Source organism: Pseudomonas sp. SCB32 (assembly GCF_009189165.1).
Classification (GTDB): domain Bacteria; phylum Pseudomonadota; class Gammaproteobacteria; order Pseudomonadales; family Pseudomonadaceae; genus Pseudomonas.
In genome coordinates, this window is record NZ_CP045118.1 from 4013572 (window position 1) to 4070730 (window position 57159).

Annotated in this window: 50 protein-coding genes (2 of these 50 cut by a window edge); 25 read left to right on the forward strand and 25 right to left on the reverse strand. The window is 64.6% G+C overall.

What is annotated here, in order from left to right:
* Window positions 1-273 carry the 3' portion of a hypothetical protein gene (locus GA645_RS18290; RefSeq protein ID WP_152224401.1) on the forward strand. It extends 93 nt beyond the left edge of the window, so the window shows 273 of its 366 coding nt (coding positions 94-366); its start codon lies off the left edge, out of view; it ends in the stop codon at window positions 271-273.
* Between the two features lie 6 nt (window positions 274-279).
* Here the strand turns inward: GA645_RS18290 and GA645_RS18295 are convergent, their stop codons facing one another.
* The 6 genes from GA645_RS18295 to GA645_RS18320 form a co-directional block, all read right to left on the reverse strand.
* A complete protein-coding gene (locus GA645_RS18295) occupies window positions 280-657 on the reverse strand; it encodes a hypothetical protein (RefSeq protein ID WP_152224402.1) in 378 nt (125 codons plus the stop codon).
* Between the two features lie 55 nt (window positions 658-712).
* Complete coding sequence (locus tag GA645_RS18300) at window positions 713-991, reverse strand: HU family DNA-binding protein (protein ID WP_152224403.1); 279 nt, start codon at window positions 989-991, stop codon at window positions 713-715.
* Between the two features lie 52 nt (window positions 992-1043).
* Window positions 1044-3431: an NAD-dependent DNA ligase LigA gene (gene ligA, locus GA645_RS18305; RefSeq protein WP_152224404.1), complete on the reverse strand. Its 2388-nt coding sequence runs from the start codon at window positions 3429-3431 to the stop codon at window positions 1044-1046.
* A gap of 88 nt (window positions 3432-3519) precedes the next feature.
* Window positions 3520-4410: a cell division protein ZipA gene (gene zipA, locus GA645_RS18310; RefSeq protein WP_152224405.1), complete on the reverse strand. Its 891-nt coding sequence runs from the start codon at window positions 4408-4410 to the stop codon at window positions 3520-3522.
* A 297-nt stretch (window positions 4411-4707) separates the two neighbouring features.
* A complete protein-coding gene (gene smc / locus GA645_RS18315) occupies window positions 4708-8196 on the reverse strand; it encodes a chromosome segregation protein SMC (protein ID WP_152224406.1) in 3489 nt (1162 codons plus the stop codon).
* 17 nt (window positions 8197-8213) lie between these two features.
* Window positions 8214-8873, reverse strand: coding sequence for a GntR family transcriptional regulator (locus GA645_RS18320; protein ID WP_152224407.1), 660 nt, complete (start codon window positions 8871-8873; stop codon window positions 8214-8216).
* Window positions 8874-9057: 184 nt separating this feature from the next.
* Here GA645_RS18320 and GA645_RS18325 point away from each other — a divergent pair, with 184 nt between their 5' ends.
* From GA645_RS18325 to lhgO, 7 genes are all read left to right on the forward strand, one after another.
* Window positions 9058-10191 carry an alkane 1-monooxygenase gene (locus tag GA645_RS18325; protein ID WP_152224408.1) on the forward strand — a complete coding sequence of 378 codons (1134 nt, stop codon included), beginning with the start codon at window positions 9058-9060 and terminating at the stop codon, window positions 10189-10191.
* A 202-nt stretch (window positions 10192-10393) separates the two neighbouring features.
* Window positions 10394-10573 carry a hypothetical protein gene (locus GA645_RS18330; RefSeq protein WP_152224409.1) on the forward strand — a complete coding sequence of 60 codons (180 nt, stop codon included), beginning with the start codon at window positions 10394-10396 and terminating at the stop codon, window positions 10571-10573.
* Entirely contained in the window at window positions 10570-12033 is a 1464-nt protein-coding gene (xdhA, locus tag GA645_RS18335; protein ID WP_152224410.1) for a xanthine dehydrogenase small subunit, read from the forward strand. The genes GA645_RS18330 and xdhA overlap by 4 nt, the downstream gene beginning before the upstream one ends.
* Complete coding sequence (gene xdhB, locus GA645_RS18340) at window positions 12026-14416, forward strand: xanthine dehydrogenase molybdopterin binding subunit (protein WP_152224411.1); 2391 nt, start codon at window positions 12026-12028, stop codon at window positions 14414-14416. The genes xdhA and xdhB overlap by 8 nt, the downstream gene beginning before the upstream one ends.
* A 229-nt stretch (window positions 14417-14645) precedes the next feature.
* Window positions 14646-15497 carry a xanthine dehydrogenase accessory protein XdhC gene (gene xdhC / locus GA645_RS18345; RefSeq protein ID WP_152224412.1) on the forward strand — a complete coding sequence of 284 codons (852 nt, stop codon included), beginning with the start codon at window positions 14646-14648 and terminating at the stop codon, window positions 15495-15497.
* 148 nt (window positions 15498-15645) lie between these two features.
* Window positions 15646-16950, forward strand: coding sequence for a guanine deaminase (guaD, locus tag GA645_RS18350; RefSeq protein ID WP_152224413.1), 1305 nt, complete (start codon window positions 15646-15648; stop codon window positions 16948-16950).
* 254 nt (window positions 16951-17204) lie between these two features.
* The gene (gene lhgO, locus GA645_RS18355) at window positions 17205-18398 is read left to right on the forward strand and encodes an L-2-hydroxyglutarate oxidase (protein WP_152224414.1); all 1194 of its coding nucleotides are present in this window, start codon (window positions 17205-17207) and stop codon (window positions 18396-18398) included.
* 128 nt (window positions 18399-18526) lie between these two features.
* Here the strand turns inward: lhgO and GA645_RS18360 are convergent, their stop codons facing one another.
* A complete protein-coding gene (locus tag GA645_RS18360) occupies window positions 18527-19303 on the reverse strand; it encodes a GntR family transcriptional regulator (protein WP_152224415.1) in 777 nt (258 codons plus the stop codon).
* Window positions 19304-19702: 399 nt separating this feature from the next.
* On the opposite strand from GA645_RS18360, the gene GA645_RS18365 reads away from it, so the two are divergent.
* Window positions 19703-21049 (forward strand): NCS2 family permease, encoded by a 1347-nt coding sequence (locus GA645_RS18365; protein WP_152224416.1) that lies wholly within the window; start codon window positions 19703-19705, stop codon window positions 21047-21049.
* A gap of 91 nt (window positions 21050-21140) precedes the next feature.
* On the opposite strand, the gene GA645_RS18370 is transcribed toward GA645_RS18365, so the two are convergent.
* Both GA645_RS18370 and uraH read right to left on the reverse strand, forming a co-directional pair.
* Window positions 21141-22937: an ATP-binding protein gene (locus GA645_RS18370; protein WP_152224417.1), complete on the reverse strand. Its 1797-nt coding sequence runs from the start codon at window positions 22935-22937 to the stop codon at window positions 21141-21143.
* 162 nt (window positions 22938-23099) lie between these two features.
* Window positions 23100-23453: a hydroxyisourate hydrolase gene (gene uraH / locus GA645_RS18375; RefSeq protein ID WP_152224418.1), complete on the reverse strand. Its 354-nt coding sequence runs from the start codon at window positions 23451-23453 to the stop codon at window positions 23100-23102.
* Window positions 23454-23863: 410 nt separating this feature from the next.
* On the opposite strand from uraH, the gene puuE reads away from it, so the two are divergent.
* The 5 genes from puuE (at window position 23864) to GA645_RS18405 (ending at window position 29060) form a co-directional block, all read left to right on the forward strand.
* Entirely contained in the window at window positions 23864-24799 is a 936-nt protein-coding gene (puuE, locus tag GA645_RS18380) for an allantoinase PuuE (protein ID WP_152224419.1), read from the forward strand.
* Window positions 24796-25311, forward strand: a complete 516-nt coding sequence (uraD, locus tag GA645_RS18385; RefSeq protein ID WP_152224420.1) for a 2-oxo-4-hydroxy-4-carboxy-5-ureidoimidazoline decarboxylase — start codon at window positions 24796-24798, stop codon at window positions 25309-25311. The genes puuE and uraD overlap by 4 nt, the downstream gene beginning before the upstream one ends.
* Before the next feature lie 67 nt (window positions 25312-25378).
* Window positions 25379-25885: an ureidoglycolate lyase gene (locus GA645_RS18390; protein ID WP_152224421.1), complete on the forward strand. Its 507-nt coding sequence runs from the start codon at window positions 25379-25381 to the stop codon at window positions 25883-25885.
* Between the two features lie 52 nt (window positions 25886-25937).
* On the forward strand, window positions 25938-27260 hold the full coding sequence (locus GA645_RS18395) for a urate hydroxylase PuuD (RefSeq protein WP_152224422.1): 1323 nt from the start codon (window positions 25938-25940) through the stop codon (window positions 27258-27260).
* Between the two features lie 453 nt (window positions 27261-27713).
* Window positions 27714-29060 (forward strand): nucleobase:cation symporter-2 family protein, encoded by a 1347-nt coding sequence (locus tag GA645_RS18405; RefSeq protein WP_152224423.1) that lies wholly within the window; start codon window positions 27714-27716, stop codon window positions 29058-29060.
* Between the two features lie 98 nt (window positions 29061-29158).
* Here the strand turns inward: GA645_RS18405 and GA645_RS18410 are convergent, their stop codons facing one another.
* A complete protein-coding gene (locus tag GA645_RS18410; RefSeq protein WP_152224424.1) occupies window positions 29159-30718 on the reverse strand; it encodes a methyl-accepting chemotaxis protein in 1560 nt (519 codons plus the stop codon).
* A gap of 266 nt (window positions 30719-30984) precedes the next feature.
* On the opposite strand from GA645_RS18410, the gene dusA reads away from it, so the two are divergent.
* Together dusA and tal are read left to right on the forward strand one after the other, a co-directional pair.
* Window positions 30985-31989 (forward strand): tRNA dihydrouridine(20/20a) synthase DusA, encoded by a 1005-nt coding sequence (dusA, locus tag GA645_RS18415; RefSeq protein WP_152224425.1) that lies wholly within the window; start codon window positions 30985-30987, stop codon window positions 31987-31989.
* A 62-nt stretch (window positions 31990-32051) separates the two neighbouring features.
* Window positions 32052-32972, forward strand: coding sequence for a transaldolase (gene tal / locus GA645_RS18420; RefSeq protein WP_152224426.1), 921 nt, complete (start codon window positions 32052-32054; stop codon window positions 32970-32972).
* A 61-nt stretch (window positions 32973-33033) separates the two neighbouring features.
* Here the strand turns inward: tal and rssC are convergent, their stop codons facing one another.
* The 4 genes from rssC to GA645_RS18440 form a co-directional block, all read right to left on the reverse strand.
* Window positions 33034-33516 (reverse strand): anti-sigma factor antagonist RssC, encoded by a 483-nt coding sequence (gene rssC / locus GA645_RS18425; protein ID WP_152224427.1) that lies wholly within the window; start codon window positions 33514-33516, stop codon window positions 33034-33036.
* Window positions 33513-34697 carry a two-component system response regulator RssB gene (gene rssB, locus GA645_RS18430; protein WP_152224428.1) on the reverse strand — a complete coding sequence of 395 codons (1185 nt, stop codon included), beginning with the start codon at window positions 34695-34697 and terminating at the stop codon, window positions 33513-33515. The genes rssC and rssB overlap by 4 nt, the downstream gene beginning before the upstream one ends.
* A gap of 184 nt (window positions 34698-34881) precedes the next feature.
* Window positions 34882-35586, reverse strand: coding sequence for a VacJ family lipoprotein (locus tag GA645_RS18435; protein WP_152224429.1), 705 nt, complete (start codon window positions 35584-35586; stop codon window positions 34882-34884).
* A 171-nt stretch (window positions 35587-35757) separates the two neighbouring features.
* The gene (locus GA645_RS18440) at window positions 35758-36474 is read right to left on the reverse strand and encodes a UTRA domain-containing protein (RefSeq protein WP_152224430.1); all 717 of its coding nucleotides are present in this window, start codon (window positions 36472-36474) and stop codon (window positions 35758-35760) included.
* Window positions 36475-36585: 111 nt separating this feature from the next.
* Between GA645_RS18440 and GA645_RS18445 the strand changes: the two genes are divergently transcribed.
* From GA645_RS18445 to GA645_RS18455, 3 genes are all read left to right on the forward strand, one after another.
* Entirely contained in the window at window positions 36586-37329 is a 744-nt protein-coding gene (locus tag GA645_RS18445; RefSeq protein WP_152224431.1) for an HAD family phosphatase, read from the forward strand.
* A complete protein-coding gene (locus tag GA645_RS18450; protein WP_152224432.1) occupies window positions 37326-37907 on the forward strand; it encodes a phosphonate degradation HD-domain oxygenase in 582 nt (193 codons plus the stop codon). Before GA645_RS18445 ends, GA645_RS18450 begins: the two co-directional genes overlap by 4 nt.
* A gap of 76 nt (window positions 37908-37983) precedes the next feature.
* Window positions 37984-38247: a DUF4404 family protein gene (locus tag GA645_RS18455; RefSeq protein WP_152224433.1), complete on the forward strand. Its 264-nt coding sequence runs from the start codon at window positions 37984-37986 to the stop codon at window positions 38245-38247.
* Window positions 38248-38311: 64 nt separating this feature from the next.
* Here GA645_RS18455 and queF read toward each other — a convergent pair whose 3' ends face one another.
* The 4 genes from queF to GA645_RS18475 form a co-directional block, all read right to left on the reverse strand.
* Entirely contained in the window at window positions 38312-39142 is an 831-nt protein-coding gene (gene queF, locus GA645_RS18460; RefSeq protein WP_152224434.1) for an NADPH-dependent 7-cyano-7-deazaguanine reductase QueF, read from the reverse strand.
* A gap of 187 nt (window positions 39143-39329) precedes the next feature.
* Entirely contained in the window at window positions 39330-40031 is a 702-nt protein-coding gene (locus tag GA645_RS18465) for a copper resistance protein B (protein ID WP_152224435.1), read from the reverse strand.
* A gap of 9 nt (window positions 40032-40040) precedes the next feature.
* Window positions 40041-41756: a copper resistance system multicopper oxidase gene (locus GA645_RS18470; protein ID WP_152224436.1), complete on the reverse strand. Its 1716-nt coding sequence runs from the start codon at window positions 41754-41756 to the stop codon at window positions 40041-40043.
* A gap of 15 nt (window positions 41757-41771) precedes the next feature.
* Window positions 41772-42323, reverse strand: coding sequence for a plastocyanin/azurin family copper-binding protein (locus GA645_RS18475; protein ID WP_152224437.1), 552 nt, complete (start codon window positions 42321-42323; stop codon window positions 41772-41774).
* A gap of 293 nt (window positions 42324-42616) precedes the next feature.
* Between GA645_RS18475 and GA645_RS18480 the strand changes: the two genes are divergently transcribed.
* Together GA645_RS18480 and GA645_RS18485 are read left to right on the forward strand one after the other, a co-directional pair.
* Complete coding sequence (locus tag GA645_RS18480; RefSeq protein WP_152224438.1) at window positions 42617-43300, forward strand: heavy metal response regulator transcription factor; 684 nt, start codon at window positions 42617-42619, stop codon at window positions 43298-43300.
* Window positions 43294-44622 carry a heavy metal sensor histidine kinase gene (locus GA645_RS18485; protein ID WP_152224439.1) on the forward strand — a complete coding sequence of 443 codons (1329 nt, stop codon included), beginning with the start codon at window positions 43294-43296 and terminating at the stop codon, window positions 44620-44622. The genes GA645_RS18480 and GA645_RS18485 overlap by 7 nt, the downstream gene beginning before the upstream one ends.
* A gap of 207 nt (window positions 44623-44829) precedes the next feature.
* Here the strand turns inward: GA645_RS18485 and GA645_RS18490 are convergent, their stop codons facing one another.
* The 4 genes from GA645_RS18490 to GA645_RS18505 all read right to left on the reverse strand — a co-directional run bounded on the left by GA645_RS18490 (window position 44830) and on the right by GA645_RS18505 (window position 48051).
* Entirely contained in the window at window positions 44830-45609 is a 780-nt protein-coding gene (locus tag GA645_RS18490; RefSeq protein ID WP_152224440.1) for an ABC transporter permease, read from the reverse strand.
* Window positions 45606-46538 (reverse strand): ABC transporter ATP-binding protein, encoded by a 933-nt coding sequence (locus GA645_RS18495; protein ID WP_152224441.1) that lies wholly within the window; start codon window positions 46536-46538, stop codon window positions 45606-45608. The genes GA645_RS18490 and GA645_RS18495 overlap by 4 nt, the downstream gene beginning before the upstream one ends.
* A gap of 107 nt (window positions 46539-46645) precedes the next feature.
* On the reverse strand, window positions 46646-47263 hold the full coding sequence (locus GA645_RS18500) for a glutathione S-transferase (RefSeq protein WP_152224442.1): 618 nt from the start codon (window positions 47261-47263) through the stop codon (window positions 46646-46648).
* 116 nt (window positions 47264-47379) lie between these two features.
* Complete coding sequence (locus GA645_RS18505) at window positions 47380-48051, reverse strand: transglutaminase family protein (protein WP_152224443.1); 672 nt, start codon at window positions 48049-48051, stop codon at window positions 47380-47382.
* 234 nt (window positions 48052-48285) lie between these two features.
* Here GA645_RS18505 and GA645_RS18510 point away from each other — a divergent pair, with 234 nt between their 5' ends.
* The 3 genes from GA645_RS18510 to GA645_RS18520 all read left to right on the forward strand — a co-directional run bounded on the left by GA645_RS18510 (window position 48286) and on the right by GA645_RS18520 (window position 51744).
* Complete coding sequence (locus GA645_RS18510; RefSeq protein ID WP_152224444.1) at window positions 48286-50721, forward strand: acyl-CoA dehydrogenase; 2436 nt, start codon at window positions 48286-48288, stop codon at window positions 50719-50721.
* A gap of 126 nt (window positions 50722-50847) precedes the next feature.
* Window positions 50848-51267: a PA2816 family glutamine-rich protein gene (locus GA645_RS18515; protein ID WP_152224445.1), complete on the forward strand. Its 420-nt coding sequence runs from the start codon at window positions 50848-50850 to the stop codon at window positions 51265-51267.
* Window positions 51268-51333: 66 nt separating this feature from the next.
* Window positions 51334-51744, forward strand: a complete 411-nt coding sequence (locus tag GA645_RS18520; RefSeq protein WP_152224446.1) for a PA2817 family protein — start codon at window positions 51334-51336, stop codon at window positions 51742-51744.
* Window positions 51745-51852: 108 nt separating this feature from the next.
* Here GA645_RS18520 and GA645_RS18525 read toward each other — a convergent pair whose 3' ends face one another.
* The 3 genes from GA645_RS18525 to GA645_RS28865 are packed head-to-tail and all read right to left on the reverse strand — an operon-like array spanning window position 51853 to window position 53786.
* Window positions 51853-52893 carry a TerC/Alx family metal homeostasis membrane protein gene (locus GA645_RS18525; RefSeq protein ID WP_152224447.1) on the reverse strand — a complete coding sequence of 347 codons (1041 nt, stop codon included), beginning with the start codon at window positions 52891-52893 and terminating at the stop codon, window positions 51853-51855.
* A 54-nt stretch (window positions 52894-52947) separates the two neighbouring features.
* A complete protein-coding gene (locus GA645_RS18530) occupies window positions 52948-53616 on the reverse strand; it encodes an HAD-IB family phosphatase (RefSeq protein WP_256675966.1) in 669 nt (222 codons plus the stop codon).
* Window positions 53616-53786 carry a hypothetical protein gene (locus tag GA645_RS28865; RefSeq protein ID WP_178119579.1) on the reverse strand — a complete coding sequence of 57 codons (171 nt, stop codon included), beginning with the start codon at window positions 53784-53786 and terminating at the stop codon, window positions 53616-53618. Before GA645_RS28865 ends, GA645_RS18530 begins: the two co-directional genes overlap by 1 nt.
* Before the next feature lie 796 nt (window positions 53787-54582).
* Here GA645_RS28865 and GA645_RS18535 point away from each other — a divergent pair.
* On the forward strand, window positions 54583-57159 hold the 5' portion of the coding sequence (locus GA645_RS18535; protein ID WP_256676197.1) for a DUF5801 repeats-in-toxin domain-containing protein. 3405 nt of this gene lie beyond the right edge of the window; only the first 2577 of its 5982 coding nucleotides appear in the window; it begins with the start codon at window positions 54583-54585; its stop codon lies off the right edge, out of view.

The window sequence follows — 57159 nt, forward strand, 5'->3', positions numbered from 1 at the left end:
GTTGTCGAAGACGGTTGCCAAGTCCAGCTGAGGGACGCGACCGCCAGCAGCGCCCAGGTAAAGGTGCGCCAATGCAGCCAGGCGATGCTTCTGCAGTTGAACGAGCCACGGAGCGCACTGCCCAGCAAACACTACCAACTGACAGACACGAAAGGGCGAGCGCTGGGCCCGGCGGTCACGGCCACCGGCGGTACCGATAGCGTCATTCGTACCATGACGACAGGCGCAGCCGGCACGGAGCGCAATGTGGTACTGGTGGCCGAGTACCTGTAACGGACGTTACTGCGCCTGAATCAACCCTTCGGGCCGGGGCTGGGTGGAAACTTCCAGGTTCGGCCCGATGAACAAGTCCATCTTGCTGTAGCCCGGACGGGTGCTGAAAGTGGAGTAGCGTTCCGCACCCTGGTGGAACTGGAAGGCCACGCGGTACTCGCCGGAGCGCCACAGACGCAGCGGGAACGCACGCGCTTCGCCGGGCTTGATCTCGCCAGCGAGAGTTTCCTCACCGTTTTCCTTGAAGCTGTAGCTCATCGACACCCCGCCCTGCCCTTCGTAATGCAGGACGATCTGCGGGCGCTCGGTCCAGGCCACGTAGGCCCCGAACAGCAGCACCAGTGCCGCCACACCGAGCAGGCGCTGCTTTCTTGCCTTGTCCATCTCGCTCTCCGTAAACAGACAGCCCGCCCCGTTTTGCGCGGGGCGGGCCTGCCGGTCAGTTCAGGCTGTCGACCAGCGCCTTGGCGGGCACCAGGCGAACCGACTTCTTCGCGGCGATCTGGATGGCCTTGCCGGTCTGCGGGTTGCGGCCGGCACGGGCAGCGCGCTCGCTGACCTTGAGCTTGCCGATACCCGGCAGGGTCAGTTCGCCGTCGTTCTCCAGGGAGTCCTGGGCGATCTGCGCCAGCTGCTCGAACACGCCGCGCACGGCGGCCTGGGTCAGGTCGAGGGATTCGGCGATGTCGCGAACCAGTTGGTCCTTGGTCATGGGCATGGAATATCTCCTTGATGCGTTGATCTTGACTCTTTGATCGGAAGAAGGCGTGTCAGGCGCCGATGCCGAGGTCGGCCAGCAGCTTGACCAGCTGCTCTTCGTCCATCACGGCGACGCCAAGTTCCTGGGCCTTGGCCAACTTTGAACCCGCTCCCGGTCCGGCAACGACGCAATGGGTCTTGGCGGAGACGGAACCGGCCACTTTGGCACCCAGGCTTTCCAGTTTTTCCTTGGCAACGTCGCGGCTCATGGCCTCCAGCGTACCGGTGAGCACCCAGGTCTGGCCCGCCAGCGGCAGGCCTTCGACCACCTTGCGCTCGCTGCGCCAGTGCATGCCGAACTCCACCAGCTGCGCCTCGACGGCCCTGGCGCGCTCTACACGGCTGGCGTCGGCGAAGTACTCGCGCACCGACTGCTTGGCCTTCTCGTTGACGCCCTTGAGGGTGCTGAGGTCCAGCCAGTCCTGGCTGAGGGTGATCAGCGCATCGAGGCTGCCGGTCCGGTCAGCCAGCTTCTCGGCGCCGGTCGCTGCGATGAAGGGGATGTTCAGCTTGTCGATGAAGCCAGCCAGCGTCGCGACGGCGGCGAACTCGGCGGAGACCTCGCCCTCGTCCTGCAACTCGATTCCGCGCTCGAGCAATTGCCGGATAACGCTGCGGTTGTGCTCGTCATCGAAGAAGTTGTGGATCTCGTAGGCCACTTCGCCACCGACGTCCGGCAGATAGGTGAGCACCTCCGGCAGCGCTTTCTGAATGCGCGCCAGCGCCCCCAGGGAGCGCGCCAGCAGCTTGGCGGTCTCCTCGCCCACGTCGGGGATGCCCAGGGCGAAGACGAAGCGTGCCAGTGCCGGCTTGCGGCTGTCGGCGATGGAGCCCAGCAGGTTGCGCGTGGAGACCTCGGCGAAGCCTTCCAGCTCGATGACCTGCTCGAAGGTCAGGGTGTAGAGGTCGGCCGGCGACTTCACCAGGCCCTTGTCCACCAACTGCTCGACGATCTTGTCGCCGAGGCCGTCGATATCCATGGCGCGGCGCGAGACGAAGTGGATGATCGCCTGCTTGAGCTGCGCCTGGCAGAACAGCCGGCCGACGCAGCGGTAGATGGCGCCTTCGCTGACCGATTCCTTGCCCTTGCTGCGTTTGACCAGCTGGGTACGCTCGACCTGCGAGCCGCACACCGGGCACTGGGTGGGAATCGCCACCGGGCGCGCATCCGCCGGTCGGCGCTCGGTCACGACCTGCATGACCTGCGGGATCACGTCGCCCGCGCGGCGGATGATCACGGTGTCGCCGATCATCAGCCCCAATCGGGCGACTTCGTCCATGTTGTGCAGGGTGGCGTTGGACACGGTCACACCGGCCACCTGCACCGGCTTCAGACGCGCGACCGGAGTCACGGCGCCGGTGCGGCCGACCTGGAATTCCACGTCGAGCAGCTCGGTGAGCTCTTCCCGCGCCGGGAACTTGTGGGCGATGGCCCAGCGCGGCTCGCGGGCGCGGAAGCCCAGCTCGCGCTGGAAGTCGGTGCGGTTGACCTTGAACACCACACCGTCGATCTCGTAGGCGAGGCTGTCGCGGCGGGCTCCGATGTCTTCGTAGTAGGCGCGGCAGCCCTCGACACCCTTGGCCAGTTTCAGCTCCCGGCTGATCGGGATACCCCAGCCCTTCAGGGCTTCGAGAATGCCGACCTGGGTGCCCGGCAGCGTGCCGCCCTCGACGCGGCCGAAACCGTAGCAACAGAACTCCAGCGGGCGGCTGGCGGTGATCTTCGAATCCAGCTGGCGCAGGCTGCCGGCCGCGGCGTTGCGCGGGTTGGCGAAGGTCTTGGCGCCGGCTTCCAGTTGCCGCTCGTTCAGCGCGTCGAAACCGGCCTTGGACATGAACACCTCGCCGCGCACTTCCAGCACCGCCGGCCAGCCCTCGCCCTGCAGGCGCAGCGGTACGTTGCGGATGGTGCGGACGTTGACGCTGATGTCTTCGCCGGTGGTGCCGTCGCCACGGGTGGCGCCACGGGTGAGCAAACCGTTTTCGTACAGCAGGCTGACCGCCAGGCCATCGAGCTTGGGCTCGCAGCTGTATTCCACTTCTGCGCCGCCGCCGAACAGATCGGAAGACGGCAGCTGATCGGCCAAGCCTTCGCGCACGCGACGGTCGAAGTCGCTCAGGTCCTGCTCCTCGAAGGCGTTGCCCAGGCTGAGCATCGGCACTTCATGGCGCACCTCGCCGAAGGCCGAGGCCGCAGCCCCACCGACGCGCTGGGTCGGCGACTCAGGGGTGATCAGCTCGGGATGCTCGGTTTCCAGCGCCTTCAGCTCGCGGAACAGGCGGTCGTACTCGGCGTCCGGCACGCTTGGCTCGTCGAGCACGTAGTAGCGGTAGTTGTGGTCGTCGAGTTCGCTGCGCAGCTGGGCGATGCGTTCGGCAGCAGTCTGGGAATCGGTCATGCGGGAATCTCGGGCGGCTTTTTCTGCTTGAGGTAGAAATGCGAAGCCCCAAGGGTCACTTGGGGCTTCTGTGCAGCGTGCGGAAAGCTTAGCGCTTCTGGGTCAGGGCGCGTCGCTCGAAATCGATGATGCGCTGACGGTAGTGCTCGATGGTCTGCGCGGTCATCACGCTGCGCTGCTCGTCCTTCAGCTCGCCATTGAGCTCCTGGGCCAGCTTGCGCGCGGCGGCGATCATCACGTCGAACGCCTGCTTGGGATGACGCGGCCCCGGCAGGCCGAGGAAGAAGCTCACCGCGCGGGTGCTGAACTGGTCGATGTTGTCCAGATCGAAGGTGCCCGGCTTGACTGCGTTGGCCATGGAGAACAGCACTTCGCCATTGCCGGCCATGCTCTCGTGGCGGTGGAAGATGTCCATCTCGCCGTAGCGCAGGCCGCTTTCCAGGATGTTCTGCAGCAGGGCCGGGCCCTTGAAACCGTTCTCGTCGCGGCTGATGACGCTGATGATCAGCACTTCCTCGACCGGAGCCAGGGGCGCGGAGGCAGCGGCGGCCGGGGCTGCGGCGCGCTCCTTGTCCTTCTTGCGCTCCTTCCTGGGCTTTTCCTTCTCCTGTGGGGCTTCGTCCAGCGGGTTCGGGAAATCCTCTTCATCCAGCGGGCCGAGCAGGTTCGGCGCCGGGTCGTCCAGGTTCAGGTCCCCCTGGCGCGGCTCACCACGGCGTTTGCCACGGGCTTCCTTGGCACTGAGCTTGGGCAGGTCTTCCTCGTCCAGCTCCGGCTCGCGGTGCTCGACTACACGGGAAGGCCCGAGCAGTTCCGGGTTGGTGTCATCCCCATCGTCGGGCTGGTTGGCGAAGTGGCGATCCAGTTTGAAGCGCAACTTGCCCTTGCCACCCCGCATACGACGCCAGCCGTCGAACAGAATGCCGGCGATCACGATAAGCCCAATGACGATCAGCCATTCGCGCAGACCGATATCCATCTAATCCCGTAGCCCCTGAACAAAAAATGATGATGAAGAAAAGGACATCCTATCCCTTGAAAACGTGGAGCCAACTTCATGTTCTGACTGATGTTTTCCACGCGATACAAAAGTGGGCGTTAAGCTAACACGCTCGCACGCAACTTTACACTGCCTGAGGCGACACTCCGCCCCGGTCTTTGCAACTTTTCATAGCCTATCGCGAGTTCGCCCCTGCCGCGACGGCTACCTCAATATAATCAATGCCTTACAAGCGTAGCCTAGTATTCCGAAACCACCTTGCAAGTTGTATCCAAATCAGGCTTCAGCTAGCGCCACGGCCTCCTCGACATCCACTGCTACCAGGCGCGAACATCCCGGTTCGTGCATCGTCACACCCATGAGTTGATCGGCCATCTCCATGGCGATCTTGTTGTGGGTGATATAGATGAATTGCACTTTCTCCGACATCTCCTTCACCAGCCGCGCATAACGACCGACGTTGGCATCGTCCAGTGGGGCATCGACTTCGTCGAGCATGCAGAACGGTGCCGGGTTCAGCTGGAAGATCGCAAATACCAGCGCCAGAGCGGTCAGGGCCTTCTCGCCACCGGACAACAGATGGATGGTGCTGTTCTTCTTGCCCGGCGGGCGCGCCATGATCGCCACCCCGGTATCGAGTAGATCCTCGCCGGTAAGTTCCAGATAGGCGTGACCGCCGCCGAAAACCTTGGGGAACAATGCCTGAAGGCCAGCATTGATCTGGTCGAAGGTTTCCTTGAAGCGGTTGCGGGTTTCCTTGTCGATCTTGCGGATCACGTTTTCCAGGGTGTCCAGCGCTTCCACCAGGTCGTCGTTCTGGTCGTCCAGGTAGCGTTTGCGCTCGGATTGCTGCTGGTATTCATCGATGGCCGCCAGGTTGATCGGACCCAGGCGGCCAATGCGCGCGGCCAGCTCTTCCAGGCGAGTTTCCCAGATTTTCTCGACAGCATCGTGGGGCAAGGTGCCCAGCACGCCATGCAGGTCGTAGCCATCCTCGTGGAGCTGCTCCTGCAGCGACTTGCGCCGCACGCTCAGGGCCTGCCACTCCATGCGCTGCTGTTCCAGTTGGCCACGCAGAAGTTGCGACTGCTGCTCAGCCTGGGTGCGGCGCTTCTCGGCGTCGCGCAGCTGGCGGTCGGCATCTTCCAGGGCGAGACGGGCGTGCTTGAGCTCATCCTCGACGGCCATGCGCCGGTCGAGCAGCTCTTCCAGGCGCATGCGCAGCTCTTCAAGCGGCGCGGCGCCCTCCTCCAGGTTGAGGTTGAGCTGCTCGCAACGCTCGACCAGGCGCACCGCCTGGCTGTCCAGACGCTCCAGCGCCTGTCGGGTGGATTCGTGCTGGGCACGCAGGGAGCCGACGCGCACGGCCAGCTGGTGGGCATGGTCCTTGTGCTGGCGGGACTCCTGGCGGATGCGGTCGAGCTTCTCGCGCATGCCGTCGCGCTCGGCCAGCAGCGATTCGCGGCGCTCGGTGTCGACAGCCATGGCGTCCAGCGCTTCCTGCAGGCTCAGGCGGGCTTCGCCCAACTGCTCCTGCTCTATGGCGTGCTGCTCGGCCAATTCAGCCAGCTCTTCGTCCAGACGGCGACGGCGCAGGGTCAGCTGTTCAACCTTCGCCTGCTGCGCCGACAGCCGAGCCTTCAGCTCGCCCTGGCGGCGCCCTTCGTCCTGCAGACGGCGGCGCACCTGGTCGCGACCTTCTTCGGCCTGACGCTGTTCATCACGCAGACGCACCAGTTGCTCGTCGACTTGGGCGAGGCGCTGTTCCAGTGTTTCGCGCTCGACGTACAGGCGCTCCAGCTCCTGGCCACGGGCCAGCACGCCGCCATCGGCGGATTCGCCGCGACGCACACGCAGGAAGTTGCGACCGACCCAGTAGCCATCGCGGCTGATCAGGCTTTCGCCGTCAGCCAGGGAAGTACGTTGGGCCAGCGCCTGGTCGAGGCTCTCCACCGGTCGCACGCGGGCCAGCCAGTGGCTCAGGTCGACGTTGGTCTCGACCTTGTCCAACAGGCTGCCGGGACGGGACACGGCACCAGCGGCCAGATCGAGCAGGCGCAACTCGCCCTTCTCCAACGCATCGAACGGTAACCCTTTCACATCGTCCAGCAGCACGCCGTGCAGGTCGGCGCCGAGCACGGTTTCCACCGCCAACTCCCAGCCCGACTGCACGCGCAGGCCCTCGGCCAAGCGCGGGCGCTGCTCCAGGCCCTGCTGACGCAGCCATTGCGCAGTGCCGTCGCCCGGATCGAGCGCGGCCTGCTGCAAGGCTTCCAGCGAGGCGATGCGGCCATTCAGGCGCTGCAGCTCGCCCTGCGCCTGGTGCTGCGCGGCGGTGCTTTCCTGCAGGGACTGGCGCACGCGCTCCAGGCGCTCGGCCAGTTCCTGCTCTTCGATCTGTGACTCTTCCAGCAGCAGTTCGATGGCGGCGACCTGCTCGCTCAGCTCAAGGATCGCGGCGTCTTCCGGGTCGGCCGCGAGCTGCGTGCGCTCATCATTCAGGCGGCGCTGACGCTCGCCCTGGCGCTCCAGGCTCTGTTCGAGGTGCTGGATGCGCGACTGCTGCACTTCCGCCTCGCGGCGCGGCTCGGCACTCTGCTGGTTGAAGGCATCCCAGCGCTGCTGCCAGTCCTGCATGCGCTGTTCGGCCTCTTCCAGGCCAACGGTGGCTTCCTCGGCGGCGGCGGCGCTGATTTCCTGTTCCGGGGCCAGGTGCTCCAGCTCCTCGGCGAGGGTGGACAGCAAGGTACGGTCGTGACCCAGGTGGGATTCGGTTTCCTGGCGGGATTTTTCCGCCTCGCGCAGGTCGTCCTGCAACTGGCGCAGGCGCTGCTGGCCGTGCTGGATGCTCTGCTCGACGCGGGCGATGTCGCCGCCCACGGAATAGAAGCGACCCTGCACCTGGTTGAAGGTTTCCGACAGCTCGTGGTGGCCGTCGCGCAGGCGCTCGATGCTGGCGTCGGCGCTGCGCTGCTCGGCCACCAGGGCCTCGAAGGCCACTTCCTGGTCGCCGATCACCTTCTCCTTCTGCCCGACCTGTTCGTTCAGGTCGCGCCAGCGCAAGGCGCCGAGCTGGGCCTTGAGGGCGCGTTCCTCGGCCTTGAATTCCTGGTACTTCTCCGCCGACTGGGCCTGGCGGTGCAGGCGTTCCAGCTGGCGCTCCAGTTCTTCGCGCAGGTCGGTCAGGCGCGCGAGGTTTTCCTGGGTGCGGCGGATGCGGTTCTCGGTCTCGCGGCGGCGCTCCTTGTACTTGGAGATGCCGGCGGCTTCCTCGATGAAGTTGCGCAGATCCTCCGGCTTGGCCTCGATCAGCTTGGAGATCATGCCCTGTTCGATGATCGAGTAGCTGCGCGGCCCAAGGCCGGTGCCGAGGAAGATGTCGGTGATATCACGGCGCCGGCACTTGGTGCCGTTGAGGAAGTAGGTGTTCTGGCCGTCGCGGGTCACGCGGCGGCGGATGGAAATCTCGGTGTAACTGGCGTATTCGCCCAGCAGGGTCTGGTCGGAGTTGTCGAACACCAGTTCGATGGATGCCTGGGTCACCGGCTTGCGCGTATTGGAGCCATTGAAGATGACGTCGGTCATCGACTCGCCACGGAGGTTCTTCGCCGAACTTTCGCCCATTACCCAGCGAACGGCGTCGATGATGTTGGACTTGCCGCAACCATTGGGGCCGACCACCGCCGCCATGTTGCTCGGAAAACTGACCGTCGTCGGATCGACGAAGGACTTGAAGCCCGCCAGCTTGATGCACTTGAGCCGCATGCGCCCCCCCCGGATGCTTATCGTTCGGCCAGCGCGGCCAGGACCAGTTGGCTGTTGCGCCGACTGTAGTCGAGCAGCACCTCGCGGATCGCTGCCTCGTCACGTCCGACCACGGCGCGGAGCAATTGCTCGAAGCTGCCGATGAACTGGCTCATTTCGCCTTTGCGGCGTTCCAGGGCCAGATGATAGGTGCGACTGATGGCCGGCAGGAGGTTATCCACGGTTTCCTGCAGGTAGGGGTTGGCGGCGAACGGGAAGGCGGCGCGCATGATGTCGAAGCTGGATTCGACGAAGGCGTTGATGTCGCCGCGTTCCAGGCTGTCCAGCAGGCGCTGCTGGATCGCCAGGAACGGCTCCAGGTCGCCCTCTTCGCGCCAGCGCCGGGCCACGCTGCTGGCGAGCATGATGTACAGCTCGGTAACCAGCGAGTAGAGGCTCTCGACGTGCGCCGCAGACAGCTCGGACACCTGCGCGCCACGGCGCGGCAGGATCACCACAAGATGGCGACGTTCCAGGATCAGCAGCGCCTCGCGTACCGAGCCGCGACTGACGTTGAGGGTCTGGGTGACCTTCTGTTCCTGGATGCGCTCGCGCTCCTTGAGTTCGCCCCGGATGATGCGTTCGGCAAGGTGATGCGCGATCTGCTCAGCCAGGCTGTCCGGGGCCTTGAACGTCATGGTTGTCCTTAGTGATCGGGGGCGCTTTCGAAGGGGCGGTGCGGCCGGGCAGTGTAACACAGGGTGTTACCGCACCATCCCCTCCGGCGGGTGGACGACAGAACAAAGGTTGGTGCATCCGACGAGAAGAATGGGCGCAGGATTGTCTGACAATCCTACACGCAAGACTGTTCGGGAGTCGCCCATGTTCGCGTTTCTCTCCCCCGCCTGGACGCTGCGCCTGAAAAAGGCCGGTTACTGGATCTGGCTGGTGCCGGTGTTCGGCATTCCCGTCAGCTACTGGTGGTCGTACGGCAGCAACTACCCCAATGCCTGGGCCTGGCTGGTGATCACCGTGGTGTTCGGGGTGATTCCGCTGCTGGACTTCGTGGTCGGCCGCGATCCGGCCAACCCCGACGAAACGGAGGAAGTCCCGCCCATGGAGCGCGAGGGCTACTATCGCCTGCTGAGCCTGGCCACCGTGCCACTGCTGCTGGGCATGCTGGCCTACGGTGGCTGGGTGCTGGCCACCTATGACGCCTGGAACTGGGTCGGCCAGCTGGGCTGGATTCTCTCGGTCGGCACCGTGATGGGCGCCATCGGCATCACCGTCTCCCACGAACTGATCCACAAGGACCCGGAGCTGGAACAGAACGCCGGCGGCCTGCTGCTGGCGGCGGTGTGCTACGCCGGCTTCAAGGTCGAGCATGTACGTGGACACCACGTGCATGTCTCCACGCCGGAAGACGCTTCTTCATCACGCTACGGCCAGAGCCTCTACGCCTTCCTGCCCCACGCCTACAAGTACAACTTCCTCAATGCCTGGAAGCTGGAGAGCGAACGCCTGAAGCGCAAGGGCCTGCCAGCGCTGCACTGGCGCAACGAATTGATCGCGTGGTACGTGATCAGCGCGCTATTCCTGGCGGGTTTCAGCATCGCCTTCGGCTGGATCGGCGCAATTTACTTCATCGGCCAGTCGGTGATGGCCTTCACCCTGCTGGAGATCGTCAACTACGTCGAGCACTACGGCCTGCACCGCCGCCGGCTGGACAGCGGGCGCTACGAGCGGACCACCCACGAGCACTCCTGGAACAGCAACTTCCTGCTGACCAACCTGTTCCTCTTCCACCTGCAGCGGCATTCCGACCACCACGCCAACGCCAAGCGGCGCTACCAGGTACTGCGGCACTTCGACGAGAGCCCGCAATTGCCCAACGGTTACGCCGGGATGATCGTCCTCGCGCTGTTCCCACCGCTCTGGCGCGCGGTGATGAACCCGCGTGTGCGCGCCTACTACGCCGGCGAGGAATACCAGCTGAGCGCCACCCAGCAAGCCTGACGAAAGCGTTCCACGCCTTGGCGGCAAGCCCCACCCCGGCTTGCCGCCTTTTTTCTTTCTGCCGCCTGGTCGCGACGGTGCTGCGCTCTCGTAGGATGGCGTGGAGCGAAGCGATACCCATCGATCAACGATCCAGCATGGGTATTGCCTAGGCTTCACCCATCCTACGCCCAGATCCTTTCGCCCCCTGCAGGAGCGGGCCATGCCCGCGATCGCGCGCATGGCCCGCTCCTACACAAATCCCAACCACACCACTCATCACCTCCAGAAAAATTTTCTGACCATTCGGACGGAATTTTTATTGACTCAAAAGTCAGCTTTTCATAAATTCATCATCAAGTGCCCTACCAAAAACAAGAATCAGCCTGGAGGCAAGCCTTGATCAGGTTCCTGCTCAACCGCGAGCTGCGCGTCGAAGACCGCCTCGACCCCAATCTCACCGTGCTCAACTACCTGCGCCAGACCCTGGGCAAGACCGGCACCAAGGAGGGCTGCGCCTCCGGTGACTGTGGCGCCTGCACCGTGGTCGTCGGCGAGTTGGTCGGCGAAAAAGGTGCCGAGCGCATCCGCTACCGCACCCTCAACTCCTGCCTGACCTTCGTCTCCTCGCTGCACGGCAAGCAGCTGATCAGCGTCGATGACCTGAAGCACCGTGGCGAACTGCACGGCGTGCAGCAGGCCATGGTCGACTGCCACGGCTCGCAGTGCGGCTTCTGCACCCCCGGCTTCGTCATGTCGCTGTTCGCCCTGCAGAAGAACACCGCCGGCGAAACCGTCGAGGAACGCAAGGCCGAAGCCCATGAAGCGCTGGCAGGCAACCTGTGCCGCTGCACCGGCTACCGCCCGATCCTGGATGCCGCCGAGCAGTCCTGCTGCCAGAAGCAGCCGGACCAGTTCGACGTCGCCCAAGCCGAAATCATTGCCCAACTCAAGGCCATCGCGCCCAACGAGACTGCCGAGCTCAACAGCGGCGACAAGCGCTGCCTGCTGCCGCTGACCATCGCCGACCTCGCCGACATCTACACCGCCAATCCGCAGGCTCGCCTGCTGGCCGGCGGCACCGACCTGGCCCTGGAAGTCACCCAGTTCCACCGCGAACTGCCGGTGATGATCTACGTCGGCCATGTCGAGGAAATGAAGCGCGTCGAAGTCTTCGACGACCGCATCGAGATCGGCGCCGCGACCCCGCTGACCGACTGCTACGAAGCGCTGTCCCGCGACTACCCGGACTTCGGCGAGCTGCTGCACCGCTTCGCCTCGCTGCAGATCCGCAACCAGGGCACCCTGGGCGGCAACATCGGCAACGCCTCCCCCATCGGCGACTCGCCGCCGTTGCTGATCGCCCTGGGTGCGCGCCTGGTGCTGCGCAAGGGCAGCGAACGCCGTGAGCTGCCGATCGATGAATACTTCATCGACTACAAGGTCACCGCGCGTCAGGAAGGCGAGTTCATCGAGCAGGTGATCATCCCGCGTCCGCAGGCCAACCAGGCGTTCCGCGCCTACAAGGTCTCCAAGCGCCTGGACGACGACATCTCCGCCGTCTGCGCCGCGTTCCAGATTACCGTGGAAGACTGCAAGATCACCGCCGTACGCACCGGCTTCGGCGGCATGGCCGCCATCCCGAAACGCGCCACAGCCTGCGAAGCCGCGCTGCTCGGCCAGACCTTCAACAGCGCCACCTTCGAGCGTGCCGCGCAAGCACTGAGCGAGGACTTCACCCCGCTCACCGACTTCCGTGCGAGCAAGGAATACCGCCTGCTTACCGCACAGAACCTGCTGCGCAAGTGCTTCCTGGAACTGGAAGCCCCTCAGGCCGTAACCCGGGTGACCCACTATGCATAAGCCCCAGAAGAGCCAGGAAGAACTCACTGCGCTGTTCCGCGCCGACCTCACCACCGGCGTGGGCCGCAACGTCAAGCACGAGAGCGCGCCCAAGCACGTCAGCGGCGAAGCGCAGTACATCGACGACCGCCTGGAATTCCCCAACCAGCTGCACGTCTATGCCCGCATGAGCGACCGCGCCCATGCGCGCATCACCAAGCTGGACGTCAGCCCCTGCTACCAGTTCCCCGGTGTGGCAATCGCCATCACCAAGGACGACGTACCCGGTCAGCTGGATATCGGCCCGGTGGTCGCCGGTGACCCGCTGCTGGCGGACGGCAAGGTCGAGTACGTCGGCCAGATGGTCATCGCCGTCGCCGCCGACAGCCTGGAAACCGCACGCAAGGCGGCCATGGCCGCGATCATCGAGTACGAGGACCTGGAACCGGTGCTCGACGTGGTCGAAGCGCTGCGCAAGAAGCATTTCGTGCTCGACAGCCACCAGCACAAGATCGGCGATTCGGAAGGCCAACTGGCCACCGCGCCGAACCGCATCCAGGGCACCCTGCACATCGGCGGCCAGGAACACTTCTACCTGGAGACGCAGATCTCCTCGGTGATGCCCACCGAAGACGGCGGCGTGATCGTCTACACCTCGACGCAGAACCCCACCGAGGTGCAGAAGCTGGTCGCCGAAGTGCTGGGCATCTCCTTCAACAAGGTGGTCATCGACATGCGCCGCATGGGCGGTGGCTTCGGTGGCAAGGAAACCCAGGCTGCCGCTCCGGCCTGCCTGTGCGCGGTAATTGCGCGCCTCACCGGTCGCCCGGCGAAGATGCGTCTGCCGCGCGTCGAAGACATGCAGATGACCGGCAAGCGCCACCCGTTCTACGTCGAATACGACGTGGGCTTCGAAGATGACGGCCTGCTGCACGGCATCAACATCGAGCTGGCCGGCAACTGCGGCTACTCGCCGGACCTTTCCGGCTCCATCGTCGACCGCGCGATGTTCCACTCCGACAACGCCTACTTCCTCGGCAACGCCACGGTGAATGGTCACCGCTGCAAGACCAACACCGCGTCGAACACCGCTTACCGCGGCTTCGGCGGCCCGCAGGGCATGGTCGCCATCGAGGAGATCATGGACGCGGTCGCGCGCCACCTCGGCAAGGACCCGCTGGAAGTGCGCAAGCGCAACTACTACGGCAAGGACGAGCGCAACATCACCCATTACTACCAGCAGGTGGAACACAACCTGCTGGAGGAGATGACCGAGGAACTGGAAGCCAGCGCCGAGTACGCCAAGCGCCGCGCCGAGATTCGCGAGTTCAACGCCAATAGCCCGGTGCTCAAGAAAGGCCTGTCGCTGACCCCGGTGAAATTCGGCATCAGCTTCACCGCCACCTTCCTCAACCAGGCCGGCGCGCTGATCCACATCTACACCGACGGCAGCATCCACCTGAACCACGGCGGCACCGAGATGGGCCAGGGCCTGAACACCAAGGTCGCCCAGGTAGTGGCCGAGGTCTTCCAGGTTGACATCGACCGCGTGCAAATCACCGCGACCAACACCGACAAGGTGCCCAACACTTCGCCGACTGCCGCATCAAGCGGCGCCGACCTGAACGGCAAGGCCGCGCAGAACGCCGCCGAAATCATCCGCCAGCGCCTGGTGGAATTCGCCGCCAGGCACTGGAAGGTGACCGAGGAAGACGTCGAGTTCCGCAACAACCAGGTGCGCGTGCGCGACCTCATCCTGCCGTTCGAGGAGCTGATCCAGCAGGCCTACTTCGGCCAGGTATCGCTCTCCTCCACCGGTTTCTACCGCACGCCGAAGATCTTCTACGACCGCACCAAGGCGCGCGGCCGGCCGTTCTACTACTTCGCCTATGGCGTGTCCTGCTCGGAGGTGATCGTCGACACCCTCACCGGCGAGTACAAGATGCTGCGCAGCGACATCCTCCACGACGTCGGCGCCTCGCTGAACCCGGCCATCGACATCGGCCAGGTGGAAGGCGGCTTCGTCCAGGGCATGGGCTGGCTGACCATGGAAGAACTGGTGTGGAACGCCAAGGGCAAGCTGATGACCAACGGCCCGGCGAGCTACAAGATCCCGGCCGTCGCCGACATGCCCATCGACCTGCGGGTGAAGCTGGTGGAAAACCGCAAGAACCCGGAGCAGACGGTGTTCCACTCCAAGGCCGTCGGCGAGCCGCCGTTCATGCTCGGCATCTCAGTGTTCTGCGCGATCAAGGACGCCGTGGCGAGCCTGGCCGACTACCGCGCCCAGCCGCAGATCGACGCCCCGGCCACCCCCGAGCGCGTGCTCTGGGGCGTGGAGCAGATGCGCAAGCTGAAGCTGGCCCAGGTCGAGAAGGCACCGGCCCAGGTCGAGCCGGCGTGATGCAGTGACCATGGGGTGCCGCTGGCAAGGGAAGACGTCCCCAATCCCGTCCTCCCCCGGGTCAGCGGCGCCCCACCCTATTACCTTGGATTCTGGGTTCCCGCGTTCGCGGGAATGACGACAAAGCAAAACGCGGAAGCGCATCGCGCCCGCACGCATCGATTCGTCTTCCCCGCGAATGCGGGGACCCAGAAGACAGCGACAGAACCCTCAACCCGAGGATCGAACGATGAACTGGATCAGTGCCCTCGCCGACCTGCAACAGCGCGCCGAAGCCAGCGTGCTGGTGACCATCATCGAAGAACGCGGCTCGACCCCGCGCAACGCCGGCTCCAAGATGGTGGTGAGCGCCGACAAGATCTACGACACCATCGGCGGCGGCCACCTCGAATTCAAGGCCATGCAGATCGCCCGCGATATGCTGCTGGCCCGCGCGCGCGAACCGAAGCTGGAGCGCTTCAGCCTCGGCGCCAGCCTCGGCCAGTGCTGCGGCGGCGCCACCGTACTGCTGTTCGAACCCATGGGCCAGCCCCAGGCGCACATCGCCGTGTTTGGCGCCGGCCACGTCGGCCGCGCCCTGGTACCGCTGCTCGCCAGCCTGCCGTGCAAGGTGCGCTGGATCGACTCGCGCGAGGCCGAATTCCCCGACCACATCCCCGAGGGCGTCACCCGCGCGATCAACGAGGACGTGATCGACGAGATCGACGAGATGCCCGCCGGCAGCTACTTCATCGTCATGACCCACAACCATGCGCTGGACCTGGAGCTGACCGCGAAGATCCTCGAGCGCAACGACTTCACTTACTTCGGCCTGATCGGCTCGGACACCAAGCGCGCCAAGTTCGAACACCGCCTGCGCGACCGTGGTTTCGCCGCCGACACCGTGCAGCGCATGCGCTGCCCCATGGGCATCAGCGAGGTAAAGGGCAAGCTGCCGGTGGAGATCGCCGTGTCCATCGCCGGCGAGGTGATCGCCACCTACAACGCCACCTTCGGTCAGGAGACCGCCAAGGGCGAGAACACCGTGGCCAAACTGTTACCGACAAGCCGCCGCGCACGCGCCGCCGAAAGCGGCGCCTGATTTCCGACCTGCATGGTTTCGTGATGGGTATCGCTCCGCTCCACCCATCCTACGGTTCCATGAACTGTTTTTTGTAGGATGGGTGGAGCGCCAGCGATACCCATCGAAGAGCGTCCGATGACGCGCCAATCCGATTTGCGAGAGATCGATGAGCACTCAAGCCAAAGCCTACCGAGCCAGCATCCTGCACAGCGTCGCCGACCCGGCCGAAGTCGGCGTGGAGAAGTCCTACCAGTATTTCGAGGACGGCATCCTGCTGGTGGAAGACGGCAAGGTTGCCCGCGTCGGCCACGCCGCCGACCTGCTACCGCAACTGGGCGGCGTCGAAGTGGTTCAATACCACGACGCGCTGATCACCCCCGGCTTCATCGACACCCACATCCACTACCCACAGACCGGCATGATCGCCTCCTACGGCGAGCAACTGCTGGACTGGCTGAATACCTACACCTTCCCCACCGAGAAGCAGTTCGCCGACCCGGCCCATGCCGCCGACGTTGCCGGCATCTTCCTCAAGGAACTGCTGCGCGCCGGCACCACTACCGCGCTGGTGTTCGGCACCGTACATCCGCAGTCGGTGGACGCGCTGTTCGGCGCCGCCGAGAAGCTCGACCTGCGCCTGATCGCCGGCAAGGTGATGATGGACCGCAACGCGCCGGACTACCTGACCGACACGGCCGAGAGCAGCTACACCGACAGCAAGGCGCTGATCGAGCGCTGGCACGGCAAGGGCCGCCTGCTCTACGCGGTGACCCCGCGCTTCGCTCCCACAAGTACCCCGGAACAACTCGACGCCGCCGGCCGCCTGCTCAAGGAGCATCCGGGCGTGTACATGCACACGCACCTGTCCGAGAACCTCAAGGAAATCGAGTGGGTCAAGGAGCTGTTCCCGGAGCGCAAGGGCTACCTGGACGTCTATGACCACCACGGCCTGCTCGGCCCGCGCTCGGTGTTCGCCCACGGCGTACACCTGTGCGACGGCGAATGCCAGCGCCTGTCGGAAACCGGTTCGGCCGTGGCCTTCTGCCCGACCTCCAACCTGTTCCTCGGTAGCGGCCTGTTCGACCTGGCGAAGCTGGAAAAGCACAAGGTCAAGGTCGGCCTGGGCACCGACGTCGGCGCCGGCACCAGCTTCTCCCAGCTGCAGTCGCTGAACGAGGCCTACAAGGTGATGCAGCTGCAAGGCATCAAGCTCGACCCGTTCAAGTCGCTGTACCTGGCCACCCTCGGCGGCGCCCGCGCGCTGGAGCTGGAGGACAAGGTCGGCAGCTTCGCCCAGGGCAACGAGGCCGACTTCGTTGTCCTCGACTACAAGGCCACCCCGCTGCTGGACTACCGCCTGCTGCAGGCCAAGACCCTGGAGGAGAAACTCTTCGCACTGGTCATCCTCGGCGACGACCGTACCGTGAAGGAAACCTTCGCCCACGGCCGCAGCGTGCATCGCCGCGGTTGACCCCTTACGGCTCCGGCGCCGGGTCCTCGCTCAGGACCAACCCGGCGCCGGGGTCGCTTTTCTTTCCCGTACCGCGCAAGTCTTCCCCTGTAGGAGCGCGCCATGCGCGCGATCGCGGGCATGGCGCGCTCCTACTAGGCAAGCGTGGTGACGCCCCAGGCCTTGTCCGCCCCTCCACGACTGGAAGAGCAATTGCCTGACGGGCCACACTCAGCCACGCTGTGGGCCATCGAATCAGGCTCACGGCAGGCGCAATGACCTACGACTTCTGCATCATCGGCGGCGGCATCGTCGGCCTGGCCACGGCCATGCGGCTGCTGCAACTACGCCCCGGCGCATCCTTGCTCCTGCTGGAGAAGGAAAACAGCCTTGCCCGCCACCAGACCGGCCACAACAGCGGCGTGATCCACGCTGGCATCTACTACACGCCCGGCAGCCTGAAGGCCGACCTGTGCAAGCGCGGCGCCCAGGCCACCAAGGACTTCTGCGACGAGCACGGCATCCCTTACGACGTCTGCGGCAAGCTGCTGGTGGCGTCCAATGCGCTGGAACTGCAGCGCATGGAAACACTGCTGGAGCGTTCCAGGCTCAATGGCCTGGACGTCAAGCGCGTGGAGGCCGGCGAGATGCGCGAACGCGAGCCGAACATCGTCGGCCAGGGCGGGCTGTTCGTCTCCAGTACCGGCATCCTCGACTACCGCCAGGTCTGCCACGCGATGGCCTCGGTGATCGAGCGCGCCGGCGGCGAGGTGCGCCTGGAAGTGAAGGTCGATGCAATCCGCGAGGGCGGCGATGATGTGCTGATCCGTAGCGGCGAACAAACCTGGAAGGCGCGTCAGCTGGTGGTCTGCGCCGGCCTGCAATCCGACCGTCTGGCGCGCCTGGCGGGGATCGAGGTGCAGCACCGGATCATTCCGTTCCGCGGCGAGTACTACCGGCTGCCGGCGAGCAGGAACGACATCGTCCGCCACCTGATCTACCCGATCCCCGATCCTGCGCTGCCCTTCCTCGGTATCCACCTCACGCGGATGATCGACGGCAGCGTCACGGTCGGCCCCAACGCGGTGCTTGGCTTTGCCCGCGAGGGTTATCCGAAGTTCTCCACTAACCTTGCCGATGTGGCGGAATACGCGCGCTTCCCCGGCTTCTGGAAAACCATCGGCGCCAACCTGCGCTCAGGGCTGGCTGAGATGAAGAACTCGCTGTTCAAGGCTGGCTACCTGGAGCAGTGCCGCAAGTATTGCCCATCCCTGCAACTGGATGACCTGCAACCGATGGAAGCCGGCATCCGCGCCCAGGCGGTACTGCGCGACGGCACGCTGGTGCACGATTTCCTGTTCCTGGAAACGCCGCGCATGCTGCACGTGTGCAACGCGCCCTCGCCCGCCGCCACGTCGGCAATCCCCATTGGCGAGATGATTGCCAAGCGGCTACTGAAGCAGGCCTGACGCGGCTCCGCCCCCTGTAGGAGCGCCCCATGGGCGCGATCGCGGGCATGGCCCGCTCCTACAGAGATCGGCGAACCAGGCAGAAACGAAAAAGCCCCGCAATCGCGGGGCTTTTTCAAACTCGCCGATCAGGCCGCCGAATCGGCATCCGCCTTGCTGCGGCGCGGCTTCTTCTTGCCGGCCAGCAGGTGCGAGAACACCGCGTGCAGGTCGCCGGAGGCGCCGTCCACGTCCAGGTTCAGCTTGTCATCGATGTGCGCCATGTGGTGCATCATCAGGGTCACGGCCTTTTCCTTGTCGCCCTTCTCGATGGCGTCGAGGATCTCGTTGTGCTCGTCGAACGAGCAGTGCGAACGACCGCCGCTTTCGTACTGGGCGATGATCAGCGAGGTCTGCGACACCAGGCTGCGCTGGAAGACCACCAGCGGAGCGTTCTTCGCCATCTCGGCAAGCTTCAGGTGAAACTCGCCGGAGAGGCGGATGCCGGCACCACGGTCGCCACGGGCGAAGCTGGACTGCTCTTGCTTCACCATGTCGCGCAGTTCGGCAAGGGTTTCGCCGCTGGCGTTATCCACGGCCAGTTCGGTGATTGCGCGCTCGACGGTGCGGCGGGCGAAGAGGATCTGCCGGGCTTCGTCGATGCTCGGGCTGGCCACCACGGCGCCACGGTTCGGGCGCAGCAGCACGACCTGCTCATGGGCCAGGCGCGACAGGGCGCGGCGGATGATGGTGCGGCTGACGCCGAAGATTTCCCCGAGGGCTTCTTCGCTCAGCTTGGTGCCGGGCGCGAGGCGCTGCTCAAGGATCGCGTCGAAGATGTGCGCGTAGACGATTTCATCCTGAGTGCCGCTGCGGCTCTTGCCATTGCGCGGCTGCTTCCTGATCTGTTGCAACTGGTCGGTCATTGGTGTCGAACCTTGATCAGCCGGAGTGGGGCCGGCGCGAAATCCGAAGGGGCTGGCGAAGAGCTGGCATCGGCCAGGTATTGGGCAACAGTGTACACAAAATGGCCACTATCGTGCAGTCATCCCAAGCGAGTAGTGATTGACGCCAACGGCGCGCCACCCAGCGGATGCGTCCGACCTTGTCCTGAGACCATTCCGAGCCTTTTCTTGTAAAAAACTTTCACTCAGGCACTAAACATTATTTGAAGTTTTTGTACACAACTGCATAATCGCGGCGTGACTTCCTGACTAAAGGGTCAACTAATCACACCCTCACAACTCTTTCCGTTAGCGCAAGGGACGCAGGTGAACCAGCCGACGGCAAAGGGACCAACAACAAGAGCGTTGAGGAGTACCGCTGTGGAAAGCACCAAACAAGAACAACAAGCCTTTGCATCAAGCCCGCCTGCTACCGGCCTGCTGGAACGTCTGTTCAAGCTCAGCCAGCATGGCACCACCGTGAAGACCGAGCTCGCCGCGGGCCTCACGACCTTCATCACCATGGCGTACATCATCTTCGTCAACCCCAACATCATGGCCGACGCCGGTATCGACCACGGTGCCGCGTTCGTCGCGACTTGCCTTGCCGCGGCGCTGGGCTGCTTCCTGATGGGCCTGTACGCCAACTGGCCGGTGGGCCTGGCGCCGGGCATGGGTCTCAACGCCTTCTTCACCTACACCGTGGTCAAGACCATGAACTACAGCTGGGAGATCGCGCTGGGCGCGGTGTTCATCTCCGGCATCGCCTTCATGATCCTGACCTTCTCGCGCATCCGTGAATGGCTGCTCAACAGCATCCCGGTGAGCCTTCGCTTCGCCATGGGCGCCGGCGTCGGCCTGTTCCTCGGGCTGATCGGCCTGAAGACCGCCGGTATCGTGGTCGCCAGCCCCGCCACCCTGGTCCACCTGGGTGACCTGACCAGCCCCGGCCCGCTGCTCGCCGCGATCTGCTTCCTGATGATCGCGGTGCTGGAATACCGCCGCGTGTTCGGCGGCATCCTGATCAGCATCCTCACCGTCACCGTGGCCGGCATCGCCCTGGGTATCGTCCAGTTCGGCGGCGTGTTCTCCATGCCCCCGAGCCTGGCGCCGACCTTCCTGGCGATGGACATTTCCGGCGCATTCAACGTGACCATGATCAGCGTGATCCTGGCCTTCCTCTTCGTGCACATGTTCGACACCGCCGGCACCCTGATGGGCGTCGCCCAGCGCGCGCACCTGGTACGTGAAGACGGCCGCATCGAGAACCTGTCCAAGGCGATGAAGGCCGACAGCACCTCCAGCGCCTTCGGCGCGGTGCTGGGCGTTCCGCCAGTAACCAGCTACGTGGAAAGCGCCGCGGGCGTCGCCGCCGGTGGCCGTACCGGTCTGACCGCCGTGGTGGTAGGCGTGCTGTTCGTCGCCGCGATGTTCTTCGCCCCGCTGGCCGGCATGATCCCCGCCTACGCTACCGCCGGCGCGCTGATCTACGTCGCCATGCTGATGATGGGCGGCATGGCTCACATCGACTGGAACGAGCACACCGAGACCATCCCGGCCATCGTCACCGTGATCATGATGCCGCTGACCTTCTCGGTCGCCGACGGTATCGCCCTGGGCTTCGTGACCTACGTCGCGATGAAGGTCTTCACCGGCCGCCACAAGGACGTGACCGTCAGCCTCTATGCGCTGTGCGCGATCTTCGTGGCCAAGTTCATCTTCCTCTGAACAGGCTGCGCACGTTGCAAAAACCAAGGCCCCGGCAATTGCCGGGGCCTTTCGTTTCTAGCAACGGATTTGGCACGTGGCCACCGACGTCTCAGCCTTCCGCAGTCGGCAGCTCCAGGTGGATGGTGAACTCAGTGCCGGCACCTGTCCGGCTGTTCATCAGCAGTTCACCGCCCATCGCCTCCACCAGGCTGCGCGAGAGCGCCAGCCCCAGTCCGCTGCCCCCCTTGCGCACCTGGTGGCTTTCCAACGTCCGGGTGAAGGGATCGAACAGCCCGGCCTGATCTTCCTCGGGGATACCGACACCGGTATCGACCACATCGATCTGCACGCCGACCATGCCCTGCCCCTGCCCGCGTGCCTGCAAGCGCAAGACAACAGCCCCACGGTCAGTGAACCTCAGTGCATTGCTCAGCAGATTGTCGAGCACCAGGCGCAATGGGTGCGGGTCGCACCAGACACGGGTCTGCAACGCCAGATCGAAGTCTGTCTGTACCTCAAGCCCCTTGGCCTTGGCCGGCTCGCGCAGTTTTTCCAGCTTGCGCTCGAGCAAGCTGCGCAGGTCGATCGCCTCCGGCGTCAGCGGCAACCGCCCGGACTCCGCACGGCTGAGCATCTGCAGGTCATCGAGTACATGCAGCAGGTTGTTCGCCAGCGAGCGCGCAACACCCAGCGGTTCACGGCGACGTTCGGGATCGCTCTGGTTGAGCGCCAGATCGATCATCGCCGCGATATTCTGCAAAGGCCCCTGCAACTCGCTGCCCATGCTGGCGAGGAACTGGCTCTTGCCGCGACTGATGGAATCGATCTGCGCATTGGCATTGCGCAGCGCACGGATCAGATCGTCGCGCTCGGTGACATTGGACGCCCCACAGATCGCCCCGAGCAACTGGCCGTTCGCGTCCCGATAGGGGCGCCCCCAGTGCTGGAACACACGCCGCCCCCTGGTCGACAGAAGCTCGACGTCGAGCTCGTAGGGTTGCCCCTCGTTGATGGCGGTAATCAGGTTCTTGCGCATCAACTCGGCTTCATGGGGATCCTGTAACAAACCCAACTCCCCGACGAAGTGGCCCACGATGTCCTCTCTCCTCAATCCCGTGAGGTCCACCGCGGCCTGATTGCAAAACAGCACGCGCGCATCCAGGCCACGGATGGTCATGGGATAGGGCAAGGAGTCAATCATCTGGCGCAGCTGGCCCAACTCCCGCTGCTGCTCATCGGTGAGCGCGGCCGCCACATCATCCGTTTCGGGAGCAGCACCGCCCTCGACCAACCCATGCCGGCGTCCGATGTCGATCAGTTCCACCAGCGATTTGGCTTGCAGCTTCTGCATCAGGCGCACCTTGTAGGTGCTCACCGTCTTGTCGCTGATCGCCAGCTGGTCGGCGATGGCAATATTGCTCAAACCACGCGCCAGCAGCTGCAGCACGCTCAGTTCACGGACCGAAAGCCCCTTGAGCAGTTCACCGTGCCCGGCCTCCTCCGCCGCACTGACGCTGCCCAGCGCATGACTGGGGAAATAGCTGTGGCCCTGGGCGATGGCGCGCACCGCTTCGCGTACGGCCTGCGGGTCTTCCTGCTTGCTGACGAAACCGGCCGCCCCGGCGGTCAGGCAGCGTCCGGCAAAGTATTGGGAATCCTGCGAGGTCAGCACCAGTACTTTCACCGGTGACTCCTGGGCCACCAGGCGCTGCAGGACTTCCAACCCACCCAGCCGCGGAATCGACAGTTCGAGGATCATCAGGTCCGGCCTGCACTGGCGCACCTGAAGCAAAGCGTCGGGACCGTTGTCCGCCTCGCCAACGACCTCATGCCTGTCCGCTTCCATCATCAGCCGCAATGCATGACGAGTTACCGGTTGCTCATCGACGATCAGAATCCTGCTCATACCTCTCCTCACAACAGATTTTTCCCCACTTCTTCTAGCCCAATTACGCTGGGCGTGCCCATGACTCCCACGCAATTTTGCTTTCCAGCGGGCAAAAAAAAGCCCGCAGTGTGGGCGGGCTGAGGAAGACTCCACGAAGAGTCCGGGAAGGTCTTGCGCAGACTAGCTACCGCGATAAGTGGAGTAGCTGTAGGGGGAAATCAGCAGCGGTACGTGGTAGTGGTCGGCTTCGGAGGCAATGCCGAAACGCAGTACGACCTGGTCGAGGAACGCCGGCTTCGGCAACTCGACGCCACGGGCGCGGTAATAGTCGCCGGCATTGAACAGCAACTGGTAAACGCCGGCGCGGAAGTCCTCGCCCTGCAGCAGCGGCTCGTCGCAACGGCCGTCGTCATTGGTAACGCGGGTGGCGATCAGCTCCAACTGCTGGCCTTCGACGCGGTACAGCTCGATCTTGATGCCATGGCCAGGGCAGCCGTGGGCGGAATCCAGTACGTGAGTGGTCAAGCGTCCCATGGGCTTCTCGATGTCTCCGGCGTCGCCGGCGGACACCTTCCTCCTCTGTCTTGTTGATTCGAATTCGGCGGGCTGTCGCATGGACAGCCGGCAAGTGCGTTTGCGCGGAGCCGAATATACCCAGCAACGCGATCAATTGTATACAAAAAAGTGATTCATCTTTGCAAAAGGCGCTTTCAACCACCCCCTGCACGCGGGTGCCAGACGCCTGCCGACTGGGCTGCAGCCACCGAAAGACGCGGCCACACGGGGTTGAACCGGCGATTCGTGCATCTATAGGAAAGTGAAACGACTGTTGTGCAGATTGTATTTACAGATAGCCAAACATTTTGTATACAATGCACCCATCAACGGCAGCGCCCGGTCCATCGACTCCGCGCAGACCGCCAACCACAAGAAGGAACACTGCAGTGAGCGCCGACTACCCACGCGACCTGATCGGTTACGGCAACAACATTCCCCACCCCCATTGGCCGAACGATGCCCGCATCGCCCTGTCCTTCGTCCTCAACTACGAGGAAGGCGGCGAGCGTTGCATCCTGCACGGAGACAAGGAGTCCGAAGCCTTCCTCTCCGAAATGGTGGCCGCGCAGCCGCTCAAGGGCGAGCGCAACATGTGCATGGAATCGCTGTACGAGTACGGTAGTCGCGCTGGCGTATGGCGCCTGCTCAAGCTGTTCAAGAAGTACGACCTGCCAATGACCATCTTCGCCGTGGCCATGGCCGCCCAGCGCCACCCCGAGGCAATCCGCCAGATGGTCGCCGACGGTCACGAGATCTGCAGCCACGGCTACCGCTGGATCGACTACCAGTACATGGACGAGGCGCAGGAGCGCGAGCACATGCTCGAAGCCGTCCGCATCCTCACCGACCTGACCGGCCAGCGCCCGCAGGGCTGGTACACCGGCCGCCTGGGCCCGAACACTCGCCGCATCGTGCGCGAGGAAGGCAACTTCCTCTACGACTCCGACACCTACGATGACGACCTGCCCTACTGGGACCCGGCGAGCACCGCCGAGAAGCCGCACCTGGTGATCCCCTACACCCTGGACACCAACGACATGCGCTTCACCCAGGTGCAGGGCTTCAACAAGGGCGACGACTTCTTCGAATACCTCAAGGACGCGTTCGACGTGCTCTACGCCGAAGGTGCCGAAGGCGCACCGAAGATGCTCTCCATCGGCATGCACTGCCGCCTGCTCGGCCGTCCGGCCCGCATGGCCGCGCTGGAGCGCTTCATCCAGTACGTGAAGGGCCACGAGAAAGTGTGGATCACCCGCCGCGTCGACATCGCCAAGCACTGGCACGAGAACCACCCGTTCAAAGCGCAGGAGAACCAGGCATGAGCCGCTTCCAGACCCTGACCCCGGCCAGCCTCGACCGCGCCGCCTTCGTCGCCACCTTCGCCGACATCTACGAGCACTCCCCCTGGGTTGCCGAGAAGGCCTATGACCTGGGCGTCGACGACAGCCTGAACGACATCGAACTGCTGCAGCAGCGCATGGCCGACATCCTCCTGTCCGCCAGCCACGACGCGCAACTGGCCCTGATCAACGCGCACCCGGACCTGGCAGGCAAGGCCGCCATCCGTGGCGAGCTGACCGCCTCCAGCACCGCCGAACAGGCCGGCGCCGGCATCCAGGACTGCACCGCCGAAGAGTTCGCCCGCTTCACCGAACTCAACGACGCCTACAAGGCCAAGTTCGGCTTCCCCTTCATCAAGGCGGTGAAGGGCAGCAATCGCCACCAGATCCTGGCTGCGTTCGAAGAGCGCATCCACAACACGCCGGAGCAGGAGTTCCAGACCGCCCTGGCGGAGATCAACAAGATCGCGATGTTCCGCCTGCAGCAACTCTGAGCGAGCGGACCTTCACTCCCCTTCCCTGCGAAGGGGCCCATGCGAACAACGAATAAGTAGGCCAGCCATGCGTACCCTGAAGATCGAGCCGTTGACCAAGGAAGCCTTCGCACCGTTCGGTGATGTCATCGAAACCGAAGGCAGCGACTTTTTCATGATCAACAACGGCTCCACCCGCCGTTATCACAAGCTCGCCACCGTCGAAACGGCGCAGCCCGATGACAAGGCGATCATCAGCATCTTCAGCGCCGAATCCCTGGAGATGCCGTTGCGCATCCGCATGCTGGAGCGCCATCCGCAGGGCAGCCAAGCGTTCATTCCGCTGCTCGGCAACCCATTTCTGATCGTGGTCGCGCCAGTTGGCGACGTACCTGTATCGGGCCTCGCCCGCGCTTTCCTGTCCAACGGCAAGCAGGGCGTCAATTACCACCGCGGCGTCTGGCACCACCCGGTGCTGACGATCGAAAAGCGGGATGACTTCCTGGTGGTCGATCGCAGCGGTTCTGGCAACAACTGCGACGAGCATTTCTTCACCGAGGACGAACAGCTCCTCCTCGACCCCCAAGCAAACTAATAAGAGAGGCCCAGCCACCGCCACGGCAGTGCAAGGGCAAGAGGTAATAACAATGGAAGCACATCTCGTCGAATGGGCGAACCTGCTGGTTCGCTGGATTCACATGATCGTCGGCATCGCCTGGATCGGTGCCTCGTTCTACTTCGTCTGGCTGGAGAACAACCTGAACCGCGCCAACCCGCGTGAAGGTCTCTCCGGTGATCTCTGGGCGATCCACGGTGGCGGTATCTACCACCTGGAGAAGTACAAGCTCGCCCCGCCGAAAATGCCGGACAACCTGCACTGGTTCAAGTGGGAGGCCTACTCCACCTGGCTGTCGGGCGTCTGCCTGCTGACCATCGTGTTCTACCTGAACCCGACCCTGTACCTGATCGCTCCGGGCAGTGACCTGGCTCCGGCCGCCGCCATCGCCATCGGCATCGGCTCGCTGGTCGCCGGCTGGTTCATCTACAGCACCCTGTGCGACTCCCCGCTGGGCAAGACCCCTGCCCTGCTCGGCGCCATCCTGTTCGCCCTGATCGTCCTCGCCGCCTACCTGCTCAGCCAGGTGTTCAGCGGCCGCGGCGCCTACCTGCACGTTGGCGCCATCATCGGCACTATCATGGTGGGCAACGTATTCCGCGTGATCATGCCGGCCCAGCGCGCGCTGGTTAAGGCCATCGAGGAAAACCGCCAGCCCGATCCGGTACTGCCGGCCAAGGGTCTGCTGCGTTCGCGCCACAACAACTACTTCACCCTGCCGGTGCTGTTCATCATGATCAGCAACCACTTCCCGAGCACCTACGGCAGCCACTACAACTGGCTGATCCTGGCGTGCATCGCGGGCCTGGCAGTGATCGTGCGTCACTACTTCAACACACGCCACGAAGGCAACGGCATGGCCTGGGCCCTGCCCGCCGGCGCTGTCGGCATGATCGCCCTGGCTTTCGTCACCGGCCCGAACTTCCCCAGCAGCGACAGCGCCACCAGCGCCCAGGCTGCGAAGGTGGAGTACCAGCCGCTGCCGGAAACCGCCATCGGTGGCAAGACCGCGACCGAGCGCGCCAAGGAAGAAGCAGCCAAGCCTGCCGCGACCGAACAGGCCCAGGCGCAAACCTCCGCTGCCGGTAGCGATGCAGACTTCGACAAGGTCCATCACGTGATCCAGCAGCGCTGCGCCGTGTGCCACTCGGCCAAGCCGACCAGCAACATGTTCAGCACCGCGCCGGCTGGCGTGATGTTCGACACTCCGCAGCAGATCCAGCAGCTCGCTCCGCGAATCCAGGCGCAGGCCGTAGCCTCGCAGGTCATGCCGCTGGGCAACATCACCCAGATGACCCCGGACGAGCGCAAGCTCGTTGGCGACTGGATCGCCAAGGGCGCCCAGGTTAATTGAGCCTGCGGCACGGCCAGAGAAACCGCACCTTCGGGTGCGGTTTTTTTATGCCTGAACAAAAGCCCGCCTCACCTTCGGTGCGCGCGCCGGCCGATCGCGGACAGAGTCCGCTCCTACGTAAATGCCAGACCTTGGCGTAGGAGCGGACTCCGTCCGCGATTGCTTTCCGCCGGCACAAAGGCTCACTGAAGCAAAAAATGTAGTCCATTCGACGCATGGCTACATTTCCCCGCAGGCCAGTACACACGCAGCCTAGAGCCTTACGACACCACCAAGACGAAACGTGACCGAAGAGTTGTATACAAAAATCAATTGAACCTAATACACATCGCAAGTATAAAGTTCCGCACCGCTTCACCCGCTCGGCCCCGGGGGTGAGATCGGCCAGTACTTCCCGGTTGTCGTGCCCGTCCGGCAACCAGCGACTGACAACAATAAAAACCGAGGTGTTGCATGTCCGTGGTATCTGAGCGCTCCCATACCGGCTCGCCTGTCGACCAGCGTTTGCCCTTGCTGCAGCTGCTGCTGGTCGGGTTCCAGCACGTTCTCCTGATGTACGGCGGCGCGGTCGCCGTCCCCTTGATCGTCGGCCAGGCCGCCGGTCTCTCCCGTGAAGAAATCGCCTTCCTCATCAACGCCGACCTGCTGGTCGCCGGCATCGCCACGCTGGTGCAGTCGCTGGGCATCGGCCCGGTGGGCATCCGCATGCCGGTGATGATGGGCGCCAGCTTCGCCGCCGTCGGCAGCATGGTCGCCATGGCCGGGATGCCCGGCGTGGGCCTGAACGGCATCTTCGGCGCCACCATCGCCGCCGGCTTCTTCGGCATGCTCATCGCTCCGTTCATGAGCCGCATCGTGCGCTTCTTCCCGCCGCTGGTGACCGGCACCGTGATCACCTCCATCGGCATGTGCCTGTTCCCGGTAGCGATCAACTGGGCGGGCGGCGGCGAAGGCGCGGCCAACTTCGGCGCGCTCGAATACCTCGCCCTGTCGTCCTTCGTGCTCGCCGTCATCCTGCTGATCAACCGCTTCCTGCGCGGCTTCTGGGTCAACGTCTCGGTGCTGATCGGCATGCTGCTGGGCTACATCATCGGCGCCAGCATGGGCATGGTCAGCCTGGACGGCATGGAACAGCGCCCCTGGTTCGACGTCGTCTCCCCGCTGCACTTCGGCGTACCGGAGTTCCACCTGGCTCCCGTGCTGTCCATGTGCCTGGTCGTGGTGATCATCTTCGTCGAGTCCACCGGCATGTTCCTCGCCCTGGGCAAGGTCACCGAAACGGAGATCTGCCCCAACCGCCTGCGCCGGGGCCTGATGTGCGACGCCAGCGCGTCGCTCTTCGCCGGCTTCATGAACACCTTCACCCACTCCTCGTTCGCCCAGAACATCGGCCTGGTGCAGATGACCGGCGTGCGCAGCCGCTATGTCACCGCAGCCGCCGCGGTCTTCCTGATCATCCTGAGCCTGCTGCCCAAGGCCGCCTTCCTGGTCGCCTCGATTCCGCCGGCCGTGCTGGGCGGTGCCGGCATCGCCATGTTCGGCATGGTCGCCGCCAGCGGCATCCGCATCCTTCACGAAGCGGACATCGTCGACCGCCGCAACCAGTTGCTGGTCGCGGTAAGTATCGGCATGGGCATGGTGCCGGTCGTGCGTCCGGACTTCTTCGCCGCCCTGCCCCAGTGGATGGAACCGATCACCCATAGCGGCATTGCCATGACCTCGATCTGGGCCGTGGTACTGAACATCCTGTTCAACATCCTCGGCGAACACGGCCGGGATGCCCTCTGCGGACATCACTGAGTCCCTTTCGCGGACGCTTCCCGAGCGTCCGCTTCAAAGCCGCGCCTAACTCCTGCGCGGCTTTTTTCGTCAGTGCCTCGGACTTGCCGGCACGGTCATCAGGCCTCCGGGCGATAGCCCAGGCGCAGCCCACCCCACTGCCGCCCGCCGACGACGATCGGCACCGACAGGTCATGCATCAGCTCGCCGGTATCACGGCAATAGGTCTGCAGCAGCATCGGCTGGCTATGACTGCCGCAGCGCAGGCCGGTGCGGTCATTGAACATGCGCTTGCTGCGACTCTTGAGCATGTCGACCTGGACATCCCCGCTGGGCGGATGATTGAACGCCTGGTTGTGGGTCGGCACGTAGCCTTCGGCGGTACAGGCAATCGCGAAGACCAGCCCTTCATGGCGCTGTAGCAGGTCTTCCTGAATGCGCGGCAGGACCTCGTCGGTGTAGCGGTCGAAACGCGTGCGGTACTTCTGCGGACGCGTGCCGGGCAGCGGTTGGTAATTACGGTCGAACAGGTCACCGAGGGTGACGCGACCGGCGTCCAGATCCGCCTCGAAGCGCGCGCCGATAGCCTGCGCCCCCTCCCGGGCCAGGTCATAGGCACGCTGGTGGTAATCGTCCAGGGCGACCTGGGCCAGCCGCTCGCTGACCGTCTCGGCCTGGGTTTCCAGTTGCAGCGCCGCTTCCGCCAGGCGGTGGGTCTGCTCGTCGCTTACACGCAGGTCGCCACGCACCTGCTCGACGGCGGCGAACAGGCTGTCCAACTGGCTGCGATTGATCTCCGCGCCTTCGGCGATCTCGGTGATCTGGGTTTCCACGGTGGCGGCCAGGCCGGCGATATCCTGCAATTGCCGTCCGGTGCCTTCCACCTGGCCGACCCCCTGAACCAGGTCATCAGCCAACTGGCGAATCTGCTCCACCACCTCGCTGGTCTGGCGCTGGATGTCTTCGACCATCTGCCCGACTTCATCGGTCGCCTCGGCCGTACGCCCGGCCAGCCCGCGAACCTCCTCCGCCACCACCGCGAAGCCACGCCCATGCTCGCCGGCGCGCGCCGCCTCGATGGCTGCATTGAGCGCCAGCAGGTTGGTCTGGCTGGCGATGGACTGGATCACCTGGGTAACCCGCGCAATCTCCTCGCTACGCGCATTCAGCGTCTCGATCAGCGCCCGGCTGGCGTTGGCGCGCTCGCTGAGCTGGTGCATGCAGTCGATCGCCGACTGCAACTCGCCCCGCCCCAGGTCGCTGCCGGCCCGCGCGCGGGTGGCGGCATCCATCGCCTGGCGGGCCAGGTTGGAGGTGGCGCGCTCGGTATGGATCATCACCTCGGCGCTGCCGACGATCTGCTCGGCGGCCACCAACTGGGACTCGAGCTTCTCCGCCAGGCGCTGCACCGAATAGGACACGCCGGCGGCGGACAGGGCATTGCGGCTGGTTCCCCGCGACAGCTCGCGGGTCAGCTCGGCGACATCGGGCAATACCGCCAGTGCGCTGGCCGGCGCGGTGCCCCGGCGGATGAACCAGGGCACCCAGAGCAGCGCCGCAGCCAGCAGCAGGCACAACGACAGCGGCCAGCCGCCCAGCGCCTGGGCGATGAACAGCAGCACCAGGCCGCAAGTCTGCAGGGTAAGGATGAGGACGATACGCGGACGCGCGATATCCATGGCGGCAACTCTCTTCTGGCGGGCGTCTGCCGGACAGTCCTGGAGACCGACCGGGAGCCCTGATTGTTCTTGTCAGCGCCATTAGGCCGTCTGCGCCGGGCGACGGCTATCGTCCCTTAGTGGTAGACGGCACTACTAAAGACAGGCCCGCACATCGACCGCCCACCGGTTTCCGTGCGCTCGACTGGCAAGACCGGTAAAATATCGGCCTTTTCCGCCGGCGCGAGCGACTTCGCGCCCCTTGCGAAGCCAGATACGACGCACCGATGACCACTGCCGCAACCACCGCCGCAACCCGCCCCGAGCCCTCCCGCCGCTTCTCCGTGGCGCCGATGATGGATTGGACAGATCGCCACTGCAGGTACTTCCTACGGCAGCTTTCCAGCCACGCCCTGCTCTACACGGAGATGGTCACCACCGGCGCACTGCTGCATGGCGACGCTGCGCGCTTCCTGCGTCACGACGAGTGCGAGCACCCGTTGGCGCTGCAACTGGGCGGCAGCAATCCGGCGGACCTGGCTGCGGCGGCGAAGCTGGCCGAGGCAGCCGGCTACGACGAGGTCAACCTGAACGTCGGCTGCCCCAGCGACCGCGTGCAGAACAACATGATCGGGGCCTGCCTGATGGGCCATCCGGCACTGGTGGCCGATTGCGTGAAGGCGATGCGCGACGCGGTATCGATCCCGGTGACGGTCAAGCACCGCATCGGCATCAATGGTCGCGACAGCTACGAGGAGCTGTGCGACTTCGTCGGCCAGGTACGCGACGCCGGCTGCCGCAGCTTCACCGTGCATGCGCGCATCGCCATTCTCGAAGGCCTGTCGCCCAAGGAGAACCGCGAGATTCCGCCGCTGCGCTACGACATCGCCGCGCAAGTCAAACGTGATTTCCCGGAGCTGGAAATCATCCTCAATGGCGGCATCAAGACCCTGGAGGAATGCCGCGAGCACCTACAGGTGTTCGACGGCGTGATGCTCGGCCGCGAGGCGTACCACAACCCCTATCTGCTGGCCCAGGTGGACGCTGCACTCTACGGCTCGGATGAGCCTGCGATCAGACGCGCCGACGCCCTGGCGAGCCTGCGCCCCTATATCGAGCGGCACATCGCCGAGGGTGGCGCGATGCATCACGTGACCCGCCACATCCTCGGCCTGGCCCAGGGATTCCCGGGCGCACGACGCTTCCGCCAGCTGCTTTCAGTGGACGTGCACAAGGCCGCCGATCCGCTGGCATTGCTCGACCAGGCGGGCGAACTTCTCAAGGGGCACTGAGTCCCGTTGAGCGGCGCATCGGCCTCGGGTAAGGTCGATGCATCCTCAACGGAAAACTCGCCATGACCTCCAAGCTCGAACAACTCAAGCAATACACCACGGTCGTCGCTGATACCGGCGATTTCGACGCCATTGCCCGCCTGAAGCCGGTGGATGCCACCACCAACCCCTCACTGCTGCTGAAAGCCGCCGCCCTGCCCCGCTACACCGAGCACCTGGCCCGCGCCACCGAAGGCGCCCGCGGGGATGCCGGCCTGGCCTGCGACCGCTTTGCCGTCGCCGTGGGCAAGGACATTCTCGGGGTGATTCCGGGGCGAATTTCCACCGAAGTGGACGCCCGCTTGTCCTTCGATACCGAAGCCACCCTGGATCGCGCTCGCCGCCTGATCGGCCTGTACGACGAGCATGGCGTGGGCCGCGAGCGCGTGCTGATCAAGATCGCCTCCACCTGGGAAGGCATCCGCGCCGCCGAACAACTGGAGCGCGAGGGCATCCAGACCAACCTGACCCTGCTGTTCTCCTTTGCCCAGGCCGCCGCCTGCGCCGATGCCGGCGTGTTCCTGATCTCGCCCTTCGTCGGGCGCATCTACGACTGGTACAAGAAGGCCAACGGCCGCGACTACGTCGGAGCCGAAGATCCGGGCGTGCAGTCCGTCTCGCGCATCTACCGCTACTACAAGGCCAACGGCTACGAGACCGTGGTGATGGGCGCCAGCTTCCGCAACCTCGGCCAGATCGAGCAATTGGCCGGCTGTGACCGTCTGACCATCAGCCCGGACCTGCTGCAGCAACTGGCCGACACCCAGGGCGACCTGCCCCGCGCCCTGCAGGCAGGCGGCGGCGAAGCGCGCCAGGTGCTGGACGAAGGCACCTTCCGCTGGCAGATGAACGAAGATGCCATGGGCACCGAGAAGCTGGCAGAAGGCATCCGCCTGTTCGCCCGCGACCAGGAAAAGCTCGAAGCGCTGCTCTCCAGCCTGTAAGCCACGCACGCAAACGCAAACCGGCGCCCAGGGCGCCGGTTTTCATTTGGGGATCACTGAATCAGTGACGCTCGAGCGCGCTCACCAGATCGTGGAAAGCCTCGCGATTGGACTCGTTAAGCCCCATCAGGATGCGGTGAGCTTCCAGCACCTTGCTGCGCACCACGTCCTCGGACTGGTCCTGCGGCGGCAGATCAGTGAGGCAATCGGTGCACGGAATCGGACGATCGACGATGTTGAACACCTGATCGAAGCCCATCGACTGCAGCAGACGGGTGATGTCCGGGTTGGTGGTCACCAGCGTGGGCAACAATCCGATCTTCTGCCTCGACAGAATCGACAGCTTGGCCAACAGGCCCAGCGTGGTGCTATCGATGCTCTGGGTTTCCGTGAGATCAATGATGATCGCCGAGAAATTCAGCGCGGCGAAGATTTTTTCAATGGTGGCATCCAGCGCCGAACACAGGGTCAGTCGGACTTCGCCCACGAACTTCAGGACAAATGAGCCATCCTGCTCGGCGAACTGGATTTTACCGGTACTCATGCAAGGTTCCTGCTCAACACCAGCAAGGCAATATCATCCGGCATCTCGGACAACTTGGCCAGTCCGAAGACCTGGCGCAGGCCGTCCAGCGTTCCGCCGGCGGCGACGACCTGCTGTGGCAGGGCCGTCTCCTTTTCTTTCAGGGTAGCTCCCGGCAGCACATCGAGGATGCCATCGGAGAACAGCGAAAGGCTGAAGGACTTGGGCAGGTCGAAGACATGATCCTCGTACTTCGCTTCGTCAAACAGCCCTACCGGCAGGCCACGGCCTTCCAGGTAGCGGGCTTCGCCATCGACATAGAGTACCGGCAGCGGCAAGTGGCCGCCGATGCTGTAGGTCAGGCGATCGGTATCCAGGTCGATCACGCCACCGAGCATGGTCACGTGCTTGCCCAGCTTGCAGTTGATCAGGCCGCGGTTGATGTGCGCGAGCACGTCGGACGGCTTGAACTCCGGCAGCCTGCCATTGCGCCGCGACTCGTAGAGCAGGCGCGTGGTCATGAACTTCAGCAGTACGGTGACGAACGCCGAAGAAGCGCCGTGACCGGACACGTCCGCCAGATAGAAGACTATGCGACGGGCATCGACACGGAAGTAATCGACGAAATCACCCGACAGGTACAGCGACGGGATGATTTGGTGGGAAAACGCCATGCCGTCGGACTCCCACGGAGTTTCCGGCAGCATGTTCATCTGCACCTGGCGACCGGCGTTCTGGTCTTCCTGGAGCAGGTTCAGGCTGGCCTGCAACTCGCGGTTGGCGGTTTCGAGCTTCTCGCGGTAGCGGCGGTTTTCCGAACGCAGGTAGGCTCGGTCCAGGGCGCGGCGAACCGAGTGTTCCAGGACGGCGAGATCTTCCAGCGGCTTGATCAGGTAGTCGGCGGCGCCCAGGCGCAGGGCTTCGACCGCGTCACTCATGACGCCGGCACCGGAAAGCACGATAACCGGGGTTTCCACCGCCATTTCGCTGACACGGCGGATCAGCTCAAGGCCGTCCATCTGCGGCATGCGCAGGTCGCAGATCACCAGGTCCGGCAGTTCGTGCTGGAATACCTGCAGGCCCTGCTGGCCATTGGTGGCCTGCAGGACGGTGAATCCGCTGTCTTCCAGGTAGGCGGCGAGGCTTTCTCGAACGACGTCGTCGTCATCGATGATCAGCAGCGAGGCACTGGGTTTGTGCATGGGTCATCCAGGCAAACGGCGCCGGAGGTAGTGGTGGTGGCGCTCATTCAAGGGAACAACGGCGCGGGTCGGGTGCGACAAGGCGCAGACACTACTCCCATCCGCCCTAGGGTTCAAGCGGGCGCCGCCCGCGACCGGACTTGTCGGACGCGGGGGCCAGTGCCTGCGGGGCGGAGGGCTGGGATCAGAAGTCGTCTTCGACCTTGCCGTCCTTGACCTTGAACTCGCGGTTCTGCAGGTAGGCGTTGCGGATGAAGGTGTACTTGTCGCCGCTGATCAGCTTCTCGGACTTCAGCAGGTCGGCGCGGGTATCGACGATATCCACCCCGTGAATGCTGTTACGTACCGCGACATTGTCGATGTACGGATAGGGGCCGGTGTAGGTATCCGGAATCAGCGACGGCGCATCGCGCAGGGTGCTCGGGCCCAGCAGCGGCAGCATCACGTAGGGGCCACTGCCCACGCCGTAATGGCCGAGGGTCTGGCCGAAGTCTTCGTCATTGCGACGCAGGCCCATGTGGGTGGCGACGTCGATGAAGCCGGCCAGGCCGAAGGTGGTGTTGAACAGCAGGCGGCTGGTGTCGACGCCGGCATTACGCACTTTCAGCTGCAGCAGGTCGTTGACCAGGTTCTTCACGTCGCCGATGTTGTTGAAGAAGTTGTGCACGCCATCCTGTACGACGTTCGGGGTTACGTACTGGTAGCCCTGGGCCAGCGGCTTGAGCGCGTAGGTGTCGATGGTGTCGTTGAAGGTGAAGATCGGGCGGTTGACGCTCTCCCACGGGTCATCCTCACTCGCGGCCTGGGCCAGGAAAGGAATCGTCGCCAGGCTGGTAGCGGCGAGAAGGCTGAGGCAGCGTTTCGTCCATTGGACGCCTAGTGGGCGCATCGGTAATTCTCCAGTGAATGTCATTCCGGGCCAGCCTGAGCGGACCCGCTACGCGGGCCGATTATATAGGTCCGCGAGTGTCATGATGACAAGAGGCGCCCTCGCCGGACTTCGAAACAGGCTCTTCCGACGAGTAATCCGCCCCTTTCCAGCTGAGAGCATAGTGCCACTTCAGTCCGGGAAGCGTGCGTCAATGACAATTTCAAGTGCATCGGATCGCCAGAACTCCTGATCCCACTCAACCAACCGCCCATCTTCGACGTAATTGCTGCGCTCGACATACAGGCCCGGCGAGCCGGGGGTCAGCTGCAAGGGTGCGGCCTGGAGCTCGATCAGCGCCGTGGGGTGCATCGCCAGCTCGCAACGCGACAGCGTCAGGCCCAGGCGCTCGCGCAGGACCCCGGTCAGGGACCTGTCCAGCGCTTCATCAAGCAGGCCGGGACACCAACTGGCGTCCAGGGTGATCTCCTCCAGCATCACCGGACGCTCATCGACCCAGCGACGGCGCCGAACCCGGAATACCTCGGCGTCATCCGCCAGCCCCATCCGCCGGGCCAGCGCCGGGCCGGCGACGCAGCGCTCGGCCGCGAGCACCTCGGTGCGCGGCGTACGTCCCTGGGCCTGGACGTAATCCATGAACCCCGTGGTACGCGTCGGGTTGTAGCGAATCCGCGGCGGCGAGACGAACCAGCCACGGCGGTTCTCGCGATACAGCACCCCCTCGGTCTCCAACTGTTGCAGCGCCTCGCGCAGGGTCACGCGGGTGCAACCGAAGCGCTCGGCCAGCTCACGCTCGGGCGGCAGGCGCGGGCCCAGGATCGACTCGGCGACGTCACGGGCCAACTGGTCGCGGATGCGCAGGTAGTGGGGAATGGGTTCGACCGTCATGCGGCTGTCTCCGAAAAATGCGCGGCGATTATAACGGCAGCCGCCTCCACTTCATCGGACCGTCACATTGCTCCGGTAGCCTGGCCTAGACCAATTACTAGAAAAATCACCATGCCTGCCACTGCCGACCTTCCGCGCTTCACTACCCTGCTGTTCGGACTGTCCGGCGATCTGGTGGACTTCGGCGCAAGGACGCTGCCGGTTGCCCTGCAGCGCACCTGTCCCGACTGCCCGCCCGAACGCCTGGCCGACGCCCTCGCCCTGCCGCCAGAGCAAGCCCTCGACCACGCGCTGGGCCGTAGCGCCGATACACAGGAGCGCAGCCGCTTCCAGTCCGCCCTGGACGAAGCAGCGCGGACCCATGCCGAGGCCACGCCCGGCGCCCTGGATGCCCTGGCCGCGCTGCGCAAGCACGGTGTGCCCTGTGCCTGGCTCGATGAGCTGCCATCCCCCACCACGCTGCAACTGGCCACCGCGCTCGGCGGTCAAATGGCCACCGGGCTGGAAGTCGGAGGCCGCCAATGGCCAGCGCCGGATGCCTGCTGGCAGGCGCTGATGCAGCTTGGCAGTCAATCTCTGGACGGCTGCGTGCTGGTCAGCGGTCAGCCCAGGCTGCTACAGGCGGGCTTGAACGCCGGGCTGTGGACCATTGGCCTGGCCGCGAGCGGCCCCCTGTGCGGCCATGCGCCGGGCGACTGGGGCGCCCTGGCGAACCCGGAACGCGACCGCCTGCGCGCCCAGGCGACCCTCGGCCTGTACCGCCTTGGCGTGCATTCGGTCATCGATCACCTGGGCGAGCTGGATTCCTGCCTGCAGGACATCGCCAGCCGCCGCCTGAAAGGAGAGAAACCATGAAGCACACTCGCCATCGCTTCATCGACGAACTGGCCGAACGCTTCGCCAGCCACGGCGCCGAGCCCTACGGCGAGGCCATCAGCCAGGCCGAGCACGCCCTGCAATGCGCGACCCTGGCCGAACGCGCCGGCTGCGCCGACAGCCTGGTGATCGCCTCCCTGCTCCACGACATCGGCCACCTCTACGAGGACCCGGCCGTGCTGGAAACCCGCGACCTGCGCCACGAAGAGTTCGGCGCCAACCTGCTGCGCGAGTGGCTGCCCGAGTCGGTCTGGCAGCCGGTGCGCCTGCACGTTGCCGCCAAGCGCTACCTGTGCGCGGTGGACCCGGCCTACCAGGCCGGACTGTCGTGGGCCTCGCGGCAGAGCCTGGCGCTGCAGGGCGGCGCCTTCGATGAGCGCGGCGCAACCGCCTTCATCAATGCCCCCTACGCGCAGGACGCCATCACCCTGCGCCGCCTGGACGACCTGGGCAAGGACCCGTCCATGCGTACGCCGGAACTGGAACACTTCTTCCCGCTGCTCGAACGCCTGCTGCGTGTTGATCGGCATCAGGCAGGGGTGCGCGCGGCGAGTTAAGATCAAGGCATGGCGATGGACCTTTCCCCTGCCGGGCACTGTCCATCTTGGGTACGCATTGCAGAAGGACACCACCATGCCGACACAACGCCTCCAGCAAGAACTCCAGGCCCTGCGCGAGCAACTGGAGCGCCAGTCTCCGCTGACCGAGGAAGACCGCACTGCGTTGCGGGCGCTGATCAAGGACATCGAGATGCAGCTGGCCAACGAAGAGGCGCTGGCCGACGAGACCCTGACCGACAGCATCAACCTGGCCGTGGAGCGCTTCGAGACGCGCCACCCGACCCTGGCCGGCGCCCTGCGCTCGATCATGCAGAGCCTGGCGAACATGGGCATCTGAGCCCCGTTCCCCAACGCCCAGATGTGAAAAACCCGGCCTAGGCCGGGTTTTTCGTTTCCGCGGATTACTGGCGTACCAGCCGGCGATTGTCCGGCTGCACCGCCTCGCTGCTGCGGTACGGATTGATATCCAGCCCACCACGACGCACGTAGCGCGCATAGACGGTCAGGCGGGTCGGCTGCAGCAGGCGCTGCAGGTCGAGGTAGATGCGCTCGACGCACTGCTCGTGGAAGTCCTGGTGCTGTCGGAAGGACACGACGTAGGCCAGCAGGCTCGCGGCATCCAGCGCCGGACCGCTGTATTCGACCACGAGCGTGCCCCAGTCCGGCTGGCCGGTGACCGGGCAGTTGGATTTCAGCAGGTGGCTGTAGAGCACCTCGTCGACACGGCGGGTATCGTCGCAGCGCAGCAGCTCCGGGCGCGGGTGGTCGTAGCTCTCCACCGCGACGTCCAGATCGTCGACGCAGGAGCCGTCGATGACGGCCACGCCCTCGCTCGCCACGTCATCCAGACCGCGTACACGTACGCCCACCGGCGCGCCAGCGGCGGCGGACAGGTCGCGCTCCATCACTGCGCGCACGGCTTCGGCGTTGTCGAACGAGGTCTGGTTCAGCGAGTTGAGGTAGAGCTTGAAGGACTTGGATTCGATGATGTTCGGCGACTGCGCCGGAATCGCGAACTCACCGATCGCCACTACCGGCTTGCCCGACGCGGTCAGCCAGGACAGCTCGTAGCAGTTCCACAGGTCCACGCCCTGGTACGGCAGGGTTTCTGCGGTGAGGCCCAGCTCCGCCCACTTGGTGGTGCGGGAGATCGGGAAGAGCAGCTCCGGCGCGTAGGTGGAGACGTATTCGGTGGATTTGCCCAGGGGCGAGTGTTCGGCGGGGTGGTGCATGTGGGGAACCTGCTGGATCGGCGATGCGAGCGGTGGCGCGAGGCGTGCGAGTGTATACAAATTCGCCGGTCCTTTCAGCAGCTCGCGGACGAGCCGGCCACCTCGACGCCTCGGGCATGCGCCCATGCTGTCTGCACACCGAATCGATGGGTATCGCTTCGCTCCACACCATCCTACGTTGAGCCAATCAGAACCACATCCGCACGCCGGCGACCCAGTAACCCTCCTCGTCGACCTCTGCACGGGCGATATCGCCGCTGCGGCCGTAGGTCTTGCTCCAGACGTAACCGAAGTACGGCGCAAACTCCCGGCGCACTTCGTAGCGCAGGCGCAGGCCCGCCTCCAGCTCGCTGCCACCCGCACCGACACCTATGTCGCGGTCATCGGCCAACGCCAGGTTGTATTCCAGCGAGGGCTGCAGGATCAGCCGCTGGGTGAGCAGCAGCTCGTACTCCGTCTCCAACCGCAGCGATGGGTCGCCGCGCTCGCTGAGGAACAGGTTGGCATCCACCTCGAACCACTGCGGCGCCAGTCCCTGGATTCCGACCACCGCGTAGGTGCGTGAAGGACCTGGCTGATCGTCATAGCGCACGCCCACCTGCAAGTCCCAGAAGTCGGCGACCAGGCGCTGGTAGAGCAGCTGCACCTCGTTATCGGTGGTGGGACCGCCGGCATCGCGCTCGCCCTCCAGCTTCAGACGCAGTTTCTGGTAGTCGGTGCCGTACCAGCCCTGGGCTTCCCAGCCCAGCGCCTGGTCGTTGCCGTGGAATCGGCTTTCCAGGCGCTGGATCAGCAGCGAGCCCATGGGCATGTCGTCCATCTCGGCACTTTCGACGGGCAATGCCAGGCCCAGGGTCGCCGCGCAGGCCACCGTTGCAATGCGTTTCATGGTGGCTCCTCAGAGGCTGGCGCTGGAGGGGGCCGGCTCGACGATAACCTTGCGCATCATCCCGGCGGCCATGTGGTAGATCAGGTGGCAGTGGAAGGCCCATTCGCCCAGGGCATCGGCGGGCACGTCGACGTCCAGGGTGCTGCCCGGCGCCACGCTGACCACGTGCTTGAGCGGGTTGAAGCGGCCGTTGCCCTTGTCCAGCTGCATCCACATGCCGTGCAGGTGCATGGGGTGGGTCATCATGGTGTCGTTGACGAAGCGGATGCGCACTCGCTCGCCATAGGTCAGGCGAATCGGCTCGGCCTCGGAGTACTTCTTGCCGTCGATGGACCAGAAGTAGCGCTCCATGTTGCCGGTCAGGCGGAATTCGATGGTGCGGTCCGGAGCGCGGTAGTCGGCATAGGGGCGCATGGCCTTGAGGTCCGCGTAGACCAGCAGGCGGTTGCCAGGCTCGGCCGGCTGCGGCGTCAGCCCGCTTCCAGGCGCGTAATCGGACTTCGGTGCGGCCATGGCCGAGTGATCCATGCCGGCCATCTGCGAATGGTCCATGCCCGCCATGCTGGAGTGATCCATGCCGGCCATGTCCGCGGCTTTCGGGTCGGTGCCCTGCCCCGCCATCGCCATGCCGCCTTGCTCCATACCATCGTGATCCATGCCCTCGTGGTTCATGCCCTCGTGGTTCATGCCCATGTCGGCCATGGTCAGCAGCGGCCGTTCGCGCAGCGCCGGCACCTCGGCCTGCAACCCGGCGCGCGGTGTCAGGGTGGCGCGGGCGTAGCCGCTGCGGTCCATGGCTTCGGCGAAGAAGGTGTAGGCGCGATCTTCCTGCGGCTGGACTATCACGTCGTAGGTCTCGGCCACGGCGATGCGCAGCTCGTCCACTGTCACCGGCTGCACGTCATTGCCGTCGGCCTGCACCACGGTCATCTTCAGGCCGGGAATGCGCAGGTCGAAGTAGCTCATGCCCGAGCCGTTGATGATGCGCAGGCGCACCCGTTCGCCGGGTTTGAACAGGCCGGTCCAGTTCTGCTCGCTGTCCTGCCCGTTGACCAGGAAGCGGAAGCCGGCGATGTCGGCAATGTCCGTCGGCGTCATGCGCATGCCGCCCCAGTCCATGCGGTCGCGCAGCGTAGCCATGAAACCATTGGCGCTGGAATCGGCGATGAAGTCGCCCAGGGTGCGTTGATGCTGGTTGTAGTAGTCGCTCTGCTTCTTCAGGTTGGCGAACACGGTTTCCGGCCGGGTGTCGTGCCAATCCGCCAGCAACAGGGTGTACTCGCGGTCATAGCGGTACGGCTCGCGCGCTTTCGGCTCGATCACCAGCGGACCGTAGAGTCCTTCGATTTCCTGGAAGTCGCTGTGGGCGTGGTACCAGTAGGTGCCCGATTGCTTCACCGTAAAGCGGTAGGTGAAGGTCTGTCCGGGCTTGATCCCCGGGAAACTGATGCCCGGCACGCCGTCCTGCGTATAGGGCAGGATCAGCCCGTGCCAGTGCAGCGAGGTATCGCGGTCGAGGGTGTTGGTGACGCGCAGCTCTACGTCTTCCCCCTCCTTGAAGCGCAGCTCCGGTGCGGGCGTCTGCCCATTCACCGTGAGCGCCTTGCGTGCGCCATCGGACAGCTTCAGCTGGCCCTCACCGATGGTCAGTTCATACACGCCCGCCTGCACCGCCAACGGTGCCAGCAGCAGCGCCCCCAGCGCCCAACTCCTTGCGCGGATCATCACGACGCTCCCGGCTCAGGGCTTGACGGTCAGCTTGCCGACCATGCCGGTCTGGTAATGCCCCGGAATGTTGCAGGCGAACTCCAGGTTGGTGGCCTTGCTGAAGGTCCAGGTCAGTTCGGCGCTCTTGCCCGGCTCGACCAGCACGGTGTTCGGGTCGTCGTGCTTCATCATCTGGCCCATCGGCATATCGCCGTGGCCCATCTTGCTGTGGTCCATCTTGCTCATGTCGTGCTGCATGCCCGTGGGCGTGAGCATTCCGGAATCCATCATCTGTTGCATTTCCTTCTGGTGGGCGGCGTGCATCGCCGCGCTGCCCAGGTTGAATTCATGCAGCAGGTTGCCGCTGTTCTGGATGACGAAGCGCACGGTTTCGCCGGCCTTGACTTCGACGCTCTCCGGCTCGAAGTACATGTCCCCCAGCTTGATCTCCACGGTACGGGTGGCCTGGGCGGCCTTGGCCGGCTTGCCGAAGTCGAAGCCGTGCCCGGCGGCGGCCAGGACCGGCAGGCTGAAGCTCGCGGCGAGGGCCAGGGCAGAAGCGCAGAACAGATGACGCAGGGACATATCGCAATTCCTCGATTGGGTTTTACTCATCCTCGCCTTCCGCGCCTGCCGCCTGGCTGTCGGGAAGATTACAGTTCTGTCAGCTTCGCACCCTGCCCGGCTCGCGGGTTTATAAAGGCGGCGAGAAAAGCCCGCCGGGTGGCGGGCAAGGGACCTCACGATGAACCGGAATCAGCGACGGCGGCGGACGGTGGATGTCGCCGAAGTGTGCGCGACACCCGCTGTCAGAGCGCAGGCACAGTGATTACCCTATCGACAGCGGCGCCGCTGGCGCATGAATGGATACCCCCGAGATGAAACTCCTGATCGTCGAAGACGAACCCCGCATTGGCCAGTACCTGCAGCAGGGCCTGAGCGAAGCCGGCTTCGCCGTGGACCTCTGCCAGGACGGCGACGACGGCCTGCAACTGGCACTCTCCGGCGAGCACGACCTGCTGATCCTCGATGTGATGCTGCCCGGCCGCGATGGCTGGCAGATTCTCCAGGCCGTGCGCCAGACCGGCAGCGCCGTGCCGGTGCTGTTCCTCACCGCGCGCGATTCGGTGGAGGACCGCGTGCACGGGCTGGAGCAAGGCGCCGACGACTACCTGGTGAAACCCTTCGCCTTCGTCGAATTGCTGGCCCGCGTACGCACCCTGCTGCGCCGCGGCGGCCAGCAATTGCAGGAGACCACCCTGCAACTGGCCGATCTGGAGCTGGATCTGCTGCGTCGCCGCGTGCAGCGCGCTGGCAAGCGCATCGACCTGACCGCCAAGGAGTTCGCCCTGCTGGAACTGCTGCTGCGCCGCAGCGGCGAGGTGCTGCCCAAGTCCCTGATCGCCTCCCAGGTGTGGGATATGAACTTCGACAGCGACACCAACGTCATCGAGGTCGCCATCCGCCGCCTGCGCGCCAAGGTCGACGACGAGTTTCCGCAGCGCCTGATCCACACCGTGCGCGGCATGGGCTACGTGCTGGAGGAGCGCGACCCATGCTGAGCGCCCGCCTCTCCCTGGGCGTGCGCCTGAGCCTGCTGTTCGCCGCCTGCACCGCCGCCGTTTCGCTGCTGGCCGGCATCGTGTTCAGCCGCGCCAGCGAGGCGCACTTCGTCGAACTGGACCTCCAGGTGATGTCAGGCAAGCTGGCGATCTTCCGCGACCTGCTGGGCGACGTCAGCGGCCCGGAACAACTGGCACCGCATCTGCCCGAACTGCGACGCGAGCTGCGCCGCCATCCCGACCTCGGCTTGCGCCTGCAAGGCCCGGACCGCCAAACCTGGTTCTGGCAACTGCCGGCAATGAACATGGCCAGCGACGAAGCGCCCGCCTACCGCGAACTTCAGGCTCCGCTGGACGCCAATCAGGTACAAGGCGCGCAGTTGACCCTGATCCTCGACATCACCCACCACCAGCACTTCCTGCAACGCATGCAGCAACTGATCTGGCTGACCATGAGCCTCTCGGCGCTGGCCACCGCACTGCTTGGCGCCTGGGCGGCACGTAGCAGCCTGCGTCCGCTGCGGCGCATGAGCGAGGTGGCGGCGCAGGTCTCGGCGCATTCGCTGACCACCCGCCTGGACGCCGGACAGATGCCCCAGGAACTTCGCGGCCTCGCCGGTGAGCTGAACGCCATGCTGGCGCGGCTGGAGGAAGCCTTCCAGCGATTGTCGGCCTTCTCCGCCGATATCGCCCATGAACTGCGTACCCCGCTGACGGGGCTGCTGACCCAGACCCAGGTGGTGCTGTCGCGCTCACGCGGCCTGGAGGATTACCGCGAGGCGCTGCACGGAAACCTGGAGGAGCTGGAGCGGCTGACCGCCATGGTCAACGACATGCTGTTCCTGGCCAAGGCAGACCATGGCCTGCTCACCCCGAACAGCCAGCCGTTGGAGCTGGCCGGTGAAGTGGATGAGCTGCTGGAGTTCTACGGGCCGCTGGCCGAGGAAAACGCGGTTCGCCTGGAGCGTGACGGCGAGCTTAGGGTACAAGGCGACCGCGCCCTGCTGCGGCGCGTGCTGGCCAACCTGCTGGATAACGCCCTGCGCTTTACCGCCGAGGGTGGCACCGTCCGCGTGCGTCTGGAGCCGGGACGCCTGAGCGTGGAAAACCCTGGCCGGGAGATTCCCGCCGAGCGCCTGCAGCGGCTGTTCGATCGCTTCTACCGTGCCGACCCGGCTCGCCGCGAGGGTCAGGGTGAACATGCGGGGCTGGGATTGGCGATCTGCCGGTCGATCGTGCGGGCCCATGGCGGGGAGATTCGCTGCGAGTCGGCAGACGGGTGGACGCGGTTCGTCATCGAGCTTCCGCACGAACGCACTTAGTAGGAGCGGGCATGGCCCGCTCCTACATCGTTTTTTGGGTCCCCGCGTTCGCGGGGATGACGTGCGCAGAGATGGCGCCTCCCCGTCGCTCCCGCGAACGCGGGAGTCCAAAAGACAGTTGCTTCTACAAAGGCCCTCCCCCGCCACGAAAAGTCAGAAAGAGAAAAGGCCCCATCCGGGGCCTTTTTCGTCAGCGCAACGAACCGATTACTGCCGCATCCCCCGCCCACTCACCAGCAGGCGCACGCAGAAGACGTACAGCACCACGGTCGCCACCAGCATGAAGATCACCGCCGTGCCGATGCGGATATCGGACACACCGAGGATGCCGTAGCGGAAGGCGTTGACCATGTGCAGGATCGGGTTGGCCAGCGACACGGTCTGCCAGAACGGCGGCAGCAGCGTGATCGAGTAGAACACCCCGCCCAGGTAGGTCAGCGGCGTCAGCACGAAGGTCGGGATGATCGAGATGTCGTCGAAGTTGCGCGCGAACACCGCGTTGACGAACCCGCCCATGGAGAAAATGGCCGCCGTCAGCAGCACCACCAGCACGGTGACGCCGATGTGATGGACCTGCAACTGGGTGAAGAACATCGACAGCAGGGTAACGATCAGGCCCACCGCCAGCCCGCGCAGCACGCCGCCGGCGACGAAGCCCAGGAGGATGGTGTGCGGCGACACCGGCGACACCAGCAGCTCCTCGATGTTGCGCTGGAACTTGCTGCCGAAGAAGCTCGACACCACGTTGCCGTAGGAGTTGGTGATCACCGACATCATGATCAGGCCCGGCACGATGTACTGCATGTAGGTAAAGCCACCCATGTCGCCGATCTGCCGGCCGATCAGGTTGCCGAAGATGACAAAGTACAGAACCATGGTGATCGCCGGCGGCAGCAGGGTCTGCGGCCAGATGCGCAGGAAGCGGCGGACTTCGCGGTAGACGATGGTGTTGAGGGCGACCCAGTTGGCGCGCAGTTCGGTGCTCATACGGCCACCTTCGACAGATTCTTCTCCACCAGCGACACGAACAGTTCCTCCAGGCGATTGCTCTTGTTGCGCAGGCTCAGCACTTCCAGGCCCTGGGCGTTGAGCTGGGAGAACAGGCCGTTGATGCCCATGGTCTTGTCCACCTGCACTTCCAGGGTGTGGTCGTCCACCAGGCGCACCGGGTAGCCGTCGAGCTTCGGCGCTTCGGCCAGCGTGGCCTTCAGATCGAGGTAGAAGGTCTCCACGTGCAGCTTGTTCAGCAGCTTGCGCATGCTGGTGTTCTCCACGATGGTGCCGTGGTCGATGATCGCGATGTTGCGGCAGAGCTGCTCGGCCTCCTCCAGGTAGTGCGTGGTGAGGATGATGCTGATGCCTTCGCCGTTGAGCTCGGTGAGGAAGTTCCACATCGAGCGGCGCAGCTCGATGTCCACGCCGGCGGTGGGTTCGTCGAGGATCAGCAGACGCGGCTCGTGGACCAGCGCACGGGCGATCATCAGGCGCCGCTTCATGCCACCGGACAGCTCGCGGGACGCGGAATTGCGCTTGTCCCACAGGCCCAGCTGGGTCAGGTACTTCTCGGCGCGGCCCTTGGCCACGCTCATCGGGATGCCGTAGTAGCCGGCCTGGGTGACGACGATGTCGAACACCTTCTCGAACTGGTTGAAGTTGAACTCCTGGGGCACCACGCCCAGGCAGCGCTTCAAGCCGTACGGGTCCTTGTCCAGGTCATGGCCGAAGACGTTGACCGTGCCGCTGGTCTTGTTCACCAGGGTAGAGAGGATGCCGATGGTGGTGGATTTGCCAGCGCCATTGGGGCCCAGCAGGGCGAAGAAATCACCTTCGGCGACGTCCAGATCGATGCCCTTGAGGGCCTGGAAGCCGTTGCCGTAGGTCTTGGTCAGTTGACGGATGGACAGCGCGGAACTCATGGGTATTCCCGTTGCAAGTCGGTGGAAAGACGCATGTCTTTGGAAAAAGGCCTGTTTGATAAGGGTACGCCGCGAGGATTGCAACCTCCGCAGCCCGCACGCCGGGCTCAGGTCAGCTCGGTCATCACTGCATCACGGTAGGCCTGCCGCGCCTTCAGGCGTGCGTACCAGGCCTCCAGGTGCGGCTGGGGCGGACGCTGGATAGGCATTTCGAACCAAGCATAGATGAAGCTGCCCAGCGGAATGTCACCGATACCCAATTGTTCGCCGGAGAGATACGGCTGCTTCGCCAGGGTCTGCCCGGGGATTTCCAGCAGGCGAGTGCAAGCATCGAGGGCGGCCTGGATGGCGACAGGATCGCGTTGCGCAGGCGGCGTGCGCAGGGTGCCCCAGAACAGCGTGCGGAAGGGCCCGGCGAAGGTCGAGGTGGTCCAGTCCATCCACTTCTCCGCACTGGCGCGGGCCTGCAGGTCCTGCGGGTACAGGTTCGGGGCGTAGCGCGCGGCCAGGTAACGGACGATGCTGTTGGATTCCCAGAGGATGAAGCCGTCGTCGTCCAGGGTCGGGACCACGCCGTTGGGGTTCAACTCGCGGTACGGCGCGTCGTTGACCAGGCCGAAGGCGCCGCCAGCGTCGATCCGCTCATAAGCCAGCCCCGCCTCCTCCGCGCACCAGAGTGCCTTGCGTACGTTGGACGAGTTCTTCCGGCCCCAGATCCTGAGCATGCTGCGCCTCTCTTGTTGTCGTCATTCAATGGCATCGCGCCCGCTGGGCGCGACTTTGGATGACGGCACCCTACCGGCTCGGGCGCCAGGAAAAAAGGCGTCTGCACTGATGATGACTATCGACTGCGTTCATGCTTCGCCGCTTCGGCGCGCATGTCGCCAGCCAGCGGGGTCTGGGCACCGGCGAACAGGTGCGGGTAGCACTGCTGCAGGTAGCCGAAGAAGAACTCCTCCGGCACGTCGGCGAACTGGCCATGGTCGCGCAGGTATTCCATGTGCCGCTCGCCGTCGCGGTTGAACGGGTGGAACACGCTGTCGGTGCGGCCATCGAACTCCAGCGGCAGCACACCGAAGGCCTCGCACAGGCCGAGATCGAAGGCCGGTGTAGCCTTGACCCAACGGCCTTGGAGGAACAACTCGGTATAGCCGTGCATGGCGAATACCTCGCTACGCAGCAGTTCCAGCAGGCGCGGCGTGGCCAGATGGTTCTTCACATCGGCAAGGCCGATCCGCGCGGGAATCCCGCAGTGCCGGGCACAGGCCGCCAGCAGCGTGGCCTTGGGCACGCAGTAGGACTGCCCGGCCTGCAACGCATGGCTGCCCTTGAGCGTCTGCGGGTCGAGGCTGAATACGTAGGGGTTGTAGCGAATCCGGTCGCGCACCGCGTAATAGAGCGCCACCGCCTGCGCCAGCGGGGTACTGCCCTGACCCCGGTGATTTTCCGCGAACTCGATCACCCCGGGGTGGTCACTATCAACGAAGCGGCTTGGCTTCAAGTAGTCCTGCATGGCGCTGTCTCCGCGTTCCCTGACGTAGCTGGCGCAGCCAGTCTAACCAGCGGATGCGCCCGGCAGGCACGGCGATCCGGCCAAGCTGTCCGGTCATGCGGCCATCGGTCATGTTCGGCGGGCTAAGCTTGCGGAGCATGGCGACAGGCGCCCACTGCCCTGCCCGCGCACCATTCGTCACCAAGCCTGCCGCGGCCTGTTGCTGTCGTGGCGGACTGTCATGGAGGAATCCCCATGCTGTTGCTCTGGTTGCTCGTCCTGATTCTCGGCGTCGCCTGGCTGGCCCATCGACGCTGCGCGCCGCTGAAGGCGCTCGGCATCACCGCCGTCTACCTCGTGTTGATGAGCCTGTTCAGCCATGCCCACGGCTGGATGGTGCTGTTCTGGCTGCTATGGGCGGTGCTGGCGATGACCGTGCTCGCCGCCGACCTGCGCCGCAGCCTGTTCACTTCGAAGCTGTTCGCCTGGTTCAAGAAGACCCTGCCGCCGATGTCGGACACCGAACGCGAGGCCATCGAGGCAGGCACCGTCTGGTGGGACGGCCAGCTGTTCAGCGGCCGCCCGGACTGGAACGTCCTGCTCGCCTACCCACGCTCGCAACTGACCGAGGAAGAGCAAGCCTTCGTCGACGGCCCCACCGAGCAGCTCTGCGCCATGGTCAGCGACCATGACATCGGCCAGCGCATGGACCTGCCGGCCGACGCCTGGGCCTTCATCAAGGCGCAGGGCTTCTTCGGCCTGATCATCCCGAAGGAATACGGCGGCAAGGGTTTCTCCGCACTCGCCCACTCGCAGGTGGTGATGAAGCTCGCCAGCCGCAGCGGCGACCTCGCCTCCACGGTGATGGTGCCCAACTCCCTGGGCCCGGCCGAACTGCTGCTGCACTACGGCACCGACGCGCAGCGTCAGCGCTACCTGCCGCGCCTGGCGACTGGTGAGGAAATCCCCTGCTTCGCCCTGACCAGCCCGCAGGCCGGCTCCGACGCCGGCGGCATGACCGACACCGGCATCGTCTGCAAGGGCCAGTGGAACGGCGAGGACGTTCTCGGCCTGCGCCTGAACTGGGAAAAGCGCTACATCACCCTCGGCCCGGTGGCCACCCTCCTCGGCCTGGCCTTCAAGTGCCACGACCCGGAGCACCTGCTGGGCGAGGAAGAGGATCTGGGCATCACCCTGGCGCTGATTCCCACCGACACCCCCGGCGTGCAGATCGGCCGCCGCCACCTGCCGCTGGGCGCGGCCTTCATGAACGGGCCGAACGCCGGCAAGGACGTGTTCGTGCCGCTGGACGCGATCATCGGCGGAGAGCAGATGATCGGCAAAGGCTGGATGATGCTGATGAACTGCCTGTCGGTGGGCCGCTCCATCTCCCTGCCGGCAGTGGGGACCAGCGTCGCCAAGACCGGCAGCTACGTCAGCGGCCGCTATGCGCGCATACGTGAGCAGTTCAATGTGCCGCTGGCCGCCTTCGAAGGCATCCAGGAGGCCCTGGCGCGCCTGGGCGGCAACGCCTGGATGATGGACAGCGCACGCATCCTCACCGCCAGCGCGGTGGACCTGGGCGAGAAGCCTTCGGTGCTCTCGGCCATCCTCAAGTACCACCTCACCGAACGCGGCCGCGAATGCATCGCCCACGCCATGGATATTCATGGCGGCAAGGGCATCATCATGGGCCCGAACAACTACCTGGCGCGCTCCTGGCAGTCCGCGCCGATCTTCATCACCGTCGAGGGCGCCAACATCCTCTCGCGCAACCTGATGATCTTCGGCCAGGGCGCCATTCGCTGCCATCCGTACGTGCTCAAGGAAATGGAACTGGCCCGTCGCGGCGACCAGGACCAGGCCGAGCGCGAATTCGATGGACTGCTGCTGGATCACGTCGGCTTTGCCGTCAGCAACGCCGCCAGCAGCCTGCTGCTGGGCCTTGGCCTGGGCAGCTTCGACCAGGTGCCGGGTGACCGTGTCAGCCGCCCGTACTACCGCGCGCTCAACCGCCTGGCCGCGGCTTTCGCCCTGCTTGCCGACGTCAGCATGATGCTGCTCGGCGGCGAACTGAAACGCCGCGAACGCCTTTCGGCGCGCCTGGGCGATGCGCTCAGCCACCTCTACCTGGGCTCGGCGGCGCTCAAGCGCTACCACGATCAGGACAACCCGGAGTACCTGCAGCCGCTGCTGCGCTGGGCGCTGGAGGAAAACCTGTGCAAGGCCGAAGCGGCGCTGGCCGGGCTGATCGACAATTTCCCCAACCGCCCGCTCGCCTGCCTGCTGCGGGCGCTGGTGCTGCCGCTGGGCCGCCGCCATCGCGGCCCGGGCGACAAGCAGGACGCCGAAATCGCCGCCCTCCTCGGTGCTCCGCTGCACGATCCGGCACTGCAGGCGATCCTTGCCGGCGCCTTCCTGCCCAGCGACCCGCAGGACCCGATCGGCAAGCTTGGCGTGGCCTATGACCAGCTCGCCGAAGCAGCCCCGCTGCAGGAGAAACTGCGCCAGGCACTGCGTGACGGCAGCGTCATCCCGGCCGCCGGCCAGTCGCCCATCGACGCCGCGCGCGATGCCGGCGTGCTCGAAGGCAACGAGGCGGAAACCCTGCACGAAGCCGAACACGCACGCCGGGCAGTGATCGACGTGGACGACTACGCCCAGGAGGAGCTCACTGGCAAGGCCGGCTGAAGCATCCGGCATCGACTCGAGGCGCCTGCGGGCGCCCCGTCTGCTTGCGGCTTAACCGACGCACAGCAGTGCCGCCCGTAGCCGCAGGGTGCACACTGGAAGAATCCCCGTCATGGAGAACGCACCATGCGCCCAAGACTCCTCCTGCTGCTGGCGATACTCCTCGCCAACGGCGTCCAGGCAGACTCCTGGCTCTATCCCAGCCGCCCCCAGCCGATGGCGCCTCCCACGCCGGTCATCGACCCCATCCAGCAACAGCAGGACAGCCTGCGCCGGCAAAACGAGATGCGCCAGAACGAACTGGATCGCCAGCGCCTGCAGTACGAAAGCCAGCGCCTGCAGATACAGCAGGAAAACCTCAGACGCGAGCAGGACAACCAGCGGCTGCAGGACCAGCGCCGCCAATTGCAGGACCAGATGATCGAACGCCAGAAATATGACCAGCAACAATGGCGCCTGGACGACCAGCAGCGCCAGCTCGACCTGCAGCAACAGCAGATCGACAACCGCCGTCGGCAGATCCAGTCACAACCGCTGCGCCCCTAGCGCGGCATAACCGGTGAAACCCGATATACTTCGCAGCCGTTTCAACGCTGTCCCAGAGGAAGCACCATGGCCAACGCCTATCTCGACCACCACCTCGCCCTGCTCAACCACCTGCGCATGATCCTCGGCGCCCTGGGCGAAGCCGAGCAGGTGCCAGAGGACAACCACGGCCTGTTCCTCGAACGCTTCGACGAACTGATGGCCGAGCTGCCACTCGACCCGGAAGGCGCCCAGTACCTGGGCCAGGACCTGATCAGCCAGGTTTTCCACCGCTACCCGCAGATCGCCCACCTGATCCCTCGCGACCTGCTGTGGTTCTTCGGCGGCGACTGCCTTCACTTCATGCCCGACGAAGAACTGCACATGTACCAGCAGCTCGACGAACGCCGCTTCGAAGCCGAGGAAAACGGCGAGCCCTTCGACTGGAACCGCGAGAAGCAGATGCTCGCCATGCCGGAAGACGCACAGAAGCACTGACCCGCACGGTCGTCACCTGCCTTCCGGGAGACCTGCTGCGACAGCTGGCATGCTCCCGGAAAAACGAAAAGCCCGCCAAGTGCGGGCTTTTTCGTTGCAGGGCGGGCGCTAACGCTCAGTCACTTCGGCCTCTGCGCTCTCGTCCTCCGGGAAGATCACACTGGCCGCCACACCCAGTGCCAGCACCACCAGCACCACGATCAGGCTGGTCGTGGGATCGATGCTGATACCGTGGTGGAACAGCGCATTGGTGGCGTTCAACCCGAGCTTGGCGGCGATGAAGAACAACAGCACCACGACCGCCTTTTCCAGGTGAACCAGGTAGCGCTTGAGCGCCTCAAGCACGAAGTAGAGCGTCCGCAGGCCCAGGATCGCGAACAGCATGGCGGAGTAGACGATCAGTGGCTCGCGGCTCACCGCGATCACTGCGGGTACCGAATCGAACGCGAACAGCACGTCCGAGACCTCGACCACGACCAGGCAGAGGAACAGCGGAGTGGCAAAGGCGGCGCCTCTGGCCGCCAGGCTCATGCCCTTGTTCTCGGTCTTCTGGGCTTCCACCTCGAGCTTGCGGCGGGCCACGAAGAAGTGGCGGCCGTACAGTTTCGGCCACACCGGGAAGAGCTTGCTGGCGAAGCGATAGGCCAGGTGCTGGGAATAATCCTCCTCTTCATCGTCGTCACCGCCGCCCTTGAGCATCATGACCGCCGTCCAGGCGACGATCAGCGCGAAGGCGACCTCGACCCAGGGCCCCAAGTGCAGCAGGCCGGTGCCGATGGCCACGAAGATGCCACGAAACACCACCGCACCGAGGATGCCCCAGTACAGCACGCGGTGACGCAGCCCGTCCGGCACCTTGAACCAGGCGAAGATCGCCATGAACACGAACAGGTTGTCGACGCTCAGCACCTTTTCCAGGGCATAGCCGGTGAGGAACAGGCTCGCGGCCTCTGAGCCGTGCTGGACATAGAGGAAACCGGCGAAGGCCAGGGATATTCCGACCCAGAAAATCGACCAGCTGACCGCACGCGCCAGGGAAATGGGCCGGTCATCGCGATGGGTCGCCAGATCGAACAACAGGGCAGCGAGTGCCAGCCCAACGAAAACCGCCAGGGTCAGCGGAGGAAAGCCAAGAGGTGTCAGTTCCACGATTGCATTTCTCTGGGTGTAAGTTCTGCCGGTCTGACCCGGCGTTAGGCCGAGTCAGGCGCTCGGACGGATAGGGCCGGGCGTGCGCCGCCAGCGCGGATGGAATGCCCGCCAATGCGGGTCCTGGGCTGCGCGCAGCAAGGCATAGTCGCCACGGGTATCGCCCCAGGCGCGCAGCCTGTAGCGGGTCAAGGGGCCGTAGACGGCCCCCAGGCGCAGTACCTTGTTCTCGCAGCGGCAATTGCCGCCGTGGATGCGGCCGGTCAGGCGGCTGCCCTGTACTTCCAGTTCGGTGGCGATCAGCCCGACGCCCAGGCGCTCGGCAAAGGGCCGCAAGAGCAAGGCCGGCGACGCCGAGCAGAGCGTGACCACGGCGCCGGACCTGAGCTCGGCCTCGACGCAATGCAATCCCGCCGACCGCAGGAGATAGCGCCAGGCAAATCGACAGTAGGCCTCTGCCCGAACGGACAGCCACGCCGCCTCGATACCGCTGAGGAAAGTCGCGATCAGGCAGGCCTTGAGCTCGTCACGCCCCAGTCGACGGAACACGAACTTCAGGCAAGGCAAAACGAGCCTGGGCAGTCGCCGAAGGAACCCGATACCGCCGAAGGCAAACCACAGGAACGGAATGAAGCTGTCGTGCCGGGTCAGCGTGCCGTCGAAATCAAAGACCGACAGCACCCTGGCTTCTTCGCCAGGCATCCTGGCCATGTGCAAGTCCATTACAGCGACTCCACAACAGAGCCCACCAAGGCCATCCACAGCGACTGGCTTTCGCCCCCCTGGAGTACTGACGTAGACAGATACGGGAAAGGAATCAGCCACAGCATGAGCATCGAAGCCTCATAAACCGCCTGACTGGCCTCCATCGCGCGACCTTCGGGAAGAAGCATCACCCTTCCATCCGGAAAGCGAGGAAAACCCGGGCGCCAGAGAAGGAGCAGCCTTCAGGAAATCCCGTTCACCCCACTCCCAAGCGGAATGAACGGAGCCACCTCGATTGCACCTCAATCGAGTGAAGGCATTCTCAAGCGGCGTCCCAACCCGAAAAACGGGATTCCTCCCGGGGCAACGTCAGAATCTTCCCTAATGCGGACGTGAGAGCGGCCTGGCGGCGCCATCAGCCAGGGGGCAGGCCGCCGGTTCGCGCTCCCGACAGCCTCTGCCAAGTAGTCTGAAACTCCTATCCCGCCTGGGAGTATCCGTCGATGCGCGCCCCCCTGCGGCATCCCCATAGTGGTGGCATGTGGCCGTATAGGGCCAAGGGCCGCCTCAACGATTGGAATTGCGCGGGAGAACGTCATGAGTACCCACAAGAAAAGCGCATCGCCTACGAGCGATGTCACTGTCAGCACCGACCAGCAAGACTATGCCCCCGGTAGCACCGCCAACATTACGGTGAACGGCTTCGCCGCCGGCAGCACCGTGATGTTCCAGGTGCAACACGCCACGAGCGCAGGCCCGGATGGGATATGGGGCACGCCCGACGACGTGCTCAATACCAACACCGGCGAGGGACACACGCCCTGGTACGTGACCGACGGCGGCCCCGGCGATCTCGACGGGCTGGTCAATGGCAGCATCGCCACCTCGTGGTACGTGAATCCTGACGACTCGGCCGGCGCGACATTCCTGCTCACGGCAACCTCGGCGGGCACGGATCAGGTGTTCGGCACCACCGATGACAGCATGGCGACAGCGTCCTTCACGGACAGCAATCCAATCGTCGTGGCGACCGGAGTGACCGTTACCCAGGACGAAACGGCCGGGCTGCAGAACGCCACGGCCACCCCTACCCCTCCAGAAGACGCAAACGACAATGACATTCTGCTGGCCTCCCTGCCCAACGCCTTCACTACCCGGCTGACCGCGCTGGGCGCAGGCACCGCCATGGGCGCGGCCTTGAGTGGCTATACCGGTGCTGCGAACAACACCGGCAGCAATGCGTTCACCATCACAGCTGCCCCCGGCGGCAGCATTACCGATATCAGCTTCGTCGGCAGCAATGGCACGGCGCTCAATGGCTTGGACAGCGGCCTGCTGACGCTCAATAACACTCATATCCTTCTTTATACGGATACCAATAACAACATCGTTCTGGGCCGGGCCGGAGGTCCCTCCGGCGCCATCGTGATCGCGGGCTATATCGAAGAAACCGGGTCGCCGGTCTCTGGCGGCAAGATCTGGACCGTGGAATATCAGCCACTCAAGCACCCGGACGCCACTAACCCGGACGATGCCGTCAATCTGCTGAACAAGGTATTCATCGGCACCAGCCAGGACTTGTCCTTCAGCCTGGCCAATGCCCCCTCCGGGCAGAACCTCTTCCTGATGTTCACGACGGCGACCCCGAGTACCTTCACCGACGCCAGTAACGTTGTGCGGATATCCGACCCGACCATCATCGCCACCGGGATGAACCCCGCCGACCAGTCAAGCGGCGCCAGCATAACGACGGGCGACACGATCAACTCCAGCCAGGGGGGCGGCTCGACCACCTTCGGCACCAACAACCAGATGATCGTGGAGCAGGAAGGTATTCGTTTTTCCTTCGTCACCGGTGCCCGGCAGGATGTGACCATTCCCAACCTGGATCAGAACGAAGCCGACATTGAAGCCAACATCGACTTTACCAATGTCTTCAACGCGCGCTCGGCCAGTTTCGATATCGTGCAGCTGCAGAGCGGCAAGAGCGCTGTCGTGCAGGTCAACGCCTTCAGCACCGCGGCAGAGCCCGGCGTGAACTTCATCAACGGCTATGCCAATGACTCGACAGTCGCAATCACCAACGTACAGGTCATCAACAACAGCACCGGCCTGGTGATCGAAAACTCGGATGGCTCCGTGAATGATCCGACCATCTCCATCAGCTTCTCCGGGGGAGTCGCAACCATCACCGGCGTAAAAGCCGGCTACAAGATCCAGTACACCACGGCAGCGGATCACGACCGCGTGCTCGTCGAAAACGGAGCAGCCCTCAACGCGACCGGACAAACCCATGCGTCCTTTGACGTCGGTGGCTTCAAGCTGCTCCAGGTCTCGACGGCAACCGCCGAGATCGGCTCCAAGATGATCTTCGAGGACGACGGCCCGACCATCAGCACCACCGGTACGGAGCCCGTACTCACGGTCGACGAGTCGAACCTGGCCATCAATGCCACCCAGAGCTTCGCACCCAACTTCACCTCGGCGTTCGGCGTGGATGGCGCCGGTACCCTGACCTACGCGCTGGGCGTGGTGGCCGGGGGCTCCGGGCTGACGGACACGGCCACCGGTGAAGCGGTCAACCTGGCCCTCAACAATGGCGTGGTGGAAGGCCGCACGGCCACCACCAACCTGCTGGTGTTCACCGTCAGCGTGGCGGCCAATGGCGACGTCACGCTCGACCAGATCCGCGCCATCGTGCATCCCAACACCAGCAATCCCGATGATTCGAAGTCCCTGACCTCCGACACCTTGGTCACGTTGACGGCGACCAAGACCGACGGCGACGGCGACAGCGCCCAGGCCACCCTCAACATCGGCCAGAACCTGGTGTTCAAGGACGACGGACCGAGCATCAGCACCACCGGTACGGAACCCGTATTGACGGTGGATGAGTCGGACCTGACCACCAATGCCACGCAGAACTTCGCCGCCAACTTCAGCTCGGCATATGGCGCGGATGGCGCCGGCACGCTGACCTATGCCCTGGGCGTGGTGGTGGGAGCTTCCGGGCTGACGGACACAGCCACCGGCGAGGCGGTGAACCTGGCCCTCAACAACGGTGTGGTGGAGGGTCGCACGGCCACCACCCACTTGCTGGTGTTCACCGTCAGCGTGGCCGCCAACGGTGATGTCACTCTCGATCAGATCCGCGCCATCGTGCACCCGAACACCACCAACCCGGACGACTCCAAGACCTTGTCGGCGGACAATCTGGTAACCCTGACAGCAACCAAGACCGACGGCGACGGCGACAGCGCCCAGGCCACCCTCAACATCGGCCAGAACCTGGTGTTCAAGGACGACGGACCGAGCATCAGCACCACCGGAACAGAACCCGTATTGACGGTGGATGAGTCGGACCTGACCACCAATGCCACGCAGAACTTCGCCGCCAACTTCAGCTCGGCATATGGCGCGGATGGCGCTGGCACGCTGACCTATGCCCTGGGCGTAGTGGTCGGCGCTTCCGGGCTGACGGACACGGCCACCGGTGAAGCGGTCAACCTGGCCCTCAACAACGGCGTGGTCGAAGGCCGTACGGTCACCACCCATTTGCTG

Excerpts from the sequence above, each read along its gene's own strand:
- GA645_RS18440 (WP_152224430.1), bottom strand. The coding sequence starts at position 36,474 with ATGACGGTCGAACCCATTCCCCACTACCTGCGCATCCGCGACCAGTTG.
- GA645_RS28865 (WP_178119579.1), bottom strand. The coding sequence starts at position 53,786 with ATGCTTCTTCCCGAAGGTCGCGCGATGGAGGCCAGTCAGGCGGTTTAT.
- GA645_RS18325 (WP_152224408.1), top strand. The coding sequence starts at position 9,058 with ATGTTCGCGTTTCTCTCCCCCGCCTGGACGCTGCGCCTGAAAAAGGCC.
- GA645_RS18445 (WP_152224431.1), top strand. The coding sequence starts at position 36,586 with ATGCCTGCCACTGCCGACCTTCCGCGCTTCACTACCCTGCTGTTCGGA.
- GA645_RS18465 (WP_152224435.1), bottom strand. The coding sequence starts at position 40,031 with ATGAAACGCATTGCAACGGTGGCCTGCGCGGCGACCCTGGGCCTGGCA.
- GA645_RS18390 (WP_152224421.1), top strand. The coding sequence starts at position 25,379 with ATGCGTACCCTGAAGATCGAGCCGTTGACCAAGGAAGCCTTCGCACCG.
- GA645_RS18320 (WP_152224407.1), bottom strand. The coding sequence starts at position 8,873 with ATGACGTTCAAGGCCCCGGACAGCCTGGCTGAGCAGATCGCGCATCAC.
- uraD (WP_152224420.1), top strand. The coding sequence starts at position 24,796 with ATGAGCCGCTTCCAGACCCTGACCCCGGCCAGCCTCGACCGCGCCGCC.
- dusA (WP_152224425.1), top strand. The coding sequence starts at position 30,985 with ATGACCACTGCCGCAACCACCGCCGCAACCCGCCCCGAGCCCTCCCGC.
- smc (WP_152224406.1), bottom strand. The coding sequence starts at position 8,196 with ATGCGGCTCAAGTGCATCAAGCTGGCGGGCTTCAAGTCCTTCGTCGAT.
- GA645_RS18485 (WP_152224439.1), top strand. The coding sequence starts at position 43,294 with ATGCTGAGCGCCCGCCTCTCCCTGGGCGTGCGCCTGAGCCTGCTGTTC.
- queF (WP_152224434.1), bottom strand. The coding sequence starts at position 39,142 with ATGCACCACCCCGCCGAACACTCGCCCCTGGGCAAATCCACCGAATAC.
- xdhC (WP_152224412.1), top strand. The coding sequence starts at position 14,646 with ATGAACTGGATCAGTGCCCTCGCCGACCTGCAACAGCGCGCCGAAGCC.
- GA645_RS18360 (WP_152224415.1), bottom strand. The coding sequence starts at position 19,303 with ATGACCGACCAGTTGCAACAGATCAGGAAGCAGCCGCGCAATGGCAAG.
- GA645_RS18470 (WP_152224436.1), bottom strand. The coding sequence starts at position 41,756 with ATGATCCGCGCAAGGAGTTGGGCGCTGGGGGCGCTGCTGCTGGCACCG.
- GA645_RS18405 (WP_152224423.1), top strand. The coding sequence starts at position 27,714 with ATGTCCGTGGTATCTGAGCGCTCCCATACCGGCTCGCCTGTCGACCAG.
- xdhB (WP_152224411.1), top strand. The coding sequence starts at position 12,026 with ATGCATAAGCCCCAGAAGAGCCAGGAAGAACTCACTGCGCTGTTCCGC.
- GA645_RS18370 (WP_152224417.1), bottom strand. The coding sequence starts at position 22,937 with ATGAGCAGGATTCTGATCGTCGATGAGCAACCGGTAACTCGTCATGCA.
- GA645_RS18480 (WP_152224438.1), top strand. The coding sequence starts at position 42,617 with ATGAAACTCCTGATCGTCGAAGACGAACCCCGCATTGGCCAGTACCTG.
- GA645_RS18295 (WP_152224402.1), bottom strand. The coding sequence starts at position 657 with ATGGACAAGGCAAGAAAGCAGCGCCTGCTCGGTGTGGCGGCACTGGTG.
- GA645_RS18510 (WP_152224444.1), top strand. The coding sequence starts at position 48,286 with ATGCTGTTGCTCTGGTTGCTCGTCCTGATTCTCGGCGTCGCCTGGCTG.
- guaD (WP_152224413.1), top strand. The coding sequence starts at position 15,646 with ATGAGCACTCAAGCCAAAGCCTACCGAGCCAGCATCCTGCACAGCGTC.
- GA645_RS18500 (WP_152224442.1), bottom strand. The coding sequence starts at position 47,263 with ATGCTCAGGATCTGGGGCCGGAAGAACTCGTCCAACGTACGCAAGGCA.
- ligA (WP_152224404.1), bottom strand. The coding sequence starts at position 3,431 with ATGACCGATTCCCAGACTGCTGCCGAACGCATCGCCCAGCTGCGCAGC.
- GA645_RS18530 (WP_256675966.1), bottom strand. The coding sequence starts at position 53,616 with ATGGACTTGCACATGGCCAGGATGCCTGGCGAAGAAGCCAGGGTGCTG.
- tal (WP_152224426.1), top strand. The coding sequence starts at position 32,052 with ATGACCTCCAAGCTCGAACAACTCAAGCAATACACCACGGTCGTCGCT.
- GA645_RS18515 (WP_152224445.1), top strand. The coding sequence starts at position 50,848 with ATGCGCCCAAGACTCCTCCTGCTGCTGGCGATACTCCTCGCCAACGGC.
- GA645_RS18410 (WP_152224424.1), bottom strand. The coding sequence starts at position 30,718 with ATGGATATCGCGCGTCCGCGTATCGTCCTCATCCTTACCCTGCAGACT.
- lhgO (WP_152224414.1), top strand. The coding sequence starts at position 17,205 with ATGACCTACGACTTCTGCATCATCGGCGGCGGCATCGTCGGCCTGGCC.
- GA645_RS18490 (WP_152224440.1), bottom strand. The coding sequence starts at position 45,609 with ATGAGCACCGAACTGCGCGCCAACTGGGTCGCCCTCAACACCATCGTC.
- GA645_RS18475 (WP_152224437.1), bottom strand. The coding sequence starts at position 42,323 with ATGTCCCTGCGTCATCTGTTCTGCGCTTCTGCCCTGGCCCTCGCCGCG.
- GA645_RS18435 (WP_152224429.1), bottom strand. The coding sequence starts at position 35,586 with ATGCGCCCACTAGGCGTCCAATGGACGAAACGCTGCCTCAGCCTTCTC.
- GA645_RS18450 (WP_152224432.1), top strand. The coding sequence starts at position 37,326 with ATGAAGCACACTCGCCATCGCTTCATCGACGAACTGGCCGAACGCTTC.
- GA645_RS18300 (WP_152224403.1), bottom strand. The coding sequence starts at position 991 with ATGCCCATGACCAAGGACCAACTGGTTCGCGACATCGCCGAATCCCTC.
- rssB (WP_152224428.1), bottom strand. The coding sequence starts at position 34,697 with ATGCACAAACCCAGTGCCTCGCTGCTGATCATCGATGACGACGACGTC.
- rssC (WP_152224427.1), bottom strand. The coding sequence starts at position 33,516 with ATGAGTACCGGTAAAATCCAGTTCGCCGAGCAGGATGGCTCATTTGTC.
- GA645_RS18395 (WP_152224422.1), top strand. The coding sequence starts at position 25,938 with ATGGAAGCACATCTCGTCGAATGGGCGAACCTGCTGGTTCGCTGGATT.
- GA645_RS18455 (WP_152224433.1), top strand. The coding sequence starts at position 37,984 with ATGCCGACACAACGCCTCCAGCAAGAACTCCAGGCCCTGCGCGAGCAA.
- GA645_RS18330 (WP_152224409.1), top strand. The coding sequence starts at position 10,394 with ATGCCCGCGATCGCGCGCATGGCCCGCTCCTACACAAATCCCAACCAC.
- GA645_RS18495 (WP_152224441.1), bottom strand. The coding sequence starts at position 46,538 with ATGAGTTCCGCGCTGTCCATCCGTCAACTGACCAAGACCTACGGCAAC.
- GA645_RS18505 (WP_152224443.1), bottom strand. The coding sequence starts at position 48,051 with ATGCAGGACTACTTGAAGCCAAGCCGCTTCGTTGATAGTGACCACCCC.
- zipA (WP_152224405.1), bottom strand. The coding sequence starts at position 4,410 with ATGGATATCGGTCTGCGCGAATGGCTGATCGTCATTGGGCTTATCGTG.
- uraH (WP_152224418.1), bottom strand. The coding sequence starts at position 23,453 with ATGGGACGCTTGACCACTCACGTACTGGATTCCGCCCACGGCTGCCCT.
- GA645_RS18520 (WP_152224446.1), top strand. The coding sequence starts at position 51,334 with ATGGCCAACGCCTATCTCGACCACCACCTCGCCCTGCTCAACCACCTG.